The organism is Burkholderia sp. MSMB1072, assembly GCF_001524725.1.
Lineage (GTDB): Bacteria > Pseudomonadota > Gammaproteobacteria > Burkholderiales > Burkholderiaceae > Burkholderia.
The window spans coordinates 1-57,524 of the sequence record NZ_LOYC01000026.1; the positions used below are offsets into that span (position 1 = coordinate 1).

At 66.1% G+C, this 57,524-nt stretch carries 50 protein-coding genes, 1 tRNA gene and 1 pseudogene (1 of these 52 running past the window's edge); 30 read left to right on the plus strand and 22 right to left on the minus strand.

Translation table 11 applies throughout. The annotated features are described in order from the left end of the window. A pseudogene (locus WS89_RS33765) lies at positions 1-110 on the plus strand (3-hydroxybutyrate dehydrogenase); the annotation flags it as partial. A gap of 124 nt (positions 111-234) precedes the next feature. Here the strand turns inward: WS89_RS33765 and WS89_RS12990 are convergent. Next, positions 235-1,434: an amino acid aminotransferase gene (locus WS89_RS12990; protein ID WP_059791345.1), complete on the minus strand. Its 1,200-nt coding sequence runs from the start codon at positions 1,432-1,434 to the stop codon at positions 235-237. Positions 1,435-1,692: 258 nt separating this feature from the next. Here WS89_RS12990 and uvrB point away from each other — a divergent pair, with 258 nt between their 5' ends. The 5 genes from uvrB (at position 1,693) to WS89_RS13015 (ending at position 7,242) form a co-directional block, all read left to right on the plus strand. Further along, entirely contained in the window at positions 1,693-3,783 is a 2,091-nt protein-coding gene (gene uvrB, locus WS89_RS12995; protein ID WP_059504041.1) for an excinuclease ABC subunit UvrB, read from the plus strand. A gap of 225 nt (positions 3,784-4,008) precedes the next feature. Next, the gene (locus WS89_RS13000) at positions 4,009-4,560 is read left to right on the plus strand and encodes an iron transporter (RefSeq protein ID WP_050018184.1); all 552 of its coding nucleotides are present in this window, start codon (positions 4,009-4,011) and stop codon (positions 4,558-4,560) included. A 55-nt stretch (positions 4,561-4,615) separates the two neighbouring features. Continuing rightward, a complete protein-coding gene (locus WS89_RS13005) occupies positions 4,616-4,948 on the plus strand; it encodes a cupredoxin domain-containing protein (protein WP_059791347.1) in 333 nt (110 codons plus the stop codon). Positions 4,949-5,005: 57 nt separating this feature from the next. Then, positions 5,006-5,848 carry an FTR1 family iron permease gene (locus WS89_RS13010; protein ID WP_059791349.1) on the plus strand — a complete coding sequence of 281 codons (843 nt, stop codon included), beginning with the start codon at positions 5,006-5,008 and terminating at the stop codon, positions 5,846-5,848. After that, positions 5,845-7,242, plus strand: a complete 1,398-nt coding sequence (locus WS89_RS13015) for a 4Fe-4S binding protein (protein ID WP_059504037.1) — start codon at positions 5,845-5,847, stop codon at positions 7,240-7,242. The genes WS89_RS13010 and WS89_RS13015 overlap by 4 nt, the downstream gene beginning before the upstream one ends. A 279-nt stretch (positions 7,243-7,521) precedes the next feature. Here the strand turns inward: WS89_RS13015 and hemP are convergent, their stop codons facing one another. The 3 genes from hemP to WS89_RS13030 form a co-directional block, all read right to left on the minus strand. Continuing rightward, positions 7,522-7,767, minus strand: coding sequence for a hemin uptake protein HemP (gene hemP, locus WS89_RS13020; protein WP_034207822.1), 246 nt, complete (start codon positions 7,765-7,767; stop codon positions 7,522-7,524). A gap of 141 nt (positions 7,768-7,908) precedes the next feature. Then, positions 7,909-8,391 (minus strand): SRPBCC family protein, encoded by a 483-nt coding sequence (locus WS89_RS13025; RefSeq protein ID WP_059504035.1) that lies wholly within the window; start codon positions 8,389-8,391, stop codon positions 7,909-7,911. Positions 8,392-8,492: 101 nt separating this feature from the next. Beyond that, positions 8,493-9,365, minus strand: coding sequence for a pirin family protein (locus WS89_RS13030; RefSeq protein ID WP_059504033.1), 873 nt, complete (start codon positions 9,363-9,365; stop codon positions 8,493-8,495). Positions 9,366-9,486: 121 nt separating this feature from the next. Between WS89_RS13030 and WS89_RS13035 the strand changes: the two genes are divergently transcribed. Continuing rightward, positions 9,487-10,461 carry a LysR family transcriptional regulator gene (locus WS89_RS13035; RefSeq protein ID WP_059791404.1) on the plus strand — a complete coding sequence of 325 codons (975 nt, stop codon included), beginning with the start codon at positions 9,487-9,489 and terminating at the stop codon, positions 10,459-10,461. Positions 10,462-10,880: 419 nt separating this feature from the next. Here WS89_RS13035 and WS89_RS13040 read toward each other — a convergent pair whose 3' ends face one another. The 9 genes from WS89_RS13040 to WS89_RS13080 all read right to left on the minus strand — a co-directional run bounded on the left by WS89_RS13040 (position 10,881) and on the right by WS89_RS13080 (position 18,167). Further along, positions 10,881-11,309 carry an ExbD/TolR family protein gene (locus WS89_RS13040; protein ID WP_006478310.1) on the minus strand — a complete coding sequence of 143 codons (429 nt, stop codon included), beginning with the start codon at positions 11,307-11,309 and terminating at the stop codon, positions 10,881-10,883. Positions 11,310-11,322: 13 nt separating this feature from the next. Then, entirely contained in the window at positions 11,323-12,057 is a 735-nt protein-coding gene (locus tag WS89_RS13045; protein ID WP_059791351.1) for a MotA/TolQ/ExbB proton channel family protein, read from the minus strand. 34 nt (positions 12,058-12,091) lie between these two features. After that, entirely contained in the window at positions 12,092-12,835 is a 744-nt protein-coding gene (locus WS89_RS13050; protein WP_059791353.1) for an energy transducer TonB, read from the minus strand. Between the two features lie 217 nt (positions 12,836-13,052). Further along, positions 13,053-13,289 (minus strand): (2Fe-2S)-binding protein, encoded by a 237-nt coding sequence (locus WS89_RS13055; RefSeq protein ID WP_011885486.1) that lies wholly within the window; start codon positions 13,287-13,289, stop codon positions 13,053-13,055. Between the two features lie 146 nt (positions 13,290-13,435). Beyond that, entirely contained in the window at positions 13,436-14,293 is an 858-nt protein-coding gene (gene murI, locus WS89_RS13060; protein ID WP_059791355.1) for a glutamate racemase, read from the minus strand. Between the two features lie 30 nt (positions 14,294-14,323). Then, complete coding sequence (gene bfr / locus WS89_RS13065) at positions 14,324-14,800, minus strand: bacterioferritin (protein ID WP_006478315.1); 477 nt, start codon at positions 14,798-14,800, stop codon at positions 14,324-14,326. Positions 14,801-14,993: 193 nt separating this feature from the next. After that, entirely contained in the window at positions 14,994-16,517 is a 1,524-nt protein-coding gene (locus WS89_RS13070; protein ID WP_006478316.1) for a fumarate hydratase, read from the minus strand. A 44-nt stretch (positions 16,518-16,561) separates the two neighbouring features. Further along, positions 16,562-17,146, minus strand: coding sequence for a TIGR00645 family protein (locus tag WS89_RS13075; RefSeq protein ID WP_059791356.1), 585 nt, complete (start codon positions 17,144-17,146; stop codon positions 16,562-16,564). A 112-nt stretch (positions 17,147-17,258) separates the two neighbouring features. After that, positions 17,259-18,167: a DMT family transporter gene (locus tag WS89_RS13080; protein ID WP_059504023.1), complete on the minus strand. Its 909-nt coding sequence runs from the start codon at positions 18,165-18,167 to the stop codon at positions 17,259-17,261. A gap of 314 nt (positions 18,168-18,481) precedes the next feature. Here WS89_RS13080 and acs point away from each other — a divergent pair, with 314 nt between their 5' ends. The 3 genes from acs to WS89_RS13095 all read left to right on the plus strand — a co-directional run bounded on the left by acs (position 18,482) and on the right by WS89_RS13095 (position 22,910). Then, on the plus strand, positions 18,482-20,464 hold the full coding sequence (acs, locus tag WS89_RS13085) for an acetate--CoA ligase (protein ID WP_059791358.1): 1,983 nt from the start codon (positions 18,482-18,484) through the stop codon (positions 20,462-20,464). A gap of 82 nt (positions 20,465-20,546) precedes the next feature. Further along, positions 20,547-20,891, plus strand: a complete 345-nt coding sequence (locus tag WS89_RS13090) for a DUF4212 domain-containing protein (protein WP_059504019.1) — start codon at positions 20,547-20,549, stop codon at positions 20,889-20,891. A gap of 3 nt (positions 20,892-20,894) precedes the next feature. After that, on the plus strand, positions 20,895-22,910 hold the full coding sequence (locus tag WS89_RS13095) for a sodium:solute symporter family protein (protein ID WP_059791361.1): 2,016 nt from the start codon (positions 20,895-20,897) through the stop codon (positions 22,908-22,910). 229 nt (positions 22,911-23,139) lie between these two features. Here the strand turns inward: WS89_RS13095 and WS89_RS13100 are convergent. Both WS89_RS13100 and WS89_RS13105 read right to left on the minus strand, forming a co-directional pair. Further along, positions 23,140-23,230 (minus strand) — tRNA-Ser (locus tag WS89_RS13100). A 57-nt stretch (positions 23,231-23,287) separates the two neighbouring features. Further along, positions 23,288-25,468 (minus strand): TonB-dependent receptor, encoded by a 2,181-nt coding sequence (locus WS89_RS13105; protein WP_059791363.1) that lies wholly within the window; start codon positions 25,466-25,468, stop codon positions 23,288-23,290. A gap of 339 nt (positions 25,469-25,807) precedes the next feature. Between WS89_RS13105 and WS89_RS13110 the strand changes: the two genes are divergently transcribed. The 12 genes from WS89_RS13110 (at position 25,808) to WS89_RS13165 (ending at position 40,750) form a co-directional block, all read left to right on the plus strand. Further along, the gene (locus WS89_RS13110; protein ID WP_059504014.1) at positions 25,808-26,437 is read left to right on the plus strand and encodes a LysE family translocator; all 630 of its coding nucleotides are present in this window, start codon (positions 25,808-25,810) and stop codon (positions 26,435-26,437) included. A 418-nt stretch (positions 26,438-26,855) separates the two neighbouring features. Next, positions 26,856-29,633 carry a type VI secretion system Vgr family protein gene (locus WS89_RS13115; RefSeq protein WP_059791365.1) on the plus strand — a complete coding sequence of 926 codons (2,778 nt, stop codon included), beginning with the start codon at positions 26,856-26,858 and terminating at the stop codon, positions 29,631-29,633. A 23-nt stretch (positions 29,634-29,656) separates the two neighbouring features. Next, positions 29,657-31,918, plus strand: coding sequence for a T6SS effector phospholipase Tle3 domain-containing protein (locus tag WS89_RS13120; protein WP_059791367.1), 2,262 nt, complete (start codon positions 29,657-29,659; stop codon positions 31,916-31,918). Next, positions 31,915-33,396 carry a virulence factor gene (locus tag WS89_RS13125; protein WP_156440549.1) on the plus strand — a complete coding sequence of 494 codons (1,482 nt, stop codon included), beginning with the start codon at positions 31,915-31,917 and terminating at the stop codon, positions 33,394-33,396. Before WS89_RS13120 ends, WS89_RS13125 begins: the two co-directional genes overlap by 4 nt. A gap of 9 nt (positions 33,397-33,405) precedes the next feature. Then, positions 33,406-33,669, plus strand: coding sequence for a PAAR domain-containing protein (locus tag WS89_RS13130; RefSeq protein WP_059791369.1), 264 nt, complete (start codon positions 33,406-33,408; stop codon positions 33,667-33,669). A gap of 45 nt (positions 33,670-33,714) precedes the next feature. Beyond that, a complete protein-coding gene (locus WS89_RS13135) occupies positions 33,715-35,052 on the plus strand; it encodes a hypothetical protein (protein WP_059791408.1) in 1,338 nt (445 codons plus the stop codon). A gap of 343 nt (positions 35,053-35,395) precedes the next feature. After that, positions 35,396-36,499 (plus strand): toxic anion resistance protein, encoded by a 1,104-nt coding sequence (locus tag WS89_RS13140; protein WP_059791371.1) that lies wholly within the window; start codon positions 35,396-35,398, stop codon positions 36,497-36,499. 20 nt (positions 36,500-36,519) lie between these two features. After that, positions 36,520-37,260 (plus strand): VWA domain-containing protein, encoded by a 741-nt coding sequence (locus tag WS89_RS13145; RefSeq protein WP_059504010.1) that lies wholly within the window; start codon positions 36,520-36,522, stop codon positions 37,258-37,260. 43 nt (positions 37,261-37,303) lie between these two features. Further along, the gene (locus tag WS89_RS13150; protein ID WP_059791372.1) at positions 37,304-38,320 is read left to right on the plus strand and encodes a DUF475 domain-containing protein; all 1,017 of its coding nucleotides are present in this window, start codon (positions 37,304-37,306) and stop codon (positions 38,318-38,320) included. A gap of 99 nt (positions 38,321-38,419) precedes the next feature. Then, the gene (locus WS89_RS13155) at positions 38,420-39,076 is read left to right on the plus strand and encodes a TerD family protein (RefSeq protein ID WP_059504005.1); all 657 of its coding nucleotides are present in this window, start codon (positions 38,420-38,422) and stop codon (positions 39,074-39,076) included. A gap of 51 nt (positions 39,077-39,127) precedes the next feature. Continuing rightward, a complete protein-coding gene (locus tag WS89_RS13160; protein ID WP_059504003.1) occupies positions 39,128-40,000 on the plus strand; it encodes a hypothetical protein in 873 nt (290 codons plus the stop codon). Positions 40,001-40,126: 126 nt separating this feature from the next. Continuing rightward, on the plus strand, positions 40,127-40,750 hold the full coding sequence (locus WS89_RS13165; protein ID WP_034207802.1) for an HAD family hydrolase: 624 nt from the start codon (positions 40,127-40,129) through the stop codon (positions 40,748-40,750). A gap of 31 nt (positions 40,751-40,781) precedes the next feature. Here WS89_RS13165 and WS89_RS13170 read toward each other — a convergent pair whose 3' ends face one another. Continuing rightward, entirely contained in the window at positions 40,782-41,891 is a 1,110-nt protein-coding gene (locus WS89_RS13170) for a fatty acid desaturase (protein WP_059791374.1), read from the minus strand. A 224-nt stretch (positions 41,892-42,115) separates the two neighbouring features. Between WS89_RS13170 and WS89_RS13175 the strand changes: the two genes are divergently transcribed. Next, positions 42,116-43,153, plus strand: coding sequence for an AraC family transcriptional regulator (locus WS89_RS13175; protein WP_059791376.1), 1,038 nt, complete (start codon positions 42,116-42,118; stop codon positions 43,151-43,153). A 67-nt stretch (positions 43,154-43,220) separates the two neighbouring features. On the opposite strand, the gene WS89_RS13180 is transcribed toward WS89_RS13175, so the two are convergent. Then, the gene (locus WS89_RS13180) at positions 43,221-44,267 is read right to left on the minus strand and encodes a lactonase family protein (RefSeq protein WP_059791378.1); all 1,047 of its coding nucleotides are present in this window, start codon (positions 44,265-44,267) and stop codon (positions 43,221-43,223) included. Further along, positions 44,254-45,621, minus strand: a complete 1,368-nt coding sequence (locus tag WS89_RS13185) for an MFS transporter (protein WP_059791381.1) — start codon at positions 45,619-45,621, stop codon at positions 44,254-44,256. The genes WS89_RS13180 and WS89_RS13185 overlap by 14 nt, the downstream gene beginning before the upstream one ends. Before the next feature lie 447 nt (positions 45,622-46,068). Between WS89_RS13185 and WS89_RS13190 the strand changes: the two genes are divergently transcribed. Then, positions 46,069-47,049: a hypothetical protein gene (locus WS89_RS13190; RefSeq protein WP_034207941.1), complete on the plus strand. Its 981-nt coding sequence runs from the start codon at positions 46,069-46,071 to the stop codon at positions 47,047-47,049. A 326-nt stretch (positions 47,050-47,375) separates the two neighbouring features. After that, positions 47,376-48,854, plus strand: coding sequence for a cryptochrome/photolyase family protein (locus WS89_RS13195; protein WP_059791383.1), 1,479 nt, complete (start codon positions 47,376-47,378; stop codon positions 48,852-48,854). 22 nt (positions 48,855-48,876) lie between these two features. On the opposite strand, the gene WS89_RS34635 is transcribed toward WS89_RS13195, so the two are convergent. The 3 genes from WS89_RS34635 to WS89_RS13210 all read right to left on the minus strand — a co-directional run bounded on the left by WS89_RS34635 (position 48,877) and on the right by WS89_RS13210 (position 51,328). Continuing rightward, positions 48,877-48,999: a hypothetical protein gene (locus tag WS89_RS34635; RefSeq protein ID WP_031401989.1), complete on the minus strand. Its 123-nt coding sequence runs from the start codon at positions 48,997-48,999 to the stop codon at positions 48,877-48,879. Beyond that, a complete protein-coding gene (locus tag WS89_RS13205; protein ID WP_059791385.1) occupies positions 48,990-50,222 on the minus strand; it encodes an MFS transporter in 1,233 nt (410 codons plus the stop codon). Before WS89_RS13205 ends, WS89_RS34635 begins: the two co-directional genes overlap by 10 nt. A gap of 164 nt (positions 50,223-50,386) precedes the next feature. Then, positions 50,387-51,328, minus strand: a complete 942-nt coding sequence (locus tag WS89_RS13210) for a LysR substrate-binding domain-containing protein (RefSeq protein WP_059503991.1) — start codon at positions 51,326-51,328, stop codon at positions 50,387-50,389. A 183-nt stretch (positions 51,329-51,511) separates the two neighbouring features. On the opposite strand from WS89_RS13210, the gene WS89_RS13215 reads away from it, so the two are divergent. Beyond that, entirely contained in the window at positions 51,512-52,549 is a 1,038-nt protein-coding gene (locus tag WS89_RS13215) for an alpha/beta hydrolase family protein (protein WP_059791387.1), read from the plus strand. Between the two features lie 127 nt (positions 52,550-52,676). Beyond that, the gene (locus tag WS89_RS13220; RefSeq protein ID WP_059791389.1) at positions 52,677-53,432 is read left to right on the plus strand and encodes a 4'-phosphopantetheinyl transferase family protein; all 756 of its coding nucleotides are present in this window, start codon (positions 52,677-52,679) and stop codon (positions 53,430-53,432) included. Positions 53,433-53,453: 21 nt separating this feature from the next. Here WS89_RS13220 and WS89_RS13225 read toward each other — a convergent pair whose 3' ends face one another. Beyond that, positions 53,454-54,374, minus strand: a complete 921-nt coding sequence (locus tag WS89_RS13225; protein WP_059791391.1) for a glutamate/aspartate ABC transporter substrate-binding protein — start codon at positions 54,372-54,374, stop codon at positions 53,454-53,456. Positions 54,375-54,586: 212 nt separating this feature from the next. Here WS89_RS13225 and hutH point away from each other — a divergent pair, with 212 nt between their 5' ends. The 3 genes in view from hutH to hutU are tightly spaced (at most 39 nt apart) and all read left to right on the plus strand, a layout consistent with a single transcriptional unit that may run on beyond the window. Next, positions 54,587-56,110: a histidine ammonia-lyase gene (gene hutH / locus WS89_RS13230; protein WP_059791393.1), complete on the plus strand. Its 1,524-nt coding sequence runs from the start codon at positions 54,587-54,589 to the stop codon at positions 56,108-56,110. Positions 56,111-56,114: 4 nt separating this feature from the next. Further along, a complete protein-coding gene (gene hutC / locus WS89_RS13235) occupies positions 56,115-56,810 on the plus strand; it encodes a histidine utilization repressor (RefSeq protein WP_059578316.1) in 696 nt (231 codons plus the stop codon). A 39-nt stretch (positions 56,811-56,849) separates the two neighbouring features. Beyond that, on the plus strand, positions 56,850-57,524 hold the 5' end (the start) of the coding sequence (gene hutU / locus WS89_RS13240; RefSeq protein ID WP_059791395.1) for a urocanate hydratase. 1,014 nt of this gene lie beyond the right edge of the window; only the first 675 of its 1,689 coding nucleotides appear in the window; it begins with the start codon at positions 56,850-56,852; its stop codon lies beyond the right edge, outside the window.

Sequence of the window (57,524 nt, forward strand, 5' to 3'; positions counted from 1 at the left end):
TCACGACGGTGCAGGATGTCGCGCAGACGGTGCTGTTCCTGTCGGCATTCCCGAGCGCTGCGCTCACGGGCCAGTCGGTGGTCGTCAGCCACGGCTGGTTCATGCAGTAACGCGGTGGCGGGCGGTGTAGCCGCCCGCCGCGCTGAACGGCACAACAAAAAAACGCGCTCCGTGGAGCGCGTTTTTCATGTCGGCAGGGCGTGTAGCCGGTGACGGCTGCCGCCCGGCGCCGCTTTACTTCAGGACCGCTGCGACCGCATTGGCGACCGCGTCGAGGTTGCGCGTGTTCAGCGCGGCGACGCAGATCCGGCCCGTGCTGACCGCATAGATGCCGAACTCGTCGCGCAGGCGATCGACTTGTGCCGAGGTCAGGCCCGAATACGAGAACATCCCGCGCTGCGCGTTGATGAAGCTGAAATCGCGATCGACGCCGCTCGCCTTCAAGCGCTCGACGAGACCGTTGCGCATCGCGCGGATGCGGTCGCGCATTTCGCCGAGTTCCTGCACCCACGCCGCGTGCAGTTCCGGCGATGCGAGCACCGCTGCGACCACCGCGCCGCCATGGGTCGGCGGGTTCGAGTAGTTCGTGCGGATCACGCGCTTCAGTTGCGACAGCACGCGCGTGGCTTCTTCCTTGCTCGACGTGATGATCGACAGCGCGCCGACGCGCTCGCCGTACAGCGAGAACGACTTCGAGAACGACGACGACACGAACGCGTTGAGGTCGGCCGCGGCAAACAGGCGCACGGCAGCGGCATCGGCTTCGATGTTCTCGCCGAAACCCTGGTAGGCCATGTCGAGGAACGGCACGAGGTTGCGTGCCTTCACGACGTCGACGACCTGTTGCCACTGCGCTTCGGTCAGGTCCACGCCGGTCGGGTTGTGGCAGCACGCATGCAGCACGACGACCGTGCCGGCCGCGTAGCTGTTCAGCGCCGACAGCATGCCTTCGAAGTTCACGCCGTTGGTGGCCGCGTCGTAATACGGGTACGCGACGACTTCGAAGCCGGCCGCTTCGAACAGCGCGCGGTGGTTTTCCCAGCTCGGATCGCTGATCGCGACCTTCACGTTCGGATTCACGGTGCGCAGGAAATCGGCGCCGATCTTCAGCGCGCCCGTGCCGCCCAGTGCCTGCGCCGTGACCACACGGCCCGCCGCGATCAGCGGCGAGTCGTTGCCGAGCAGCAGCTTCTGCACGGCCGCATCGTAGGCGGCGATCCCGTCGATCGGCAGGTAGCCGCGCGGCAGGCCGGCCTCGACACGCGCCTTCTCCGCGTCGCGAACCGCGCGCAGCAGCGGAATCTTGCCGTCTTCGTTCGTGTACACGCCGACGCCGAGGTTGACCTTGGTCGGACGCGTATCGGCGTTGAAGGCTTCGTTCAGGCCCAGGATCGGGTCGCGGGGAGCAAGCTGGACAGCGGAGAAGAGCGACATGATGATTCGGCAGTAGTGAAAAGAGGGTCAGGCTTTCGCCGGCGGGGCGGGCGCGGAGCAGCGTGCCAACGGCGCGACGCCGGAAAGCGCAGCAGCCTGACATTGTAGCGAATTCGCGCTGGCGGGGGCGGCGATTCCATCGCGATCGGGGCGGCGAATCGTGAATTCGGGCGGCCGTCGCGCGTCAGGAGCCGACAGCAGTTCGCGCGGCCGCGAAGCGCTAGAATGCTTTCTTTGCCCTTGCTCCGGCCGCATTCCATGTCCGAACATCATGCCGAAGTCGGCGACGCGCTCGACGAATCCAAATTCGTCACTTTCGAAGGGTCGCCGTTCCAGCTTTACCAGCCATACCCGCCCGCGGGCGACCAGCCGACCGCGATCGACACGCTCGTCGAAGGCGTCGGCGACGGCCTTGCCTTCCAGACGTTGCTCGGCGTGACAGGTTCGGGCAAGACCTTCACGATGGCCAACACGATCGCGCGGCTCGGTCGCCCGGCGATCGTGTTCGCGCCGAACAAGACGCTCGCGGCCCAGCTTTACGCGGAGTTCCGCGAGTTCTTCCCGCGCAACGCAGTCGAGTATTTCGTCTCGTACTACGACTACTACCAGCCTGAGGCCTACGTGCCGCAGCGCGACCTGTTCATCGAGAAGGACTCGTCGATCAACGAGCACATCGAGCAGATGCGGCTGTCGGCGACGAAGAGCCTGATGGAGCGTCGCGACGTGGTGATCGTCGCGACGGTGTCGGCGATCTACGGTATCGGCAATCCGTCCGAATACCACCAGATGATCCTGACGCTGCGCACCGGCGACAAGCTCGGCCAGCGCGACGTGATCGCGCGGCTGATCGCGATGCAATACACGCGCAACGAGCAGGATTTCCAGCGCGGCACGTTCCGCGTGCGCGGCGACACGATCGACATCTTCCCGGCCGAACACGCGGAAATGGCCGTGCGCGTCGAGCTGTTCGACGACGAGGTCGAGACGCTGCACCTGTTCGACCCGCTGACCGGGCGCGTGCGGCAGAAGATTCCGCGTTTCACCGTGTATCCGTCGTCGCATTACGTGACGCCGCGCGACACCGTGATGCGCGCGGTCGAGACGATCAAGGACGAATTGCGCGAACGGCTCGAGTTCTTCCATCGCGAGGGCAAGCTCGTCGAGGCGCAGCGCCTCGAGCAGCGCACGCGCTTCGATCTCGAGATGCTGCAGGAACTCGGCTTCTGCAAGGGCATCGAGAACTATTCGCGGCATTTCTCGGGTGCGGCGCCCGGCGATCCGCCGCCGACGCTCGTCGACTACCTGCCGCCCGATGCGCTGATGCTGCTCGACGAATCGCACGTGCTGATCGGCCAGCTGAACGGCATGTACAACGGCGACCGCGCGCGCAAGGAAAACCTCGTCAATTACGGCTTCCGCCTGCCGTCGGCGCTCGACAACCGGCCGCTGAAGTTCCACGAGTTCGAGCGCAAGATGCGTCAGGTCGTGTTCGTGTCGGCCACGCCGGCCGACTACGAGAAGCGCGTGACGGGGCAGATCGCCGAGCAGGTCGTGCGACCGACGGGCCTCGTCGATCCGGAAATCGAGGTGCGGCCGGCGAGCTCGCAGGTCGACGACGTGCTGACCGAAATCAACGCACGCGTGCAGGCCGGCGAGCGCGTGCTGATCACCGTGCTGACGAAGCGCATGGCCGAACAGCTGACCGAGTTCCTGGCCGACCATGGCGTCAAGGTGCGTTATCTGCACAGCGACATCGATACGGTCGAGCGCGTCGAGATCATCCGCGACCTGCGGCTCGGCACGTTCGACGTGCTGGTCGGGATCAACCTGCTGCGCGAGGGCCTCGACATTCCCGAAGTGTCGCTCGTCGCGATCCTCGACGCGGACAAGGAAGGCTTCCTGCGCGCCGAGCGCTCGCTGATCCAGACGATCGGACGTGCCGCGCGGAACGTGAACGGCAAGGCGATTCTCTACGCGGACAACATGACCGAGTCGATGAAGCGCGCGATCGACGAAACCGAGCGGCGCCGCGCGAAGCAGATCGCCTACAACGAAAAGATGGGCATCACGCCGCGCGGCGTCGTGAAGCGCATCAAGGACATCATCGACGGCGTCTACAACGCCGACGACGCGCGTGCGGAGTTGAAGGAGGCGCAGCAGCGCGCGAAATTCGAGGACATGTCGGAAAAGCAACTCGCGAAGGAAATCAAGCGTCTCGAGAAGCAGATGGCCGACTACGCGAAGAACCTCGAATTCGAGAAGGCCGCCGCGACCCGCGACCAGCTTGCCGTGCTGCGCGAACGCGTGTTCGGCGCGAACGTCGGCGATCACATCAGCGGCGGGCGGTAAATCTTTCCAAGCGTCACCGAATCCTTTTGGTAAAGCGCCTGTAAGCCTTGTCGGATCAGGGGTTTACGGCCCTCTCCGTTTGTTCGGAAACGGGTTCGGTGCTAAACTCCTCATGTATTGAGAATAGTTCGCATTAACGTTCTTCGTCGCGTTAGTGTTTCCAGCGGGCGCCCGGCGGCGGCTCGCATGTCGTCAAGATAGTCAGACAAATAACAAGGAGTGTCCATGTTGGGTTCTTCGTTCATCCGCACGACGGTTGCGGTAGCGGCGGCGCTGGCCGCGATGTCGGCCTCGGCGGCCGAGTATCCGATCGGCAAGCAGCAGATCCAGGGCGGCATGGAAATCGGGGCGGTGTATCTGCAGCCGATCACGATGGACCCGGAAGGCATGATGCGCAAGGCGTCGGATTCCGACATCCACCTCGAGGCCGACATCCATGCGGTCAAGAACAACCCGACCGGTTTCGCGGAAGGCGACTGGATGCCGTACCTGCAGGTCACGTACAAGCTGACGAAGCAGGGCGACACGAAATGGAAGGCCGAGGGCGACCTGATGGGCATGGTCGCGAGCGACGGCCCGCACTATGGCGACAACGTGAAGCTCGCCGGCCCGGGCAAGTATCACCTGACGTTGGTCGTCAAGCCGCCGATGCAGTCGGGTCACATGGCGTTCGGCCGCCACGTCGACAAGGAAACGGGCGTGGGCCCGTGGTTCAAGCCCATCACGCTCGAGTACGACTTCCCGTTCGCCGGTATCGGCAAGAAGGGCGGTTACTGATCGGTGGCATGACGAACGGCGCGCTTCGGCGCGCCGTCGGCGTAGAGAACCCAGAATGAAAATTCCCCAGAAAATCGTTGCCGCAGTCGCTGCGCTGTGGCTTGCCGGCGCGGCGCATGCGGCCGATCTGCCGACGTTCAAGCTCGAGATGACGGACGGCAAGCTGAATCCCGCACGCATCGAAGTGCCGGCCGGCCAGCGCTTCAAGATCGAGATCAGGAACACCGGCAAGGGCGCCGCCGAATTCGAGAGCGTGCAGTTGCGCAAGGAGAAAGTGCTCGCGCCGGGCGCCGATTCGTTCGTGGTCGTCGCCCCGCTGTCGCCGGGCGAATACAAGTTTTTCGACGATTTTCACCAGCAGGCACAGGGCGTGATCGTCGCGAAGTAACGCGTTTTATCTGCGCGCGGGCGTCCAGTCCCTTGCCCCGCGCGTCAGGAGGTATCGATGGGTCAGATCTTGTTCATCGTCTGGCGGGAGAGCGTCGAAGCGCTGCTCGTCGTCGGCATTCTCTATGCATGGCTGAAAAACGGCGACGACGACGCGCGCCGCGGCCTGCCTTTCCTCTGGGCCGGCGTCGGCGCCGGCCTGCTGATGGCCGTCGGCCTCGGCGCCGCGTTGGTCGGGTTCACCGAGGTGTTGTCCGGCGACGCGCAGGACTATTTCCAGACGGCGATGGTGCTGATCGCGTGCGTGCTGATCGTGCAGATGGTGCTGTGGATGCGCCGGCACGGCCGCACGCTGAAGCGCGACATGGAGCAGTCGCTGCAGCAAAGCACGCGCGATTCGAACTGGTGGGGCGTCGCCGTGCTGGTCGCGCTCGCGATCGCGCGCGAAGGCAGCGAGACGGTGATCTTCCTGTACGGCCTCGGTTTCGGCCAGTCGGGCCACGTCGACGGCAGCCAGATGCTCGCGGTCGTGATCGGTCTCGGCCTCGCGTTCCTCACGTTCTATTTGCTGCAGCTCGGCGGCAAGTATTTCTCGTGGCGGCATTTCTTCCGCGTCACCGAGGTGATGCTGCTGTTTCTCGGCGCGGGCCTGTTCCAGACCGGCGTCGACAAGCTGATCGACAAGGAAATCCTGCCGCTCGGCATCTCGCAGGTGTGGGATACGTCCGCGATCCTCGATGATTCGGGCACGTTCGGTTCGCTCGTCGCGACGCTGACCGGCTATCGCGCGCACCCGGCGCTGACCAACCTGGTGGCGTATGCGGTGTACTGGGCGGTCGTCTGGCTGCTGATGAAGCGCGCGAGCCGCCGTCCGGCCGTTGCAGCGGGTCGCGTGGCATGAGCGTTGTCGCCGCCGTCAAGCCGGGCTGGCTCGCGCAGGCCGGCCAGTGGATGCAGCGCCACGGTGCGCTGATCCGCGGTATCCAGTGGATCGTCGTCGCCGTCTACGCGTTCCTGATCATCGTGCCGGCGGTGTTGCCGCTGCCGGACGATTCCGCGCACCTGTGGAACAACCTCACGCTCATCGCGCAGTTCGCGTTCTGGGGCATCTGGTGGCCGTTCGTGCTGCTGTCGATGGTGATGCTCGGCCGCGTCTGGTGCGGTGTGCTGTGCCCTGAGGGCGCGCTTACCGAATACGCGAGCAAGTTCGGCCGCGGCGGCCCGATTCCGCGCTGGATCCGGTGGGGCGGCTGGCCGTTCGTCGCGTTCGGCATCACGACGATCTACGGGCAGATGGTGAGCGTGTACCAGTACCCGCTCGCGGTGCTGTTCGTGCTCGGCGGCTCGACCGTCGGCGCGATCGTGATCGGCGTGCTGTACGGCCGCGAGAAACGCGTGTGGTGCAAGTACCTGTGTCCGGTCAACGGCGTGTTCGGGCTGCTCGCACGGCTCGCGCCGATGCGCTACAAGGTCGACGAGGATGCATGGCGCCGTTCGTACAAGAACGGCGAGCATGGCCATCGCGTGATTCCGATCAACTGCGCGCCGCTCGTGCCGTTGCGCAACATGAAGGGTGCGGCGGCCTGCCATATGTGCGGCCGCTGCAGCGGGCACCGCGACGCGATTTCGCTGTCGCTGCGTTCGCCGTCCGACGAAGTCGTGAACCTCGGTGCGGAACAGGCCAACCCGTGGGACACCGCGCTGATCCTGTACGGCCTGCTCGGCGTGGCGATCGGCGCGTTCCACTGGACCGTCAGCCCCTGGTTCGTGCAGATCAAGCAATGGCTCGCGGGCTGGCTGATCGACCGCGACATCACGTGGCCGCTCGAGACCAATGCGCCGTGGTTCCTGCTCACGCACTACCCGGACCGCAACGACGTGTTCTCCTGGCTCGATGGCGGGCTGGTCGTCAGCTACATCGTCGGCACGGGCCTCGTGTACGGCACGGCGCTGCTGGTGTTGCTGGCCGGCGCCACGCTGATGCTCGGCCGCTTCGATCGCGTGCGCCTGCATCACCTCGCACAGGCGCTGATCCCGATCGCGGGTGCGGGCGTGTTCCTCGGGCTGTCGGCCACGACGCTGTCGTTGCTGCGCGCCGAGCATGTGCCGCTCGGCTGGGCATCCGATGTGCGTATCGCGATTCTGGTCGGCGCCAATGTGTGGAGTGCGTGGCTCGCGTGGAAGGTAGCGGGGCGCTATGCGGCGTGGCCGCGCCGGCTCGCGGCATTCGCGTGGTTCGCCGTCGGGCTGGCCGTCGTCGACAGCGCATGGTGGTTGATGTTCTGGGGGTTCTGAAGCGGCGAGCATGCCGCTCCTCGCTGTCGCCGCACCGGCGGCAGCAACGCGACACCCGGGCAACGTGCTTCGCGCATTGGCAGCTCAAACTAAAAAGCGACACGTCCTTCGACGTGTCGCTTTTTTCTTCCTTGTGCGAGAACCAAAAAAAGTGGCTTGGCTTGCTGCAACGGCTGCTTGAGTGTGTTTGCACGAAGGGGTCTAGATCTCGCGTGCAAGCCGTTACGCTGGCTACTGCCCAACACCTCTCAGGGAGGTGGTCCCCACAATACTCGGTCGTTACTTCGTCAGGATCAGTTTGCCGAGCCGCGTGGCGCGCAACTGATAAGTCTCTCCGTTATGCGCGATGCTGACATGGCTTTGGCCTTGCAGCAGCGCATCGCTGTTGACGACCCGCGTGCCTGCATCGCGGTTGCCGGCGGGTTTCGCCGGCGTGGTGACCGCTGCCGTCTTCTGACGGCTGCTGGCTGCGGTGCCGGTGGTGCGGCGCAGGGTCAGCGTGGTCGGGCGCATGGTGTCGGTCATTCGGTTTGAGCGGTGACTGTCGATACGATGGAATGAATTCTAAATGATAACCATTCCCATTTACAAAAACTCTTTGTCAATCGAAATGTCAGCGCTGATAGCTTGAATCAAAAAAGGCGGCCCGCAGGCCGCCACGGGGATTCAGTGCAGCGGATCGGGATCCTTGCGACCCTGCGCGTATTCGCGGATCAGGCGAACGGTATCGATATCCGACGTGCGGTACGCCTCCTTGACGATCCCGTGCGTCTGTCGCGCTTCTTCGCTGTCGTCCGTGACCGTCAGCGTCGTGCGGTACTCGAAACGCAGGAACAGCTCGTTGTCGTCGCGCTCCTCGATCGTCATCGTCAATGAGCCGCCGATCTCGCCGTCGGCCGCGCGGATGTCGTAGCGGACCTGCTGGTTCGGCGTGAACGTCACGTGGTCGCGCACGGTCGCGTGGCCGTAATGCAGTTCGCGTTCGAGCGTCGTGTCCGTCCGTTCGTGGATGACGCAGCTGTCGAGACCGATCACGAACAGCTGCGGCTGTTCCGCACGCAGCACGAGGCCTTCCCAGAGCTGGTCGCGGGTGAGGGCCGGCACGGCCGGATCGTCGGAGTTGATCTGGATCAGATGTTCGAAGTTCAAGGGCAGGGGTTCCTTCTGGTGACGGGGTCGCCACATGCATGATTCAAGCACTTATTGTGACGCAAAACCACGGGCTTCGCGGCACCTGCGCCCCAACTGGTTCACGCGTCGATGCGGCCCATGCGGCCGGTCTGGTAGTCGACGACGGCCTGCCGGATTTCTTCCTCGGTATTCATCACGAACGGGCCGTAACGGACGATCGGCTCGTTGAGCGGCACGCCGCCGATCAGCAGCAGATCGAGCGACGTGTCGCCGGCAGCGAACGTAACGGTGTCGCCGTCGTCGCCGTAGACGATCATGTGCCGTGCGTCGACAGCCTGCCTGTCGGGCCCGTAGAGGCCCGTTCCGTCGATCGGATAGGCAAACACGCGGTAACCGGCCGGCACGGGCTGCGTGACCGTTGCGCCGGGTTCCAGCGTGAAGTGCTGATAGAGGATCGGCGTGCGCGTCTCGATCGCGGCCTGTACGCCGAATGCTTCGCCGGCGATGACGCGCACGCGCGCGCGGCCGTCCGGCGACGTCGCGGTCGGAATGCGGGCAGCCGGGATCTCCTGGTAACGCGGCGCGATCATTTTGTCGCGGCGCGGCAGGTTGACCCACAGCTGGAAGCCGTGGGAGCGCCCGCCTGCCTGAGCGAACGCCGGGTCCGGCATCTCGCTGTGCACGACGCCGGCGCCGGCCGTCATCCACTGCACGTCGCCGGGGCCGAGTGTGCCGGCATGGCCGGACGAGTCGCGATGACGGAAGCGCCCGTCGAGCGCGTAGGTCACGGTTTCGAAGCCGCGATGCGGATGGTCGGGCGCGCCCACGGCTTCGCCGGGGGCGTAGTCGACGGGGCCCATTTCATCGAGCAGCAGGAACGGATCGAAATCCATCAGCAGCCGCGTGGGGAACGGGCGGTGAACCACGAAACCGCCGCCTTCAGTGGTGCGAAGCGCGGGGTAGGTGCGATCAAGCGAGCGAGCGGTGGTCATGGGAAGCCCTCGACATCATCGGAATAGCGTTATTTTTGAAACATGGCGCTATTATATTGGGCGTTTTACCGCGCGATTCGCGACGGTTCGCAATGGATTGTTCTGGAATTGGAACGATGAGATGAATATCGATGCACATAACCTGAACGACCTGATGTACTTCTCGCAGGTCGTCGAACATGGCGGCTTCTCGGCCGCCGAGCGCGTGCTGGGCATCTCGAAATCGCGTCTGTCGCGGCGCCTGACCGAGCTCGAAGCGGCGCTCGGCGTGCGCCTGCTGCAGCGTTCGACGCGCAAGCTCGCACTGACCGAGGCGGGGGAACTGTTCTACCAGCATTGCCAGGCGATGCTCGCCGAAGCGAAGGCCGCGATGAACGCGGTGCAGCAGTTGCGCGCGTCGCCGCGCGGCTCGGTGCGTGTCAGCGTGCCGGTGACGCTGTCGCAGACGATGCTGTCGCGCATCCTGCCCGAATTCCTGCGCCGCTATCCTGAGGTGAAGGTGCATGTGCGCGTGACGAATCGCGTGATCGACCTGTTCGAGGATTCGATCGACGTCGCGTTGCGCGTGCGCTCGGAGCCGCCGCAGAACGCCAACATCGTCGTGCGGCCACTGTGGCGCACCGAGCAGATGCTGGTCGGCGCGCCGAGCCTGCTGAGCCAGAATGCGCCGCCGCTGGCGCCGGACGACCTGGCCGGCTTCGAGACGCTCGATACGCCGAGCGTCGACGGCCGGCACGTATTCAACCTGATCGCGCCGGACGGAACGCGCCACGTGCACGAGCATGATCCTCGGCTCGTGACGGCCGACCTGATGACGATCCGCGAGGCCGTGCTCGATGGCCTCGGCATCGCGGCGCTGCCGGAGATGATGTACGGCAACGCGCTGCGCGCGGGGCAACTGTCGCCCGTGATGCCCGGCTGGACGCTGCCGGTGCCGCAACTGTATGCGGTGTTCGTATCGCGGCAGGGGATGCCGCCCGCGGTACGAGCGTTCGTCGATTACCTGGTCGAGAAGCTCGACCATGGCGCGTACAAGGAGCCGGGTTGCCCCGAGCGCGCGAAGAAGGAAGCGGCGGCCGATGTTTCGGCGACCTGAACACGGCGCCCACGGCGACGCAAATTTGTTTTGTCATTGAAGCGTCGCCTGCAATCGCAAGTTTCAATCGCCGGAACCTTGAATGCGCGGGCGGGCGGGCCTATATTGAAATCCCATTTCGTGAAGGAAGTTCTGAGCGAAATCAGGTGGCCGCATATATTGTGAGCCAGATAGGGCAGAACGCGCAGTCCGTGCAGACCACGGCAGAGTCGCATTTGCGTTGCTCGAGGCGCAACCGATACCGCCAAAGAGCCCGCCGCCCGAAGGCGCCCGCGTGCGCATGAAAAAAGGCCTTCATCTGGCGATGAAGGCCTTTTACTTTGGGGACGCCCGGTCAGGGACGCCCGGTCAGGGACGCCCGGTCAGGGGTGGCCGGCTAGGTGCGCCGATACTACCCGCGACGGCGGGGCGCGCGCACGTTACTTCGCTTTCGCGCCGGGCTCCGTCACGAAGCCGAGCTTCGTCAAGCCGCCTGCCTGCGCATCCGACATCACTTCCGCGACGTGCTCGTACGCCACCTTGCGGTCCGCGCGCAGATGCAATTCCGGCTGCGGCGTGCGTTTCGCGGCTTCCGCGATGCGTGCCTGCAGTTGTTCGCGCGTGACCGTGTGGTCGTCCCACAGGATCGTGCCGTCGCCCTGGATCGCGACGTCGACGGTCTGCGGCTTTTCGTCGACGGGCTGGCTGCTGGCGTGCGGCAGGTCGATCTTCACCGCATGCTGCATCGCCGGGATCGTCACGAGAAAAATGATCAGGAGTACGAGCATGACGTCGACGAGCGGCGTCATGTTGATCTCGCTCATCACGGCATCGTCGTCATCGTCGCTGAAACCGGTGTTCATGGCCATGGATCACCTCGTCTCAGCTGGCGGCGCGCGATGCGAGACGCAGGCCGTCGCGCGTCGACGACGACGCGAGGCTCGCGCCCGTCACGAAGTACGCGTGCAGGCCGTGCGCGAAGCGGCGCAGCTTGCTGACGACACCCTTGTTCGCGCGGGTCAGTGCGTTGTAGCCGAGCACGGCGGGAATCGCGACGAACAGGCCGAAGGCCGTCATGATCAGCGATTCGCCGACCGGGCCCGCGACCTGGTCGATCGACGTCTGGCCGGTGGCGCCGATCGCGAGCAGCGCGTGGTAGATCCCCCAGACCGTGCCGAACAGGCCGACGAACGGCGCCGTGCTGCCGACCGATGCGAGGATCGCGAGGCCGCTCTGCATGCGCGAAATACCTTCGTCCATCGTGTCCTTCAGGCAGCGCGTGACCCAGTCCGATACGTCCATGCGATCGTGCAGGTGCGGTTGGGTCTGATGGTGGTGGTCGGCGGCTTCCTTGCCCGACAGCGCGAGCGCGAGGAACGGGTTGTCGTTCGGCGTCGAGGCGGCGAGGCCGAGCTTCTTGATGCCATCGTCGAAATTGTCGGAATGCCAGAATGCCTGTTCGGCGTTCTTCGTGAGGCGGTTCAGGCGGATCACGTTCCAGCCTTTGACGACGATCACGATCCACGACAGGATCGACATCACGAGCAGCGTGATCGCAATCGCGCGTGTGACGAAATCACCTTGCGCCCAGACGTGCGCGATACCGTAGCTTTGCATTTTTGTTTCCTTTGAATCTTCCGGATGAGGCAGGTTAGTCGGTGAGCCCGAAGCTGTAGGGCTGTGTGCGGGCGGCGCGGATCGCCTGGCCGTTCTCGATATATGGACGGCAGGTGGTCGAGCGCATCGCGTCGAGTGCGGCATCGTCGAGGCGCGGATAGCCGCTGCTCTTCTGTAACACGATGCTGTCGCTTTCGATCTTGCCGGTCACGCCAACGACGAAGTGAACATAGGCGGTGCCCGATTCGCCGCGGCGGCGCGACATCGACGGATAGTCGGGCTTCACGAAGTTGCATTGGAGCGTCGGCACGTTCTTCGGCGCGCTGACCTGCATCGTTTCGCGCGCCGGGCCCGGCGTGGCGGCCGGTGCCGCGGGAGCGGGAGCGGGGGCGGCGGGAGCAGGTGTCGGATCGGCGGCGGGAGCGGGCGTGGGCGACGGGGCCGGCGACGGCGCAACCGGTTGCGGGGTCGGCTTCGCCGCTTTCTGCATCGGTTTCGGCTCGACCTTCGGCTTCACGCGCGGCACTGGCTTCGGCGGCACGGGCTGCGGGATCGACTCGGCCGCGACCTGCTGCGCGATCGGCGCAGGCGCGATGAGCTGCGCGGTGATCGACTGCACCTCGACCGATTTCGGCGGCGGCGGGTTGCGATGGAGCCACGCGGCCGTGAGCATGATCGCGTGTGCGGCAAGCACACCGACCGCGACGACGATCACTCGGGGATTCATACGTGGTGCAGCCGGCATGGCGCCGGCAGGAGCGAGATGCGAAGCCTGCATGTTAGCTTGAAAGAACGACGTCGCACCCGGGGCGCGGCAGGTGAATCGGCATCACTTGCGGAAGATCAGCAGCGAGATGCAAACGGTGGTTACGAATCCGATCAGCAATTCCATCACAGGCTCCTTGACAGGTAAGCCGTTGGCTCGCACAGACGGTGGCTTGCTGACGGTCAAAACAAAAAATGCGGCCTGGCCGCATGCGCACGCTCAGCGTCGCTCAGGCCGCCTTGCGGTCGTAGAACGTGACCGGGATCGGATGCGCATGATGCTCGACACCGCACCGGCTCGCGCAGACGCCTTGCTCGGCCATGAGGTCGCGTACGGACTCCTCGCACTTGCCGCAGCACGTGGCCACGCCGAGTTCGAACTGGAGTTCGTCGAAAGAGCTCACGCCCTCGGCGAGGGATGCGCGAATCTTGCGATCGGAAACAGACTTGCACACGCAGACGATCATGATGAGTTGCGATAGCTAACGTTAATGCGAATTATTATCATTAATTTTGCGGGCGTTGACAAGCCTGGGTCGGCTTTTTTTAAAGCCATCGGACCCTTGAAGCGGCGGGCGTGGCGAAGCAGGGAGAGCGGACGCGCCGGCCCGCGTCAGGCGGTCGCGCAGGCGCGCGCGTTCGGCGAGGAAATGGTGACGGATTCGACCGGCGCATCGAGGCCGAGCAGCGTCGACGCGAGCGCGCGCAGTTGCAGGCCGTCACTCGTCGAACAGAAGCGCGGGGGCGCGGCGTGCGTGCCGGCCGGCGCGCGCAGCCCGCGTTCGTCGAGCACCCGCGCGAGCTGGCGGGCGATGGCATCGCTCGTGTCGACGATCGTCAGGCGCTCGCCCACAAGGTTACGAATCGTTTCCGTGAAGAACGGATAGTGCGTGCAGCCGAGTACCAGCGTATCGGCGCCGTCGTCGAGCATCGGCTGTAGGTAACGCTCGAGCAGCGCGCGCAACGCGGGGGAGTTCGTATCGCCGCGTTCGATCGCTTCGACGAGCCCGTGGCCGGGTTGGCAGATGAAGCGACGGCCCGCGCCGTAGCGGTCGAGCAGCGCCTGGAAGCGCGGGCTGTTCAACGTGGATTGCGTGGCGAGCACGCCCGCGACGCCGGTCGCGGACAGCGCGGCGGCCGGCTTGATGCCCGGCTCGACGCCGACGAGCGGGATCGACAGGCGTTCGCGGATGGTCGCGATCGCCCGTGCCGTTGCCGTGTTGCACGCGATGACGAGCGCTTTCGCGCCTTCGCGGGCGAGCCACTCGCCGATCGCCAGCGTGCGTTCCGTGATGAATGCCTCGTCGCGCGGGCCATACGGCGCGTGGTGCGAGTCGGCGACGTAGACGAACGATTCGTCGGGCAAATGCGCGCGCGCGGCGCGCAGCACCGACAGGCCGCCGAGCCCCGAGTCGAAGATGCCGACAGGGGCGGCGGCGCGCGGCGCGGTAGCGGCGGACGGGTTCGTCATCGTCGGGCGGCGGGCTGGCGGGTGGCGCGATTACTCGGCCGAACCCATCATCGTTTGCTGATAGTTCTGCAGGCCGACCTTGCCGATCAGGTCGATCTGCGTTTCGAGCCAGTCGATGTGCTCTTCGGTGTCGTCGAGAATCTTCTCGAAGATCTCGCGCGACACGTAGTCGCGCACCGATTCGCAGTAGGCGATCGCTTCCTTGCAGGTGGACTGCGAGATCTGCTCGAGCTTCAGGTCGCACTTCAGGATCTCTTCGGTTTCCTCGCCGACGAGCAGCTTGTGCAGGTCCTGCAGGTTCGGCAGGCCGTCGAGCATGAACACGCGCTCGATCAGCCAGTCGGCGTGTTTCATTTCGCCGATCGACTCGTCGTATTCGTGCTTGCCGAGTTTGTCGAGCCCCCAGTGCTTGTACATGCGCGCATGCAGGAAGTACTGGTTGATCGCCGTGAGTTCATTCTTCAGTTGGGCGTTCAGATATTCGATGACTTTCTTGTCGCCTTGCATGGCTGTTCCTTGTTCAGTGGGGCTTCAGAAACCGAACGATAATCGCTCGAACGAGAAAAGCCAAGCCTCGAAGCCTTGTCGGGCCTGCCTTTTGCGTGTAATGAGAATCAGCCTCGAACAACCGGCCGCACACAATAATGAGAATGAGAAGTAAAAAGGCCGGACTTCCGTCCGGCCTTTCGTTCGATCGCGCTTAAGCGGTGGCGACCGGGATCTTGCCGATCTTCGCCTGCCATTCCTTCGGACCCGTCTGGTGCACCGACGTGCCCGACGAATCGACGGCGACCGTCACCGGCATGTCCTGCACGTCGAACTCGTAGATCGCTTCCATGCCGAGGTCTTCGAACGCGAGCACCTTCGCGCCGCGGATCGCCTTCGACACGAGGTAGGCCGCGCCGCCGACCGCCATCAGGTAGGCTGCCTTGTGCTTCTTGATCGCGTCGATCGCGACCGGGCCGCGCTCGGCCTTGCCGACCATCGAGATCAGACCCGTCTGAGCGAGCATCGTCTCGGTGAACTTGTCCATGCGCGTGGCCGTCGTCGGGCCGGCCGGGCCGACCACTTCGTCGCGCACCGGATCGACCGGGCCGACGTAGTAGATCACGCGGTTCGTGAAGTCGACCGGCAGCTTCTCGCCCTTCGCGAGCATGTCGGCGATGCGCTTGTGCGCGGCGTCGCGGCCGGTGAGCATCTTGCCCGACAGCAGCAGCGTCTGGCCCGGCGTCCAGCTCGCGACTTCTTCCGGCGTCAGCGTGTTCAGGTCGACGCGCTTGCTGGTTTCGGTGTTCGGTTCCCACTGCACCTTCGGCCAGGCGTCGAGCGACGGCGCTTCGAGCTTGGCCGGGCCCGACCCGTCGAGCACGAAGTGCGCGTGGCGCGTGGCCGCGCAATTCGGAATCAGCGCGACCGGCTTCGAGGCCGCGTGCGTCGGCGCCGCCATGATCTTCACGTCGAGCACGGTCGCGAGGCCGCCGAGGCCCTGCGCGCCGATGCCGAGCGCGTTGACCTTCTCGTGCAGCTCGACGCGCAGCTCCTCCACCCAGTCTTTCGGGCCGCGCGCGATGATTTCCTGGATGTCGATCGGCTCCATCAGCGATTCCTTCGCCATCAGCATCGCCTTCTCGGCGGTGCCGCCGATGCCGATCCCGAGCATGCCGGGCGGGCACCAGCCGGCGCCCATCGTCGGAACCGTCTTCAGCACCCAGTCGACGATCGAGTCGGACGGGTTCAGCATCACGAACTTCGACTTGTTCTCGGAGCCGCCGCCCTTCGCCGCGACCTGCACGTCGACCTTGTCGCCCGGCACGATCTCGTAGTGGATCACGGCCGGCGTGTTGTCCTTCGTGTTCTTGCGGGCGCCTTCCGGCGGATTGACGATCGACGCGCGCAGCACGTTGTCCGGGTGCGTGTAACCGCGGCGCACGCCTTCGTTGATCATGTCGGTGAGGCCCATCGTCGCGCCGTCCCAGCGCACGTCCATGCCGACCTTCACGAAGATCGTCACGATGCCGGTGTCCTGGCAGATCGGACGCTTGCCTTCCGCGCACATGCGGCTGTTCGTGAGGATCTGCGCGATCGCGTCCTTCGCCGCCGGGCTCTCTTCCAGCTCGTACGCGCGGCCGAGGGCCTGGATGTAGTCGAGCGGATGGTAGTAGCTGATGTACTGCAGCGAATCCGCGATGCTCTGGATCAGGTCTTCCTGTTTGATGACGGTCATGGCTGAGACTCTGTGGGGACAGTGGGGAAGGGTTTGCCGACGGTTCAGGCCGCCGGTCGGGACGCCGCTGGCGCATGCGTCTCGTGGAAATGGGCCGGATGCGTGTGCGTCGTCAGGCGATCGACCCACGCCATCACGAGCGCCGACACGAGGAACGACACGTGGATGATCACCTGCCACATGATCGCGTGCGTCGTGTGCTGATCGGGGTTGATGAAGGTCTTCAGCAGGTGGATCGACGAAATGCTGATCAGCGCCATCGACAGCTTGACCTTCAGCACGCCCGCGTTCACGTGGTCGAGCCATTCGGGCTCGTCGGGATGGCCCTCGATGCCGAGCCGCGACACGAACGTTTCATACCCGCCGACGATCACCATGATCAGCAGGTTCGAGATCATCACGACGTCGATCAGGCCGAGCACCGCGAGCATCACGCTGATTTCGTCGAGGCCCGTCGCATGCGACAGCAGGTGCCAGACTTCCTTCAGGAACAGGAACACATAGATGGCCTGTGCGACGATCAGGCCGAGGTAAAGCGGAACCTGGAGCCAGCGGCTCATGAAAATCAGCGCGGGAAGCGGACGAAGCGGGCGACGGCCAGGATGACCGGGCGAATGCGGGGCGGACATGTCGGGGTACGGGCGCGGGGCGCAGGTATCGGGGGTAATCTTGAAAAGGCGCGCTATTGTAACGCGTCGGCCGGCGCGGCTGCAGCGACGCGCCGGCACTGCGAGGGACGGATCACGAAGCGGCGGCCGGCACGCTTTTCACACGCAGGCTCGCGAGCACGATGCCGGCGACGACGCACGCGAGCGCGATGCCGTGCGCGAGCGTCGGGCGCTCGCCGAGGAACGCGATGCCGTACGCGGCCGCGGCGATCGGCAGCACCGCGCTGAACACGCCGGCGAGGCTGCCCGGCACGTGCCGGATGCCCTTCATCCACAGCCAGAACGAGAAGATGCTCGCCGACAGCCCGTACCAGACGACGAGCGCCCAGGTGCCGGCCGGCACGCTCGCGTAATCGAAGCGCCACAGCGCTGTCGCGCCGAGCGGCAGCATCAGGAACAGGCCGAACAGGTGGGTGTAGGCGCAGATGTCGATCGGGGCGAGCGTTTGCGTGAGCCGGCGCGACAGGATCACGTAGATCGATTCGCAGCACACCGCGCCGAGGATCAGCAGGTTGCCGGCCAGCGAGCCGGACGCGTCGCCGTGCGCGCCATGCCCGGCCGCGCCGCCGTTGGCGAGGTTGATCGTCACGACGCCGACGATCGCGAGCGCGATCGACACGAGCGCACGGCCGTTCGGCTTTTCACGCAGGATCAGCCACGCGAACAGCGCGACGATCGCCGGGATCGTGCTCGTGATGACGCCCGCGGCCACCGCGCTCGTGCGCTGCACGCCGTTGAGCATCAGCAGCGTGAACATGAAGGTGCCGAAGAAGGCTTGCAGGAACAGGTTCAGCCATTCGCCGCGCTTGACCGCGCGCATTTTCACGGGCCTGAACAGCGGCCACAGCACGGCGATCGCGATCACGAAGCGCAGCGTGGCGAGGATGGCGACGGGGACGAATGCAACGATGGATTTACCGATACCGACGTTGCTGCCGACGAACAGCATCGACAGGATGAGGAAGAGGGCGTAGCGATTCAAGCTGGAATCCGGAAGGCGAGTTCAGTTAGGATTGTAGGGTCGCGGTTGTAACGGCGTAAAGCTGACTCGATGCGCCGCCCCGCGCACGAAACGGCCAGGCCGCGTAAGTGACGGGTAAGTTGGAGCGCTTATCGTGGACACTGCCGGGCCGCAGGTCGCGTTCGCGTGATGTGGTGCGGTGCAGCATCGTGCGCAGGCCGTCGCGGCCGCGTGCGGGTGGGTGGGAGACAGCGGCGCGCGAGCGCCGGCCAAGACGCGCGGCGTGCACGATCGCGCCGCCATGCAGAGGATTCATGTTCACCAAGGGGTAGTCGATGTCTGCGATTGAATCGGTTCTTCACGAAACCCGTCAGTTCGCGCCGCCCGCGGCGCTCGAGAAGACGGCGACCATTTCCGGCATGTCGGCCTATCGCGCGCTCGTCGCCGAGGCCGAGCAGGATTACGAAGGCTTCTGGGCGCGCCTCGCGCGCGAGGGCCTCGCGTGGCACAAGCCGTTCACCAAGGTGCTCGACGAGAGCAACGCGCCGTTCTACACGTGGTTCGAGGACGGCGAGCTGAACGCGTCGTACAACTGTCTCGACCGCCACGTCGAAGCCGGCAACGGCGAGCGCGTCGCGGTGATCTTCGAGGCCGACGACGGCACCGTCACCCGCGTCACCTATGCCGACTTGCTCGCACGCGTGTCGCGCTTCGCGAATGCGCTGAAGAAACGCGGCATTGCCAAGGGCGATCGCGTCGTCATCTACATGCCGATGTCGATCGAAGGCATCGTCGCGATGCAGGCCTGCGCGCGCATCGGCGCGACGCACTCGGTCGTGTTCGGCGGCTTCTCCGCGAAATCGCTGAACGAGCGGCTCGTCGACGTCGGCGCGGTCGCGCTCGTCACCGCCGACGAGCAGGCGCGCGGCGGCAAGACGCTGCCGCTCAAGAGCATCGCCGACGAGGCGATCGCGATGGGCGGCTGCGAGGCGGTCAAGAGCGTGATCGTCTATCGCCGCACCGGCGGCAAGATCGACTGGCATGCCGAGCGCGACCTGTGGATGCACGAACTCGTCGACGGCGAATCCGAGCGCTGCGAGCCGACCTGGGTCGGCGCCGAGCATCCGCTGTTCATCCTGTATACGTCGGGCTCGACCGGCAAGCCGAAGGGCGTGCAGCACAGCACGGGCGGCTACTTGCTGTGGGCCGCGCAGACGATGAAGTGGACCTTCGACTGGAAGCCCACGGACGTGTTCTGGTGCACGGCCGACATCGGCTGGGTCACGGGCCATACGTACATCACCTACGGGCCGCTCGCGTGCGGCGGCACGCAGGTCGTGTTCGAAGGCGTGCCGACTTATCCGGACGCCGGCCGTTTCTGGAAGATGATCGGCGATCACAAGGTCACGGTGTTCTACACCGCGCCGACCGCGATCCGCTCGCTGATCAAGGCGGCCGAAGCCGACGACAAGGTTCACCCGAAGAGCTATGACCTGTCGAGCCTGCGCATCATCGGCACGGTGGGCGAGCCGATCAATCCGGAAGCGTGGATGTGGTACCACAAGCACGTCGGCCACGAGCGCTGCCCGATCGTCGATACGTGGTGGCAGACCGAAACCGGCGGCCACATGATTACGCCGCTGCCGGGCGCGACGCCGACCGTGCCGGGCTCATGCACGCTGCCGCTGCCGGGCATCACGGCCGCGGTGGTCGACGAGACGGGCCAGGACGTGCCGAACGGGCAAGGCGGGATTCTCGTCGTCAAGCGCCCGTGGCCGGCGATGATCCGCACGATCTGGGGCGACCCGGAGCGTTTCAGGAAGAGCTATTACCCGGAAGAACTCGGCGGCACGCTCTATCTCGCCGGCGACGGCACCGTGCGCGACAAGGAGACCGGCTACTTCACGATCATGGGCCGGATCGACGACGTGCTGAACGTGTCGGGCCACCGGCTGGGCACGATGGAGATCGAATCGGCGCTGGTGTCGCACGAGCTGGTGGCCGAGGCGGCGGTGGTCGGCCGTCCGGACGACACGACGGGCGAGGCGGTCGTGGCGTTCGTCGTGCTGAAGCGTTCGCGCCCGGAAGGCGACGAAGCCGCGGCGCTCGCGAAGGCGCTGCGCGACTGGGTCGGCAAACAGATCGGGCCGATCGCGAAGCCGAAGGACATCCGCTTCGGCGACAACCTGCCGAAGACGCGCTCGGGCAAGATCATGCGGCGCCTGTTGCGTTCGCTCGCGAAGGGCGAGGCGATCACGCAGGACACGTCCACGCTCGAGAATCCGGCCATCCTCGAGCAGCTCACCGAAGTGCGTTGAGCACACGGTTGCGCGTCATGCGCGCGAGCCCCTGCGCGGCAATCCCGATTGCCCGCGCAGGGGCTTTTTGCTACATAACGGCATGACCGTTCCGACCCGTTCGGCGCCTGCTGCGCCACCCCCCGTTCCCGCGCCGCTCGCGCGTGCGCACGCACGCTACTGGCGCTTCAACGTCGCGCTGATCGCGGTGCTGATGGTGATCGGCTTCGCGGTGTCGTTCATCGTGCCGTTTTTCGGGCCTGCGCTCGCCGGCGTTCGCTTCGCCGGTTTCAGCCTGCCGTTCTATGTCGGCGCACAGGGCGCGATTCTCGTCTACCTCGTGCTGATCGTCGTCTACATCGGGCTGATGCAACGCGCGGACCGTACGCTGCGCCGCGCGTACGACGAGCATGCGGCACGCGCCGGCCCTGCGAGCGGCGGGCGCTGATTCATGCTGACGCATCGACTGATACGCGCGTACGCGCTCTACACGCTCGGGTTTCTCGGGTTCGTGCTGCTGATGTGGCGGATCGAGCGCGCGACGGGCTCGGGCGTCTGGATCGGCTACGTGTTTCTGTTCGTGCCGATCGCCGTGTATGCGGTGATCGGGTTGTTGTCGCGCACGTCCGATCTCGTCGAGTACTACGTGGCCGGGCGGCGCGTGCCGTCCGCGTTCAACGGGATGGCGACGGCGGCCGACTGGCTCTCGGCCGCGTCTTTCATCGGCCTGGCCGGCTCGCTCTACGCGACCGGTTACGACGCGCTCGCGTACGTGATGGGCTGGACGGGCGGGTTCTGCCTCGTCGCGTTCCTGCTCGCGCCGTATGTGCGCAAGCTCGCGCGCTACACGATTCCCGATTTTCTCGGCACGCGCTTTTCGAGTACGGCCGTGCGCGCGCTCGCCGCCGGCGCGGCGATCCTGTGTTCGTTCGTGTACCTGGTCGCGCAGATCCAGGGGATCGGCCTGATCGCGACGCGCTTCATCGGCGTCGATTTCGCGATCGGCATCTTCTGCGGGCTCGCGGGCATTCTCGTGTGCTCGTTTCTCGGCGGGATGCGGGCGGTCACGTGGACGCAGGTCGCGCAGTACATCATCCTGATCAGCGCGATCCTGATTCCGGTGTCGCTGATCGCGCTGAAGAATGGCCTCGGGCCCGTGCCGCAGTTCAATTACGGCAAGCTGATGGAGCGTGTCGCGGCGCGCGAGGCGCAGGTGCGCGACGCGCGCGACGAGCAGCAGGTGCGGGATGCGTACCGCCGGCAAGCCGCGGATATCCAGACGCGGCTCGACCGGTTGCCGGCGTCCCATGCGGACGCGCGCCGGCATCTCGTCGACCGGCTTGCCGACCTGCGGCGCCACAACGGGCCGCTGCGCGAGATCAGCCAGCTCGAGCGCGAGCTGGCCGATTTCCCGCGCGATCCGGCGGCGGCGCGCGTGGCGTGGACACAGGCGCGTGACGACCTGCTCGCGCGTGCCGAGCCGCCCGTGCCGATGCACGAGCCGTTTCCGGCCGCGAGCGAAGACGAACGCAAGCCGCGCGAGCGGAATTTCCTCGCGCTGCTGCTGTGCCTGTCGCTCGGCACCGCGAGCCTGCCGCACATCCTGACGCGCTACAACACGACCACGTCGGTCGCGTCCGCACGGCGTTCCGTCGGCTGGACGCTGTTCTTCATCGCGCTGTTCTACCTGAGCGTGCCGGTGCTCGCGGTGCTGATCAAGTACGAGATCCTCGCGAATCTCGTCGGGCGGCCGTTCGCCGAATTGCCGGCGTGGGTCACGCAATGGCATCACTTCGAACCCGACCTGATCAGCGTCGTCGAGATGATTCGCGACGGCATCGTGCACTGGTCGGAAATCCAGATGCAGCCGGACATGGTCGTCCTGGCCGCGCCGGAGATCGCGGGGCTGCCGTACGTGGTGTCGGGGTTGATCGCGGCCGGTGCGCTGGCCGCGGCGTTGTCGACCGCGGACGGGCTGCTGCTGACGATCGCGAACGCGCTGTCGCACGACGTCTATTACTGCATGGTCGCGCCCGATGCGACGAGCCAGCGGCGCGTGACGATCTCGAAGGTGCTGCTGCTGGGGGTGGCGCTGTTCGCGTCGTATGTCGCGTCGCTCAATACCGGGAAGATCCTGTTTCTCGTCGGCGCCGCGTTTTCGCTGGCGGCGTCGAGCTTCTTTCCGGTGCTGGTGCTGGGCGTGTTCTGGAAGCGCACGACGACGCGCGGCGCGATTGCCGGGATGGTGACGGGGTTGGCGGTCTGCGTGTACTACATCGTGTCGACTTATCCGTTCTTCACGCAACTGACCGGATTCGCCGGGCGCGCGTGGTTCGGGATCGAGCCGATCAGCTCGGGCGTGTTCGGCGTGCCGGCGGGGTTCGCGGTGGCGATCGCGGTGAGTCTGTGCGACAAGCGGCCGGATGAATATACGCGGGCGCTGGTGGATTACATTCGGCATCCGTGAGGATGCAAGGCGGCCGTAGCGCGTATCGACGTGCAAAATGAAACGCCCCCTCGGACTTCTCGGGAAATCGGGGGCCTCATGCTTTCTGGCGAGGAGAGGGGATTCGCCCAAACAAGCGCGGGCTGCGGATTCGCTCGCGAGCGAATCCCATCGAATCCCCGCGCAAGCCGAACCATCGGCCTGCTTTTCTCCGGAAACGAAAATGCCCGCTGGCGCGGGCATTGAATACTGGCGGAGAGAGGGGGATTCGAACCCCCGATAGGCGATTAACCTATACACGCTTTCCAGGCGTGCGACTTAAACCACTCATCCATCTCTCCGGAAGACCGAGAGTATAGCAAACTCTGGCGGCTGCCCGCCACTCCCTTCGGCGCCCGTCAGAAATCCGTCGTCACCGACAGCCACACCGAGCGCGGGTCGCCCTGCGTCAGATATCCGCCGATCGTCGACGACCAGTACGACTTGTTCGCGACGTTGCGCACGGTCGCGCGGAACGTCGTCTTCTTGCCGAACACGTCCGTCGCGTAACGCGCGCCGAGATCGACGCGGTCCCACGCCTGAATCGACATCGTGTTCGCGACGTCCAGGTACTGCGGCCCCGTGTGGATCCAGCGCGCGGTCAGCGTGAGCCCGTTCAGCATCGGCACGTCGTATTCGGCGCCCGCGTTGAGCAGGAACGACGGCACGCCGATCGGCCGGTGGCCGTCGTTCGCGCCGCCCGCCGTGTTCCGCAGCGTCGCGTCGAGATACGTCGCGCCCGCGATCAGCCGCACGCCTTTCCACGGCTCGCCGTACACGGCCGTCTCGATGCCGCGGTGCCGCTGGGTGCCGTCGGCGCCGAACAGGTTCGTCGCCGGATCGGTATATGCCATCGGCTTCTCGATCTGGAACAGCGCAAGCGACGCGCCGTACTTGTCGGTGTCGTAGCGGACGCCGGCTTCATATTGCTTGGATCGGTACGGCGACAGCGCCTGGCCCGCGTTGCGTGCGGTGTTCGGCGCGATCTCGCCCTGTGCGAGCGCTTCGCTGCGGTTCGCGAAGATCGACACGTTGCGCCACGGCTTCACCACGAGACCGAACACCGGCGTCGTGATCGCGTCGCTGTAGGCGGTGGCGATCGCGCCCGTGTAGTCGAAGTTGTCGACCGAGATCGACTGGCGCCGCGCGCCGATCGTGAACAGCACGCGGTCGTCGAGGAAGCCGAGCGTATCGGATACCGCGAGGCTGCGCAGCCAAGTCTTCGTGATGGTACCCGGATCGTTCATGTCGCCGCCTGCATAGGCGGTTGGCGGGGACGCGAGCGGCGCCGGATCGTAGAGCGTCGTCGGGAACGCGTTCGACATCGTGTACGCGGACTGGCTGTCGATGCGGATGAACGACGCGCCGGCCGTCACGAAGTGCGACACGGGGCCGGTCGTGAAGCGGCCGCGCACGCCGGCTTCGGCCGACTGCGCATCTTCCTTGTGCGGCACGCTCAGGCGCGAGCCGGTCGTGCCGGACGACGAGTAAGTCGGCGTGTAGTAGTCGCCGTGCTCGTTCGTATGGCGTGCGCCGGCGGATACGTAGGCCGTCCACGCGGGCAGGAAGTCATACTCGGCGCGCACGATGCCGACCGTGTCCTCGAGTTCGCTGAAGCTCCACGGCTGCGCATAGTTGTGCGTCGCGGACGGCACGGCGGGCAACTGATTGCCGCTGACGAGCACGACCGGGCGACCGTTGTCGATCCGCTGCCGCTGATACAGGAAGTCGCCGGACAGGCGCAGCTTGTCGCCGCGCCAGTCGAGCGACACCGCCGTCACGTTGCTGCGGCGGCGCTCGTCGTCGACGGCGGTGTCGCCGCCGCTGATCGACTGGTTCACGCGCACGCCGAACTGGCCTTCGCTGCCGAAGCGGCGGCCGATGTCGACATGCGTGCCGAGCGAGCCGGACGTGGCGCCGTCGACGGTGACGCGCGTGAGCGGCTTGTCGTCCGCGCGCTTCAGTTGCAGGTTCACACCGCCGCCGACCGCCGAGCCGTTCGGCGATGCACCGTTCAGGAACGCATTCGCGCCCTTGAACACGTCGACACGCTCGACCGCATCGGTCTGGACGAGCTGCCGCGGCGTGACGCCGTACAGGCCGTTCAGCGACACGTCGTCGCCGGCGAGCTCGAAACCGCGGATGACGAAGACCTGCGAGAAGTTGCCGTAGCCGGAGGCGCTGCGCACGGCCGGATCGTTGTCGAGCACGTCGGCAAGCGTGCGCGCCTGCTGGTCCTCGATCAGTTTCGACGTGTAGGTGGTCATGCTGAACGGCACGTCGCTCACCTTTTGCCGGCCGAGCACGCCGAAATCCGCGCCGCGCGCGACCTGGCCGCCGGCGTAGGTCGGCGCGAGGTCGCCGGGCAGCGGCTCGGCCGCGCCGGTTACGTTGATCGACGGCAGCATGGCGGAGTCGGGTGCTGCGTTGGCGGCGGAAGTGGCCTGTTGGGCCCGGGCCGCGGCCGGGAAAGTGCAGGCGAGCGCAATGCCGAAGGCAATCGGCGTGAGACGCCGGACGGGTAACGAACGTGTCGACATGGGACGCAAATCGGGTGTGGTCGGTGATCCATCCCGGGGCGGCGAGTCGGAATCCGGGCGGCGTGACGCGTCCGTACTGTCGCGGACGTGTTTTTCTATCGAGCGGCGGAGTCTAGCGTAAACGAGAATCATTGTCGTTTACGGAAAGATCAGTCCACTATTTGAGATAACCGGGTGCCGTTCACCGGCGACGGTGCTCAACCGCCCGGCGGATGTCGGGATGGACATGCGATCATGCAAAGCCCGTATTCGTCGTAACAAACCGTCCGTATCGGTGGTCCGTCGGGCCGATCGTGTCGATGCCGTCCGCACCGCTCTCTTCAAAAGGAACGCCACGCCATGTCGCTCTCCGCCTTGCTCGCCTTTGCGCTGATTCTGTCCGTCGGTGTCGCGACGCCCGGCCCGACGGTGTTGCTCGCGATGAGCAACGGTTCGCGCTACGGATTGCGTCACGCGATGGTCGGCATGCTCGGCGCCGTCACCGCCGACGTCGTACTCGTCGCGCTGGTCGGGTTCGGCCTCGGCGTGTTGCTCGACGCGTCGGAAACGGCGTTCGTGACGCTGAAGCTGCTCGGTGCGGCGTGGCTCGCGTATGTCGGCATCCGGATGCTGATGTCGAGCCGCGGGGCCGCGGCTGCACAGCCTTGCGTGCCCGCGACGCCCGATCGCCGGGGCGCTTTTTTGAAGAGCTTCTTCGTCGCGATGAGCAATCCGAAGTACTACCTGTTCATGTCCGCGCTGCTGCCGCAGTTCGTCGACCGGTCGCATGCGATCGCGCCGCAGTACGCGATTCTCGCGGCGACGATCGTCGCCATCGACGCAATCGGGATGACCGGTTACGCGCTGCTGGGCGTGCATTCGGTTCGCGTATGGAAGGCGGCCGGGGAGAAGTGGCTGAACCGGATCAGCGGATCGCTGCTGCTGATGCTCGCGGGGTACGTTGCGCTGTATCGCAAGGCCGTGCATTGACGCGGTGATGGAGCGGGGAAGCGGCGTAGCGTCGTGCCATCAGGACGAGTGACGTGGGCCGGCGATCGGTATTTCGGCGCGACGTTGGTCGGTATCGACAGGCGAGGCGGGTACACGATTCGTCACTTGGCGATGCCGTTCGTTCGGCGCGTAATGGGGATGCGGGCACGGACGGGAATGAGACCGGAGCGACGATCGAGGGGCACGGGACGGGACCGGCCCGTTTCGAAAGAATGTGAAGGGTTGAGCCCGTTGTGGGCTTCGCAAAAAAGATTCTAAATCCTGTCAAAAAGCCGTCACCAATCTGACAAATTTGCTATGCTCGCCGAAAATCAGACGGGCGGCACTCCCAGGGCGGACCAGCGGGCGTGATTGCTCGCCGAACAACGAAGTCAAACAAAATCCTGAGAGTCACGCTGTGAATACAGCCGAATTGCTACGCACGTTTGCGTCGGGGGTGGTCGATCAGAACAATCGGCCGGTTCGCATGAACTGGGGGCCCGCCCAGAAAACGCTCGAGCAAGTGCTTGCGCTCCAGTATGCCGATATCCGCGAAGGGTTGATGACCGGTATCGAGGGGCATTTGACCTGCGTGTCGGCACGGGCCGATCTGCCGATCCGCAGCTTCATCGGGCTGCCAGTCTCCGTCGAGATGACGACCGATCGTGGGCGTCTCCATACCATCAACGGTATTGTCACCGACGTTCGCACCGGACAATCGGACGGTTCACTGACCTGCTACCAACTGACGATTCGCGACGTGCTGTCCGTGATGGAGCGGCGGACCAATTCACGGTTGTTCCGGTCCAAGAGCCTGCCCGACATCCTGGGTGTGCTGCTTCAGGAATGGCGCCAGCGCAGCTCGGCGCTCGCGGGCGCATTCGAGTTCGACCTGTCCGGTCTGCAAGCCGAGCGTTATCCCGCGCGTGAACTCACGAGGCAGGTCAACGAGTCGGATGCGCATTTCATCCGGCGGCTGTTGCGACGGGAGGGGGCGACCGTCTTCGTCAAGGCGGGCAAGGCCGGCGAACGGGCGAGCGGCAATGCGCACGACACGCCGGTTCATACGCTCGTCTTTGCCGACGACTCGATGAAGTTGCCGCAGACGGCCGCCGGCACCGTCCGCTACCATCGCGACGCCGCCACCGAAGAGCGCGACTCGATCACGCTGTGGGCGACGAGCCGCCGATTGATCCCGGGCAAGATCGTTCGGCCGACGTGGGACTACAAGAGCGGCCGGATGTCGCAAACCGAGCAGGCGACGATCATCGATCAGGGCGACGGCGGCAACGACCTCGGGCATTTGCTGGCCGACGTCGTCATCGATATCCCGCATGCCGGGGATTCGTCGTCCGATCTCGACCGGATCGGCAAGGACCGGATGCTGGCGCATGAACTGCGCGCCGAATCCGTCGACGGCGTGAGCAATGTGCGCGATCTGGCCGTCGGTCACTGGTTTGCGCTCGCGGAGCATCCGCAACTCGACATGTTGCAGGCCGAACAGCGACAGTTCGTCGTCACGTCGCTTCATCATTGCGTGCGGAACAACCTGCCGAAGGAACTGAACGAGCGCGCGCAATCGCTGTTCGCGGCAAGCCGCGTGCTGTTCAACGCAGTGCCGACCGACGTGAGCGGCAAGCCGGGCGACGAAAACGACAGGCGCTACGAGAACACGTTCTCGTGCGTGCGCCGCGGCGTGCCGCTGACGCCGGCCTACGATCCCCACGTCGATCTGCCGCCCGTGCATCCGATGACGGCGGTCGTCGTCGGGCCGCAGGGCGAGGAGGTGTTCTGCGATGAAATGGGCCGCATCCGTGTGCAGATCCAGGGACTGAGCCCGGACGATCATACGCACGCACAGGGTGCCGGCACGAGCGGTACGCCGTCCGACAGTGCGCCGGTACGCGTCGCGTGCGCGCTCGCCGGGCCGAGTTTCGGTGCGAATACATTGCCGCGCGTCGGGATGGAAGTGCTGATCGGTCACATCGGCGGCGATCCGGACCGGCTCGTCGTGATGGGTGTACTGGCCAACGGGCCGAACATGCCGGCGACCTTCAGCCATACCGGCGCGCTGCCGGGCAACCGCTATCTTTCCGGCACGAAGACGAAGGAGATCAAGGGGCAGCGGTACAACCAGATCCGCTTCGACGATACGCCCGGGCAGATCAGCAGCCAGCTGGCAAGCGAGCATGCGTACAGTCAGCTGAACCTCGGCTATCTGACGCAGCCGCGCGACAACGGGCAGGGGGCGGCGCGCGGCGAGGGCGCCGAATTGCGCAGCGATGCGCACGTGGCGATTCGCAGCGGCAAGGCGATGCTGATTTCGGCCTGGGAGCGGCTTCGCGCGAGCGACGGCCACCTCGCTCGGGACGAGTATCTGCAACTGATGCAGGAGTGCGTCGAGCTGTTCAAGAGTCTCGGCGACTACGCGGGCCAGCATCAGGGCGTGGCGCCCGATACGCAACCGCACGATGCGCTCATGACCACGGTGAAAGGCTGGCCGAATGGCGAGGCGTCCGGCGGCGGTGAGTCGTCAGGCGCGTCGATGGCGGCCATCGGCATCACCGCGCCGGCCGGCATCAGCATGGCGACGCCGAAGACCGTGACGACCCACGCGGGCGGTAACGTCGATGTCGTTGCGCAGAACCATCTTCAGTACACGAGCGGGCAGCGGATCAACCTGCAGGCCGGGCATGGCGTCGCGATGTTCGCGCACAGCGACGGCGTGTCGGCGATCGCCAACCAGGGAAAGGTGGCGCTGCAGAGCCAGAACGACGACACGCAGATCGATTCGGCGAAGAACATCCAGATGACGGCGGGCGGCGGCAAGCTCGCGGGTATGGCCAGCGAGCAGGTCGTGTTCGTGACGTCGGGCGGCGCGTATCTGAAGCTGCAGGGCGGGGATATCGAGCTCGGGTGTCCGGGGAGTTTCACCGTCAAGTCGGCGTCGCATACGTGGGCCGGGCCGGCGAGCATGAGCGCCGATTTTCCGAAGTTCGACCAGGGCTCGCTGGGGCGGGTGCCGAAGCTGGTCCGGGCCACCGATGGGCAGCCGGTCGAGGGCATGGAAGCCGAGGTGCGAAAGGCGTCGGGCGAATTGATCAAGGGGAAGACCGACGCGCAGGGCAAGCTGGCGCCAGTCAGCAGCGATCAGTTCGAACAATTGGCGGTTCGCTTCTTCAAGTCTAGAACCTGAGTTGAGTCTTCAAGAAAAACAACATGTCGAACTACAACTTTGCGCAGAACCCGGGCGGGCAACCGTCGACGGACGACCCGTCGCAGACTCCGGTGGGCGGTGGACTGGGGACGACGCTGTTCAACCGCAACGACCTCGAGTGCGTGATGCAGATGCCGTTGCCGGGCGTCGTCATTTTCGTGCACGGGGTGAATTCGGAAGGGGAATGGTTCAAGGAGGCCGAGAAGGGGTTGTGTGCCGGATTGAACCGGCGCATGGGGCGTTATGACGATCAGCTGTTCCATTGGGGGCCGGTGGCCGGGCAGATGACGCCGGTCAGCTATATCGAAAGCCTGACGCCAGACGGTTTCCTGAATCCGGACATGTCGTCGCGGACGTACATTAAGCCCGATCCGTCTTTTTCGCCCGTCATTCATTTCCGGTGGGGCTATTCGGCCAACACCGAGGAGCTGAAGAAGTATGGCGACAAGATCATGCTCAACGAGAAGAATTACTGGGGCGGTGGTCCGTTCGCGGGCGGGTGTACGAGTTTGCCGGATCTGTGGAACGACGGGTTGAACGATCGGCTTTTTCTGTGGCTGACCGTCCAGCACATGAACGGCATCGGCAATCGAAAAATCTACTCCACGCCACCGCGCACTTACGGTGTGCTTGGCGCACTGCGGCTGGCACGCCTGGTCGAATCGATCCGCAAGCGACAGGCCGACGCGCCGATCACGATCGTGTGCCACAGCCAGGGAAACATGATCGGTCTCGCCGCAGCGTTCCTCGGTGACCGGTTGCCCGAGGTGACGGATCAGTGGGGCAAGAAAGGGCGCTGCGTGGCCGACACCTATGTGCTCGCCAATCCCCCGTACAGTCTCGTCGAAGCCAACATGACCGACTCGTGGGCCCAGCGCGGGGTGCGCGACAAGAACGGGCGCGTGGGGCGCGAGACCTATGTCGCGCGCAAGGAAACGCTGAGAGAGTACTTCGATATCCTGCGTGCGCGGGCCGAGCTCGAGATGCCTGCGGAGGATCTCGATCGGGCGATGGAAAACGCGAGACCGTCGAAGAACGGGGGCAAACCGTATAGCGCAGCCGAGGACCGAGAGGCGCATGGGCTGTACCAGAAGAACACCTACGGGAGAGTGACGCTGTACTGTTGCCCGCACGATCAGGTCATTTCCGCCTTGACCGTTCAGGGAATCGGCTGGCGCGGGATGAGTATCGATGAAATCAATTCGACGAACGGGTGGGGTGTTTTTTCGCAACGCGTATTCGCGTCGAATTTCGAGGTGGGCGGAGAGAACAAGCTCTATCGGTATTGGCAGGACGACTGGCGCAAGGACAAGAACCAGAAGGAAGGTTTCTGGTATCCGCCATCACCGCCTGCGCGATATGGTCTTGGACGAGGTATGCATTCCAATGAAGGGTTGTTCCCGAAGTTCATGACGCTGATAACGAGTCCCGCCCTCTATCTGTTTAATTTGACCGATATGAAGGTCAATGCCGATCCGCCAAAAGACTGGGAAATCCCGATCACGGCACCGATGCTCGATAAGGAGACTCGCTTCCTCCCGCAGGCGTTCCGTTATGGCAAACCATCGGGCGCTTGCGATGCGCAAGGGAAACCGATCAAGGAAGGGAGCTTCAACGAGAGTTACGACCCGCCGTCGGCTGCGCGTGACGCCAACAAGGAGAACAAGCGGGATGACGATCCGTACGACAACTTCGACGCGAAGTCGGAAAAATTCAAGACAGAGGGTGATGCGCTGAAGGCGCAGGGGGATACTGCATCCGAAGCTGCGCAGCGGTATGAAGATCATTCGATTCTTCGCATGGAAGCGCGCAGATCCGGAAATCGTCGCTGGGTCGACAAGGACGGAAATGTGGTCGGGGAGGACAATCCGGGGGCAGCGAGCGCTGACTATACCGAATGGCGGAACAACGAGATATTTCAGATTCTGAACGGCGGGGACAAGAATAACCCCACCAATCATTCGACCATCATGACCAACAAGGACCATGCTGAAAAGGCGTTGGCCTATGATGTGGCAATTGGGCTGTGTTATTTGACGGAGCTTGATTTCTGCAAACTGAGGATTGAGGCTGATTGGCGGTTTGTCGATGGATTGAATAAAGACAATCCGAGTCGGAAATTTTCAGAGTATTTTTCGTTTGGAAAGATGGATGGGAAATTTCTACAGGACTGGGTGAAGGACGATAAGGCCGCTGTAATGCCATCAAAAATACATGACGAGCGAGATGGGGGATTCTTCCTGAAGATGGGGGGTATTCTATGAGTACCATCATTGCCACATGGCCTCGTCGTGCGGGGTTGGCGTGCGTTGTGATGATTGCGAGCTCGTCAGTCTCGCTGGCCCTGTTGATCGCTGTGGGTGACGCGACTAACGGATTATCAAATTTGGGGGAGTTGATGAAGCGAATAGTGTTGCTGCCGGGCCTGCTGGCAATCGTGGCGTTTGCGTTGACGACAGTTCTGGCGACGCCGAAAGCTGTAGCCGCTTCGTCGGTTGACAAGGTGAACGCGGGCGCGACCGCGGAATCGCCAAGACCTTTTGTGGCGCAAGTAGTGGGTCTTGGGTGGATGAATCCACTGCAGCGACGAGACTATCCGACGGAGTGGCAACTGCTTTGGACGCTCGGCTTGGTCAAGCCAAATAGAAACGACGATATGGTTCGCACGAACCCGAAAAAGTACACGACGCTCCAGCCGATTTCCATTGTGGCAGATGGTCAGTGGGGGAGTGAATCGTTCGAGGGATTTTATGAAAAATATGTCGATAAATTGCTCGTTTTGTTTCGTACTCGATATGTAACAAATTCCGATTATTTTTATACCGTTAAATCAGACGATAAAAGAAATTGGCGTGAGTTGGCGGGTATTCGTGTTGAGCTCGCGATTCCGTCCGGGCGTCTGGACTCAGAGCACGCAAAGACGTATATGCGCGATAGAATGGTTAATGCGTATGAGATCGGCAACCCGTCTGCGAAAGATCTGTGGAGCCGCGATACGCCGCCCGATGTTCACGTGACATCGGGGCAGGGCAATGCCGGCTTCACGTCGCTGAACGCGGCACTGGATTATCTGGCCGCCCACCCGGACAAAAGCGCGTGGGTGATGAACTGGGACGCACCGAGTTTCCCGCCGAAGGACGAACAGATCAACGAGAACATGGTGGTGCTGTTCCTTGCCGGTCCGGACCTGAAGACCGAGCGTGAGCCGCTGGCATGGATCGGCAAGGCTGCTCGAGGCAACGTCAAGGATTTCGAGGCCAAGCAAGGCGCGAGCCGCGCGGTGCAGGCATGGAAGTCGACGATCGATGCGGCGGCAAGTAATGCAGGCGTGCCGGTGTCGTCGGTGAATTACATCGTGCACGATGCGGGCAAGGGCAGCGATGCTGCATCGACACGCATTGCGTCACTGTCGCAGACGCTGACGGAAGTACTGCCCGAATACGATTTCCGTACGCAGACCTTCAATACATCGGCGCTACTCGGTGACATGGGCGCCGGTGCGGCGCTGACCGATGTGGCGCTGGCGATCGGTCGCGCGAATCACCTCGGTGGAAATGTGCTCGTAGCCGGAACGACCGACGCGGAGCATCCGACGGCAGTCGTCGTCGTCGCACCTTCGAAGCTGACGCCGATCGACGCCGGCAAGGACTGGTTCCGCGCGCGCGGCGAGAACAACGCGTATTTGCCGTGGTGGGGGCGCCGTCACGACGCACGTCCGGCATCGCAAGGCTATTCGGAATAAGGAGCGCGCATGCGCGGCATCATTCGGGTCGGCGACGCAACGAGCCACGGCGGTCAGGTCGTGACCGGCAGTACGGTCAGCGAAGTGATGGGGCGGCCGGTCGCCCGGCTCGGTGACACGTGTGTCTGCCCGATCGCGGGCCATCAGGCCTGCTTTATCGCCGAAGGCGATCCGCAGGTCATCGTCGACGGGAAACCGGCGGCATTCGATGGTCACAAGACATCGTGCGGTGCAACGCTGATTTCGAGTCTAGCGTCGTCCGGACGGGAATGAATTTGCGGACCGGCGCGCGGGTTGGCCGGTTCGATCGGGGTATTCATGCACTGCTTCACTCTTGCCAGACGTATCGGGTGCGTCTCGATCGTGATGGCGACGCTCTTGTCGTGCTCGCCATTGCGGGTTGAGACGCGCGCTGCATCGACGCAATCCGTCGAAGGTGCGTCTGCCGCGCCGTTTGTTGCTCAAGTTGTCGGGCTTGAATGGCTCAATCCGCTGCAGCGTCGTGACTATCCGACCGAGTGGCAATTGCTGTGGACGCTCGGGTTGGTGAAGCCGAATGCCAACGACGATATGGTGCGCACAAACCCCAAAAAATACTCGACCTTGCAGGCGGTTTCCATCGTCGCGGACGGGCAATGGGGGCGCGAGTCGTTCGTGGGTTTCTACAAGAAATATGTTCGCGAACTTCTCGTGTTGTTTCGGACGCGCTACGTGATGAACCCCGATTATTTTTACACCATCGGCGCGAAGTACAAACGTGAGTGGCGTGAACTGGCTGGGGTGCATGTCGAACTTGCACTTCCTGCCGGTCGGCTCGACCCGGTCGACGCCGGAGCATTCTTGCGCGACGAAATGGTAAACATGTATGAAATCGGCAACCCCTCCGCAAAAAATCTATGGAGCCGCGATACGCCGCCCGACGTGCACGTGACGTCGGGCCACGGAAATGCCGGCTTCACGTCGCTGAACGCCGCGCTGGGCTACCTGGCCGCGCATCCCGACAAAAGCGTGTGGGTGATGAACTGGGACTCGCCAAGTTTTCCCCCGTACGACGAACAGATCAATGAGAACATGGTGGTGCTGTTCCTCGCGGGCCCGGATCTAAAGACCGAGCGCGAACCGCTGGCATGGATCGGCAAGGCGGCGCAAGGCAGCGTTAAGGATCTCGACGCGAAGCAGAACGGGAGCCGCGCGGTGCCGGCATGGAAGTCGACGATCGATGCGGCGGCAGCCAATGCGGGCGTTACGGTCTCGTCGCTGAACTACGTTATCCACGATGCAGGCAAGGGCAGCGCTGCCGCTTCGGCAAGGGCCGCGTCCCTTTTGCAAGGGCTCGCGGAAGCCGTGCCGGAAAGCGACCTCCGCGGCGCGACCTTCAACACGTCGGCACTGCTCGGTGACATGGGGGCCGGCGCGGCGTTGACCGATGTGGCGCTCGCGATCGGCCGCGCAAATCATCTCGGCGGAAACGTGCTCGTGGCGGGCACGACCGACGCTGAGCGTCCGACGGCCGTGGTCGTCGTCGCGCCGTCGAAGCTGACGCCGATCGATCCCGACAAGGACTGGTTCCGCGCACGCGGAGAGAACAACGCGTACTTGCCGTGGTGGGGCCGCCGTCACGACGCGCGCCCGACGTCGCAAGGCTACTCGTACTAGGACGCGACACCCGCGTTAAGCAATCTGTAACAATCAGCGGAATAGCGAGAGGCCTATTCTTTCAAAAAGCTTCCCACTTCTCTTTGCCGATGTGCACGGGGAAATCCGGATTCGCGCTCCATCAAGGCACGGGTCCTGACATATCGGAGGCCGTATCGGAATTCCTATCGCATGTCTTACGAATCGTATGGCAATTGAAAGAATTGCCCGGCTTGACGCACCGCACCGTCCCCCTTTATTGTCCGTCTGCCGCCCGTGAGAGAGCACGACGGCAATCGCGCAAGCGCGCCTTGCGCGCACGACAACACGTAGCAAAAAGCAGAAAAGGAAACGTGGTAGCCACATGAAGCCGCTATTCGACGACAACAAATCCGATGCGGTCAGCGATCGTCCGTCCACCTCGTCTTCGTCACCCGTCGCCGTGCCGGCCGCCGTCGCCAACGTCGTCGTGCCGGCATCGGCAGCGTCACCGACGGAACATGCGCGCCTGATCACCGTCGACGAGATCGACCAGCTCGGCGCGACGCAGGGCACGCGCATCGCCGCCTTCTCCCAGCAAATTCTCGCGAGCGTCCGCGCGTCGGATGCCGACCAGTTCGGCGACAAGCTCAACGAGCTGATCGCGACCGCGAAGGGGCTCGACCCGCGCGGCGCCGACAAGGGCGGGCTGCTCACGCAGGTCACGCGGCTGTTCCGCTCGACCAAGGAGAAGCTGCTGTCGCAATACGAGTCGGTGAGCAAGCGGATGGACACGCTCGTCGTCGAGCTCGAAAACCATGCGCAGCGCCAGAAGGCCGGCATCGACGAGCTCGAGCGGATGTACAACGACAATTACGCGCTGCACCAGGCGCTCGCGCAGTCGAAGGCGCAAGGCGAAACGGCGCTCGCGGCGCTGCGCGCGCATCTCGCGGCCGGCCAGCAGCCGGCGGACGACGCATTCGCCGCGCAGCGCCTGCTCGACGTGAAGCGCAAGGTCGACGCACTCGAAAGCAAGCTCGACGACCTCGATCGCGCGATGCTGATGTCGAAGCAGCTCGCGCCGCAGATCCGGATGGAGCAGGACCAGAAACGCACGCTGACGTCGAAGTTCATGACGATCAAGACCGTGCTGATCCCCGCGTGGACCAACGCGTTCGCGCTCTATCTCGAGCAGCTCGGCACGAAGCGCGCGGCGGCGCTCGCGAACGCGACGTACGACGCGGCCGACGAGGCGATCCGCGCGCAGGCCGACCTGAATCGCCGGAACGCGCAGGAAGTCGCGAAGCTCGGCCAGCGTCCGGTGATCTCGACCGACACGTTCGAATACGCGCAGCAGCAGCTGTTCGGCGCGTTCGACGACATCACGCAGATCATCGCCGACGGCCGACGCCAGCGCGAGCAGGACGCGCCGCGCCTGCGCCAGCTCGAACAGGACCTGATCACCCGATTCGCTCCGAAGCACAACTAAGAGAACCGAGAGAACACTGCATGATTACGCTTGAGAAACGCGCGGCGAAGGTCGCGATCGTCCTCGAAAAACGTCAGATCCTGAAGCCGCCCGTCGTGCGTGTCGGCGCGGCGCTCGACATCTCGGGCTCCGCGAAGCCGCTGTACCAGTCGGGCGTGATCCAGGAGACGCACGACCGGATTCTCGGCATCGCCCTGAAGTTCGACGACAACGGCGAAGTCGACACGTGGACCTTCACCGAAGGCTACGACCGCCTGCCGACCGCGACGCCCGACAACTACGGCTCGTACATTTCCGACCATGTGCTCAACGCGCGGATCGACAAGTGGGGCGGCACGCAGTACGCGCCGGTGATGAACGACATCGTCGACTTCTTCTTCCGCGCGCCGGAGCCGAAGCGCGAGGAAAAGCGCGGCTTCCTGAGCCGGCTGTTCGGCGGTGCGGACGACACGTCCGCGCCGGCCGCTTCGGCGCCCGTGAACGGCCATCTGCCCGCGTGGGTGCTGTTCGTCACCGACGGCCAGAACCCGAAGAACGACCGCAAGCGCGTGCGCCAGTTGCTGGCCGAATCGCAGCATTTCCCGCTGTACTGGTCGCTCGTCGGCGTCGGCGATCCGAGCGAATTCGACTTCCTTGCGGAAGTCGCGGACGAAATGCCGAACGTCGGCTTCCTGCATCTCGAATCGCTCGACCTCAGCGATGAACAGATCTACGAACAACTGATCACGCAGGAATTCTGCGACTGGGTACGCGCGAAGTAAGCGCGTGCCGCCTGCCCATTTTTCTGAACTCGATTACCCCATCATGTTGAAAGACTTCAAGATCCCGTTGTCGCTCACGGCGCTCGCGCTGATCGCGGCCTATCTCCTCGGCGGCGTGAAGGACATGCTGATCGTCGCGGTCCTGTGCGTGCTCGAAATTTCGCTGTCGCTCGACAACGCGGTCGTCAACGCATCGGTGCTGAAGAATTGGTCGGAGAAGTGGCGCAACCGCTTCATGGTGTTCGGCCTCCCCGTCGCGGTGTTCGGCATGCGGCTCGTGTTCCCGCTGCTGATCGTCGCGGTGATCGGCCACATCGGCCTGTGGGATGCGCTGACGCTCGCGATCGAATCGCCGGACAAGTACGCGGCGGTGCTGACGTCCGCGCATCACGAGGTGTCGGCGTTCGGCGGCGCGTTCCTGCTGATGGTGTTCTTCAAGTTCATGCTCGATACCGAGAAGGACGAGCACTGGATCGGCTTCCTCGAAGGCCCGATGCGCCATCTCGGCCGCATCACCGCGCTGGAGGTGGCGCTGACGCTCGCGATTGTGATCGTCGCGTCGTTCTACGTGCCGGCGGCCGAGCAGGTGAGCTTCCTGCTCGCGGGCGCGTTCGGCGTGATCGGCTTCGTGATCGCGCACGGCGTGGGCGACCTGGTTGGCGGCGAGGACACGGGCACGCGCGTGGTGCGCGAAGGCGTCGCGGGTTTCATGTATCTGGAAGTGCTCGATTCGTCGTTCAGCTTCGACGGCGTGATCGGCGCGTTCGCGCTGTCGAACAACATCTTCCTGATCGCGCTCGGCCTCGGCGTCGGCGCGGCCTACATCCGGGAGATGACGCTCGTGCTGCTGAAGAAGGGCACGCTCGCGCAGTACCGCTTTCTCGAGCACGGCGCGTTCTGGGCGATCGGCGCGCTCGCGACGATCATGTTCCTGGGCGTGAAATTCGAGGTGCCGGAGGTCGTCACGGGCCTGATCGGCGCGGCGATGATCGCCGCGGCCGTGTGGTCGTCGATCGTCGTGCAGCGCAAGGAAGACCGCGCGGTGGTGGCGGGCAAGTAAGCGCGCGTCACGCGGCGCAAACAGCATCAACGAAGGGGCCGCCGCGGGCGGCCCGGCATCGCCGCCGGCGCAACGGCGGTTCCAGCACAAGAGGTTCAGATGATCAATTTGTCGAAAGGCGGTCGCGTCAACCTGTCGAAGGAAGCGCCCGGCACGCAGAAATTCCGCATCGGTCTCGGTTGGGACGCGAACGCGACGGACACGGGCACGGATTTCGATCTCGACGTGTCGGTGTTCCTGTGCAAGTACGACGCGCAGAACAATCCGAAACTGATCTCGGATCAGCATTTCGTGTTCTACAACAGCGAAGTGCGCACGATGGAGCGCAAGGAAACCTTCATCCAGCCGGGCGACGATTTCCCGAAGCGCGGAATGCCTTCGTCGAAGTGCCTGGGCGTCGTGCATAGCGGCGACAATCGCACGGGCAGCGGCGACGGCGACGACGAAGTGATCTTCATCGACATGACGAAGCTCGCGGCCGACGTCGAGGAAATCTCGGTGGTCGTGACGATCGACCAGGCCGAAGCGCGTCGCCAGAATTTCGGGCAGGTTCGCAACAGCTACATCCAGATCGCCGACGAGGTGTCGGGCGCGGTGATCGCGAAGTACGCGCTCGAGGAAGACTTCTCGATGGAGACGTCGGTGCAGGTCGGCAGCTTCTATCGTCGCGACGGCCACTTCATGTTCAAGGCGGTCGGCGCGGGCTATAACCGCGGCCTCGGCGATTTCGTCCGCGCGTACGGCGGCGCGGTCTGACTGGCGGCAGCCCGGCGCGCGGCGCCCCGCCGCGCCGGGCAGGAAGCGGCGATGACGAATCCGTCCGACGAGCCGAAGCGGCTCGAGTTCGATACGACGCCCGAGCGCACGCCCGGGCGTCTTGCGTTCGACGCGCCGGCCGCGCCCGGTGCGCCGGTCGCGCGTGCGTCGGCGCGGCCTGCACCCCAGGCGCTCGACTTCGGGCCGGCGCCGGCGTCCGATCGAGCCGTGCGCACGGCGCCCGCCGATGCGGTCGGCCGCGCGCTGTTCGGCGAATCGAATCATCCGCAGCTCGAAGCGTGCTTCCGCGCCGCGCAGGCCAGCTTTCCCAATCTCTATCCCGATTACGCGTCGCGCATCGAGCGGCATATCCGGCAACTGGTGCCGTTGAAGCTCGCGACGGTCGCGACGATCGGCGACGGCGCGCTGGAGACGGCCGGCAACCTCGTCGAGGCCGTCGCGGCGACGACGCGCGAATTCAACGAACTCGGCGCGGCCGACATGATGGCGGGGCTGCTCGCGCAGGCGACACGCAAGGCCGGCATGTTCGAACGCTGGTTCGGTGCGGCGTCCGGCCATGTCGACTACCGCGCGGCGCTCGGCGCGCTCAAGCAGTCGCTCGGCTTTTTCCCGCGCCGTACCGAGGCGCTCGCCGCGGAGGTTCGCCGTGCGGAGGAGAACCTCGTGGTCGTGCTCGCGGCGCTGAGCGCGGTGTCGGACGTCGTGCGGGCGCCGGACGATGCGGGCGTCGAGCGCACGCTGTTCGACCGCCGCAACATCGTCGGGCAGGCCGTGCAGCAGATCCGGATGCAGCCGGCGCAACTGCGCGGGCTCGACGAGCGCGTGACCGACCTGCTGTCGCGCGCCGATCACCTGATGAACGTCGTGCTGCCGGCGGCGCTGGCCGCGCGGCCGTCGCGCTGAGCGAACGATACGAGCGCATGCGCTTCGGCGCGCGCGGTCTCGTGTCGGGGGGCGCCACGGTTTCACGCGCGTGGCCGCGAGTCTGCTATCTTCCCGGGCATCTCATCGCTTTCCCGCCGATTCTCCATGACCGACCGCATCGTCGCCGCCTTCGATTTCGACGGCACCATCACGACTACCGACAGCTTTCGCCATTTCGTCCGCCATGCGGTCGGCACGCCGCGTTTCGCGTGGGCCGGGCTGCGGGCGCTGCCGTGGATCGTCGCGATGAAGGCCGGGCTGCTGTCGCGCGGCGACGCGAAGGCGAAGTTCGCATCGTTCGCGTTCGGGCCGATCCGCGAAGACGCGCTCGATGCGCAGGCGCGCAGGTTCGTCGACAGCTATCTGCCGAACCTCGTGCGTCCGGAGATGCTCGAGCGCATTCGCGAGCATCGCGCGCGCGGGCATGAAGTCGTGCTGGTCAGCGCGTCGCCTTCGCTGTATCTGGAGAAGTGGGCGAAGACGGCCGGCTTCGACGCCGTGTTGGCGACGCGGCTCGCGTTCGAGCGCGGCGTCTTCGCCGGGCGGCTCGACGGCGAGAACTGCTGGGGGCCGCAGAAGGTCGTGCGGCTGCGCGGATGGTGGGGCGACCGGCCGCCGCAGCAGTTGTTCGCATACGGCGACAGCCGCGGCGACAAGGAAATGGCCGAACTCGCGAACTGGTCGTGGATCCGCGGGCAGGGGCCGATGCCGCCGATCGGCGATCGATGAAGCGCCGATGCGCTGACGCGCGCCGTCGGCGTTACGCGTCGGCTTGCGCGGGGTGCGTGCCGCGAGACGGGCGATAGCCGCCCCAGCGATTCGCGCGCGCGAACGTGCCGACGTCGTTGAAGCGCACGCCGACTTCGCGCATCGCCGCGTGCGCGGTGCGCGCGGTCAGTTGCCGGATGTAGAACGGATCGCGCACCACGAAGTGATGGATCGCGTGCGTGCTGCCGAAATTGAAGCAGAACAGCTGGAACGGCAGCATCCACCACGGGTTCAGTACCTGCGTCTGCTGGATCACGTTGCGCGAATCGATGTCGCCGAAATAGTGCATGTTCGAGCTGACGAAGTTGATGCAGAAGCTGCGCACGAAGTTCGGCCCGAGCCACACCACCGCCAGGAAATCGACGACGCGCATCACGTGCTCGACGACGGCCGGCACCGTCACCGCGTAGCCGAATGCATGCAGCGCGAACAGGCCGACGTGATAGACGACGAACGCATGCCATAGCGTGTAGTACAGGTGGCCGATCGGCATGTAGGACGACACCTGCTCGACGCGCAACTGCAGGCGCTCGGACGGATCCTGCACCGGCTGCGCGGCCACGTACTGTTTCACCTTGCGGCGCATCGCGGCGGGCCGCAGCACGACGACGAGCATGCCGTCCGCGATCATCAGCAGGCGCTTCACCCCCCAGCGTTCGCCGTTGGTGATGCCGAATTCCTCGAGATCCGATTCGCCGCCCGACACCTTGTGGTGATGCAGGTGCATGCGCCGGCGCGTCCACGGGTTGATCGTACCGGGCCGCGTGAGCCAGCACAGCGCCATCATCAGGTGATACGCCCACGGCGTCTTTTTGAAGTACATCAGATGGATCAGGTCGTGCTCGAGCTCGTGGATCAGCGACGTGACGAACGCGGCGAGCGGCAGCGCGACGTACCACGCGATCGCGCCGCGCGCATACAGCCATGCGATCGCGAGCATCGCGCTCACCGACACGGCCATCACGGTCGCGCCGACGAGGTTCTGGTTGTCGAGCAGCGGAAAGCGCGCGCGGATCACGTCGCTCGCGGCGTTGACTTCGCGGCGGACGTACGCGACCTTGTCGGCGTCGTTTCGAAAGACGGTTCGTGCGGGTAGGCTCATCGACCGGAATCCGTGCGGAAAGAGTAGGGCGCAATGCCGATATGACAAGCATAGGCGCGTGCCGGAGCGCATGCGAGGGCCGGCGGTGCCAATGGTGGTGTCATTTCGGGCCACGTTGGCCGGCAATCCGCGGTCGATGCGCCGATACGTGGCTAGAGTGCCGCCGCGGTGTCATTGCGGGCCAGCGACGCTACAATCCGCCGAAACCGCCCGGAGTGAGCCGCATGGTCCCGTCCGTTCCGGATGCCGCGCGCCAGTTGAACAAGGCGACGGTGTCGTCCGCGTATGCGTTGTTCATGCTGATGCTGGCCGAGGAGCGCGGCATCGACGGCGGCCGCATTCTCGCCGGCTCGGGAGTCGAGCGCGACCGGCTCGCGCAGCCCGATGCGCGCATCACGCCGCTGCAGCAGGCGACGATCGTGTTCAACCTGCTCGATGCGACCGGCGATCCGTCGATCGCGATCGAGATCGGCTTGCGCAGCAGCCTGACGAAGGCGGGGCTGATCGGCTTCGGGCTGATGAGTTGCGCGACGCTCGGCGAGGCGATCGCGCTCGGCATCCGTTACCTGCCGACGCGCGTGCCGTTTTTCTCGGTGCGGCTCGCGCAGCTCGACGGCATCGTCGACATCGACGTGTTCGAAGCGTTTCCGCTCGGCCGGCTGCGCCAGTTCGCGGTGGAAAACTTCCTGGTCGAGACCGCGATCCTGTTCAATTCGCTGCTGTATCCGACCCCGGGGCGCACGCTGCAGTCGCGTGCCGAACTCCACTTCGAATGGCCCGAGCCGCCGTGGTTCGAGCGTTATCGCGCGCGGCTGCCGCGCTGCCATTTCGATGCGAGCGCGAACCGCATCCGGTGCGACGCCGCGCTGCTCGACGAGCCGATCGGCACCGCGAACGCGCAGACCGCGCAGATGATCGTCCAGCAGTGCGAGGCGGAGCTCGCGCGGCTCGGTTATGCGGAGAGCATCGTCGAGCGCGTGCGCAATCTGCTGATCTGCGACGAAGGCGGCTATCCGTCGGTCGACGCCGTCGCGCGCGAGTTGCACGTGTCGGCGCGCACGCTCAAGCGCAAGCTCGCCGAATACGGCGCGACCTATTCGGCGCTGCTCGACGAGATCCGGCTGCGCGACGCGCTGCGGCTGCTGGAAGGCACACGGCTGCCGGTCGACGAGATCGCGGCGCGCGTCGGCTATACCGACCGCGCCAATTTCACGCGCGCGTTCAAGCGCTGGACGGGCGTTGCGCCGAGCGAGCGGCGCTGAACGCCGGGCCCGCATCGGCGTGCCGGCTCCCGCTCGCGCGCCGACGCTTCTTCAAGCCTTCCTGCCTTCAGACGATCGCGATCCAGTTCGCGCCGCGGCCTCCCGGCACGCGCGCGTGCAGCGACAGCGTGCCGTCGTCCGGCGCGATCGCATACACCGCCACGTGTTCCGACTGTTCGCCGCAGGCGACGAGCCAGCGTCCCGACGGATCGATCGCGAACCCGCGCGGCTGGGTTTCGGTGGCCGTCGCGTGTGCGGGCTCGAACGAGCCGTCTTCGTGGCGGCGATAGCAGAGCAACCGGCTCGACGTGCGTTCGCTGACGTACGCGAAACGCATGTCGGGCGTCAGGTGCAGATCGGCGGCCCACACGGACGGCTCGGCGGGGGCGGGCGGACGCGCATGGCCTTGCGCGAGGTCGGCCACGGCCGGGTGGCGCGCACTCACGCGTGCGTCGCCGAGCCGGCCGGTGTCGGTGTCGCGGGCGAAGGTTGCGAGCGTGCCCTGGAATTCGCTGACGACGACCAGCGTGCGGCCGTCATCCGCGAACCGCAGGTGACGCGGACCGAAGCCGGCCGGCACGCGCGTCTCGCCGTGTTCGACCGCGCGCAAGCCGGCGGCGTCCTCGACGAGCGCGAAGCCGAACACGCGGTCCGAGCCGAGCGAGCTGACGTACGCGAAACGGTCGTCCGGCGACACGATCACCGCGTGCGCGTTCGCGATGCCGCCCGCGACTTGCAGCGGCGCGCCGTCGCCGTCGCGCACGCGTGCCGCATCGTAGAGGCTCAGCGAATTCCCGCCGTACGATGCGCCGAGCAGCCAGCGGCCGCTGCGGTCGAGCGACAGGTACGCATGGCTCGCGTCGATCGCGGTCGTGCCGATGCGCGCGAGCGCGCCCGTGGCGGAGATGCGGAATGCGACGATCGTCGGCTGTTCGCCGCGCGTCGCGACGTAGAGCCGCGTGCGGTCGGCCTGCACGGCGATCGGCATCGCGACGTCGGCGGCGGGATAGCGGGCGAGCGGCGCGAGCGTGCCGTCGCCGGCGAGGGAGAACGTGGCGAGGTCGCCGTCGGCGGCATTCGAGACGACGACGGTCAGGCGGTCAGTGTTCGGCATGGCGGAGCATCGAGGCGTGCGTGAGGGATTCGTCGGCCGGCCGGCCGCGCGGCGGATCGCTGCGCCGCTGCGTGCGCGCGAACAGCGCGGCGACCGCGGCGACGAGCGAAGCGATCGCGAGCGCATACAGCCCGCCCGTGATCGAACCCGTATGTTGCTTCAGATAGCCGAAGGCCGTCGGCGCGACGAAGCCGCCGAGGTTGCCGACCGAATTGATCAGCGCGATCACGGCCGCGGCCACGCGCGTGTCGAGATAGCCCTGCGGGATGGGCCAGAACAGCGACGCCGCCGCCTTGAAGCCGAGCGCGGCAAAGCAGATCGACGCGAACGACCACACCGGATCGGGCGACGTCGACGCGAACAGCCCGCACGCGGCGAGCACGAGCGCGAACGCGAGCCAGCGCTGCGGATGCTTCCATTTCGACGACAGCACCGCGAAGCCGTACATCGCGCCGATCGCGATCATCCACGGAATGGTGTTGTACAGGCCGACCTGGAAATCGGTGAGGCCGCCCATCTTGCGGATGATGGTCGGCAGCCAGAACGTGGCCGCGTAGATCGTCAGCTGGATCGAGAAGTACAGGAAGCAGAACAGCATGATCTGCGGATCGCGCAGCAGCGTGGTGGCGCGCACCGGCACGTTCGAGCGGACGTCGCGCGTGGCGCGCTCGTCGTCGAGCGCGTTCTGGAGCGCCGTGCGTTCAGCCGGCGTGAGCCACGTCGCGTCGCGGATATGCGATTTCAGCAGCAGCCAGCTCGCGCCGCACAGTGCAACCGAGAACAGCCCCTCGATCAGGAACATCCATTGCCAGCCTTCGAGGCCGAAGCCGTGGATCGACAGCAGCGCGCCGGTGACGGGCCCGGACAGCACCGACGCGAACGCGGAGCCGCCGAGGAAGATCGCCATCGCCTTGCCGCGCTCCTGCGGCGGCAGCCATTGCGACAGGTACAGCACGACGCCGGGGAAGAAGCCGGCCTCGGCCGCGCCGAGCAAAAAGCGCAGCACGTAGAACGACGTGTCGTTCCACACGAACGCCATCGCGGCCGCGACGATGCCCCACGTCGCCATGATCCGCGCCAGCCATACGCGCGCGCCGTAGCGCTGCATCAGCAGGTTCGACGGCACTTCGAACAGCGCATAGCCGACGAAGAACAGCCCGGCGCCGAGCCCGTACGCGGCCGCGCCGATGCCGATCGACGCTTCGAGATGGCGATCGACGAAGCCGACGTTCACGCGGTCGATGTAGTTCGCGATGAACATGATCAGCACGAGCGGCAGCACGTGCCACTTCACTTTCGAGACGGCGGATGCGAGCGGGTCGCGGCCGGGCAGGGCGGACGAGGGCGGGTTCAACGGTGTCTCCGGTCGGGCGGCGGACGGGGCGGTGGCCCCGCGTCGGCGTCTGGGTGGCGGTTTGTGTAGTACGTCGTCGTATGACATGGTACGCCGGAGTATCGGGGATGGCGTCGCGGGTTTACCCGGAAATCTCCCAATGATGGTGAAGTTTTCGACAAGAGATGTTCTGCTCGAAACATCTGATGACGTATGACATCAAGCCAGTTGCCGTCGCGACGAGCGGTGCCCTCGCGGGAGGTCGTACTGCATATGAAGAAGCTCGGCGCGATCGCGTTCAACGACGCGCAGGCGACTCGCCAGCCGTTTGCGGCGGAGGGCGGCTACGTTCCATCGACGGATGCGCTCGCGGTTGCGGCAAAATACCTCGCGTGCGAACCCGGCGACGGGCGCGACGCTCGCCGCGAACCGCGGCGATTTCATGCCTTGACGACGGAGCAACGGATCATGCAGGACAACCAGTACGCGCGGCATGTGTTCGCGTTCAACGGCGACGCGGACGGCCTGTGCGCGCTTCAGCAGTTGCGGCTCGCGCAACGCGTGCAGGGCACGCTCGTGACCGGCGTGAAGCGCGACATCAGGCTGCTCGAGCGTATCGACGCGGGCGCAGGCGACCTCGTCACCGTGCTCGACGTGTCGCACGACCAGAACCGCGACGCGTGCGCGCGGCTGCTGCGCGACGGCGCGACGGTCCGTTACTTCGATCATCACTTTGCAGGCGAACTGCCGGACCATCCGCGCTTCGACGCGCATATCGACACGGCGGCCGACGTCTGCACCAGCGCGATCGTGAACCGCCATCTCGGCGGCCGGTACGCGCGCTGGGCGATCGTCGCGGCATTCGGCGACGAGCTGCCGGCGCTCGGCGATGCGCTGGCGCGCGAGCACGGCGTCGACGAAGCCGAGCGTTGCGTGCTCGCGGAACTCGGGCGCTATCTGAACTACAACGCATACGGCGAGTGCGTCGGCGATCTGCATTTCGATCCGGCGGCGCTCGCCGACGCGATGCTGCCGTGCATCGATCCGCTCGATTTCGTGCGCGAGACGGCCGTGTTCGCCGCGCTGCGCGACGGTTACCGCGACGACATGGCGCGCGCATGCGCGCTCGCGCCGGTGCGCGAGGTGCCGGGCGCGACGCTCGTGCGGATGCCCGATCTCCCGTGGGCGCGGCGCGCGACCGGCATGCTCGCGAACGAGCGGATGCGCAACGCGCCGCATGCGGCGCTCGCGGTGCTGTCGCCGCGCGCGGACGGCGGGCTCGTCGTCAGCGTACGCGTGCCCGACGGCCGGCCGATCGGCGCGGACGAGTTCTGCCGCGGCTTCTCGACCGGCGGCGGGCGCAAGCGCGCGGGCGGCATCAACCATCTGCCGGAAGCCGAGTTCGATGCGTTTGCCGAGCGCTTCGAGGCCGCGTTCCGGCTCGATTGACGCGACGCATCGTAATGACCCGATCGGTCGGTCGCATCGGCGGCACGGTCGGCCCGTGGGGCCGCCGCAGCGCGATGCGATGCGTTCGGCGTTGCACCGGCCGTGCGGGTGCGCGGTGCGCACGAACCGCTCGACGCACCGCAGCCGGAGAAATATGCCGCGCGTGCCGCCTTCCGGCAGTGCGATTTCCATCGAATTGAAGCGGATCGTGCGGCTGCACGCGGTGGCGCGGTGGCGTGCTGGCCGAGACGGCCGGCGTCGACGCTGTGCAGCGCAGCCGCGACAATACGCGTCTCTTTTTGCTTTCGCCATCGAGGTGCCTGCCCATGTCCACCCGGCAGTCCGTTGCCCCCGCGATCGTCTGGTTCCGCGACGATCTGCGCGTGACCGATCAGCCCGCGCTGACGCGCGCGGTCGCATCCGGCCGGCCGCTCGTCTGCGTCTTCGTCGACGACACGGGCGCCGGCGCCGGGCCCGCGCTCGGCGGTGCGGCGCGCTGGTGGCTGCACGGGTCGCTGGCAGGGCTCGACACCGCGCTCGCGCGGCAGGGCGGGCGCTTGTTGCTGTTGCGCGGCGACGCGCAGCGCGAGATCGAGCGCCTCGTCGGCGATACGGGCGCGGCGGCCGTGTACTGGAACCGTCGCTATGCGCAGCCGCAGCGTGATGCGGATGCGGCGCTGAAAGCGTCGCTCAAGGCGCGCGGCGTGACGGTGGAGAGCAGCAACGGCAGCCTGCTGAACGAGCCGTGGGAGGTGCTGACGGGCAGCGGCGGCCCGTATCAGGTGTTCACCGCGTACTGGCGCGCGGTGCGGCGAGATCGCACGGTTGCCGTGCCGCTGCCGGCACCCGGGCGGATCGCGTTTCATCCATGGCCGAAGGCCGTGCGCGACCGCGCGCTGGCGCTCGACGCGCTCGCGTTGCGTGCGCATGCGCCGGACTGGGCCGGCGGCTTGCGCGATGCGTGGCCGGCGCCCGACGAGGCCGGCGCGCAAGCGCGACTCGACATGTTTCTGACGACGTCGCTCGCCGGCTATGCGCAGGCGCGCGATCGGCCCGACCTTCCGACGACGAGCCGGCTGTCGCCGTTCCTGCGATTCGGCAACGTGTCGCCGCGACAGGTGTGGCATGCGGTGCAGGGCGCCGCGAGTGCAGGCGGCGCGGCGTATGCGGCGCACGCCGACAAATTCCTCAGCGAGCTCGGCTGGCGCGAATTCAGCTACATGCTGCTGTATCACTTCCCGGCGCTCGCGACCGACAACTTCCGCGCGCAATTCGATGCGATGCCGTGGCGCGACGATCCTGCGGCGTTACGTGCATGGCAGCGCGGGCGGACCGGCTACCCGCTCGTCGATGCGGGCCTGCGCGAGCTGTGGACGACCGGCTGGATGCACAACCGCGTGCGGATGGTCGTCGCGTCGTTCCTCGTCAAGCATCTGCTGATCGACTGGCGCGCGGGCGAAGCATGGTTCCGCGACACGCTGGTCGACGCCGATCCCGCGAACAATGCGGCGAGCTGGCAATGGGTAGCCGGCTGCGGCGCCGATGCCGGACCGTATTTCCGCATCTTCAATCCGGTCGCGCAGGGGCGGAAGTTCGACCCGGACGGCGCGTACGTGCGGCGCTGGGTGCCCGAGCTTGCCGGCCTCGACGATGCGTCGATCCATGCGCCCTGGGAAGTGTCGCCGCTGGCGCTCGACGCGGCCGGTGTACGGCTCGGCGTCGACTACCCGGCGCCGCTCGTCGAGCACGCGGCCGCGCGCGCCCGGGCGCTCGATGCGCTGGCGGCGTTGCCGAAGCGCCGTTGACCGTCCGCTCCGGTTTGCCGCATCAATTGCAGAGCGCGACGTGCTCGAGCAGCGCGTACGCGACGCCCGAATCGAAATAGGCCGCGCCGCACCACGCGACGAACGCGAGCGTGCCGGCCGCCAGTGCCGCGCGGATCATGCCCATGCCGCGTTGCCCGGTGCCGGGCGCGCGACACGCGCGTCGTCGATTGGCAGGTGCAGCAGCGCCGCGAGCACGCCGAGCGCGATCGAACCGATCCACAGCGGCAGGTACGAATGCGTCGCGTCGTACACGATCGCACCGAGCCACACGCCGAAGAAGCTGCCGAGCTGGTGCCCGAAGAACACGAAGCCGAACAGCGTCGCGATGTAGCGCACGCCGAACACCTGCGAGATCACGCCGTTCGTCAGCGGCACCGTGCCGAGCCACGTGAATCCCATCACGGCCGCGAACCCGTAGACGCTCGCGGGCGACAGCGGCACGGCGACGAACGCGGCCATCGCGCATGCGCGCACGAGGTACAGCACCGACAGCACGTACTTGCGCCGCAGCAGCCCGCCCAGATGCCCGCACGCGTAGGTGCCGGCCACGTTGGTCAGCGCGATCAGCGCGAGCGCGACGCTTGCGTGGCGCGCCGGCAGCCCGTGGTCGAGCAGATATGCGGGCAGGTGCGTCGCGATGAACGCGAGCTGGAAGCCGCACGCGAAGAAGCCCGCGTTCAGCAGCCAGAAGCCGCGATGCGCGAACGCCTCGCGCACGGCTTCGCCGATCGACTGGCCGGGGCCGGCTGAAGCGCCGGCTGCCTGCGCGGGCCGGTCGCGCAGCAGCACGGCGAGCGGTGCGAGCAGCGCGGCGACGAGCGCCAGCGCGACGAACGCGTGCCGCCAGCCGATGTCGCCGATCAGTTCCTGCGCGACGGGCACCATGCAGAACTGGCCGAGTCCGCCGATCGCGCCGGCGATACCGAGCGCCCAGCCGCGCCGGTCGGGCGGGAACAGGCGGCTCAGCGCGCCGTAGATCGACGCGAACGCCGAGCCCGACAGCGCGACGCCGATCACGAGCCCGGCGCCGACCGTGAACAGGCCGGTCGACGCAGCATGCGCCATCGTGATGAGCCCGGCCGCGTACAGCAGCATGCCGGCGACGATCACGCGCACCGAGCCGAAGCGGTCGGCCACCATCCCGGTGAATGGCTGTGCGACGCCCCAAATCAGGTTCTGCAGCGCCAGCGCGAGCCCGAACGCTTCGCGCGACCAGCCGTGGTCGAGCGAGACGGGTGCGAGGAACAGGCCCTGCACGTGGCGGATGCCGAGCGCGGCGCCCATGATCAGACCGCCTGCCAGCACGGGCAGCCAGCGGCGCCGGACTTCCTGCTCGATCGGGGTCATGCGTGTCTCCGGATGAAGGCGCGCGGCGAAACGGCCGCGCTCGATCCCGATTAGACGAGCGGGGCGGCCGACGCTCAAGCGATCATTCGGTCAGGTTGGCATGCGCAACGGGAATGCGAAGAGGGCGGCCGTTGCTTGCGCTCACGCGCATCCGCGCCGCGGGCTCAGGCCGACGTCGTATCGTGCGCGTGCATCGCCGCGTCGCATTCGGCCGCTTCGGCGAGTATCCAGTCGCGCACGTCGGCGACTTCGCGGCGCGGGGCCGGATCGTGCTGGAACAGCCAGTAGCCGTACGTTTCCGAGCGCGTTTGCGTGTGCGGCCCGAGCACCGCGAGCCGGCCGTCGGCGAGCATCGGCGCGACGAGCGCGAGCCGGCCGAGCGCGATGCCCTGGCCCGCGATCGCGGCCTGGATCACCTGGTCGTACTGGTTGAAGCGCAGCACGCCTTTCGGGCGCGCATCGCCGAGCCCCGCCGCGTGCAGGTGTGCGTGCCACTGCAGATGCGGTTGCGGCGGCCCGTCGAATTCGAGCAGCACGTGATCGGCGATCGCCGCCGCGCTCGCGACCGGCCGCGCGGCGAGCGCGGGATGCGCGACCGGCACGACGATCTCGTCGAACAGGCGCAGCGCACCGGCCGGCGCACGGTCGCGCGGGCAGTAGCGGATGCCGAGGTCGATGCCTTCGGCGCGCAAATCGAGTACCTTGTCGTTCGCGGCGACGCGCAGGTCGATCGCGGGCAGCCGCGCCTGCAACCGTCCGAGCCGAGGCAGCAGCCAGAGCGCGGTCACGCCGATGCTGGCGGTGATCGTCACGGGCTGGCGCTCGCGCACGGCGGCGAGCGACGCGACGGTGTCCTGCAGGCTGTGCAGCGCCGCATCGGCGACGCGGAACAGCCGCTCGCCTTCCGGCGTGAACGCGATCTTCCGGTAGCCACGCTGCAGCAAGGTGACGCCGAGATGCGCTTCGAGCGCATGGACCTGGCGGCTGACCGCCGACTGCGTGACGCACAGGTCCTGCGCGGCGAGCGTGATGCTCATGCGGCGGCCGACGGCGACGAAACCGCGGACGAGATCGAGCGACGGGAGACGGACGAGTGGCGTTGACATGCGCGTGGCTCATGCGAACGGAGCAGCAAGATTGGTTGAGAACGCGGCACGCGTCAAGTTCAATGGAGGCGGGTCGATCGCGGAAGAGGGGCTGAGTAAGCCCGAGGCGCCCGCCCGGACCGGCCGCGAAGCATGGGATTCCAGTAAGCGCTGAAGCGCCGACTGGGGTCGACAGGAGACACGATGACGATTTCGAACGAGGAAAGCGGCGCGGCGCCAGGCAGCCGCGCGGCGGGCGCATTGCCGCCCGAGCCCGTGACGCTGCGCGCGGCCGACGGCTACCTGTTGCGCGGCCATGTCTGGCGCCATCGCGGCGGCGGCGTGCGGCCCGTGACGGTCGTCAATTGCGCGACGTCGGTGCGCTGCGACTACTACTTTCGTTTCGCGGCGTGGCTGTTCGCGCAGGGGCGCGACGTGCTCGTCTACGACTATCGCGGCATCGGCGGGTCGCGCCCGGCGCAGCTTGCGAAGCTGCGCGCGACCTGGCTCGACTGGGGCCGGCTCGATTGCGAGGCCGCGCTGCATTACGCGCGCGACGCGTTTCCGGGTCAGCCGCTCGATGTGGTCGCGCACAGCATCGGCGGCTGCGTGCTCGGCCTCGCGGCATCGAACGTGCACGTGCGGCATGTGGTGACCGTCGGCGCGCAGTATGCGTACTGGCGCGATTACCTGCCCGCCGAGCGGCGCCGCATGTGGTGGAAGTGGCATGTCGCGATGCCCGCGCTCGCGGCCGTGTTCGGCTACGTGCCCGCGAAGCGGCTCGGCTGGATGGAGGACACGCCGCGCGGTATCGCGCTGTCGTGGGCGCGTTCGCGGCCGCGTTTCGAGGATGGCTACATCGGCAGCGTGCTCGACGACGGCGCGGCGAGCCGCGCCGCGTTGCCGGCGCGCTTCGCGGGGCTGTCGGCGCCGATGCTCGCGATCGGCCTCGACGACGACGCGTTCGGCACGGTCGACGCGATCGAGCGGCTGGTCGGCTATTACACGGGCAGCAACGTCACGCATCTGCGGATCGCGCCGGCCGACATCGGCGTCGATGCGATCGGCCATTTCGCGTTTTTCCATAGCCGCTTCACCGACACGCTGTGGCCCGTCGCGTCGTACTGGCTGCAACACGGCGTGCTGCCGGCCGATGCGCCGGGCGCCGTGCATGCGCTCCACCCGGCGTCGCGCGGACGGCTGTCGGGGAGCGGCGCGCCGGGCAGGGCCGCGAACGGATGACCCGGCGCATCCGAACGTCACCCGCTCTCGTGGCTTGCTTTCCGATCCGGCGGCAGCCGCCGCAGGCAGGCGCGATCGATTAACATCGGACGTTTCGTCTTAAAGCCCAGCGAGCTGCCGCGCGCCGATGTCCATTCCGTCCGATTCCGCTTCTCCCGTTGCAACGCCGCACGCGTGGCGCGTGCATGCGCTCGACGTGCCGCCCGCCGCGACGCGCGCCGGCGTGCGGGTCGCGCGCGTCGATTTCGACTGGCGCGTGCCGCTCGTGTCGCCCGCGTATGCGGTGCTGAGCGACGACGAACGCGCACGCGCCGCGCGCTTCCTGCGGCATGAGGATGCGGTACGCAGCGCCGCGACGCGCGCCGCGCTGCGCGACGTGCTCGGCGCGGCGCTCGGCATCGCCGCGCACGCGGTCGCGATCGTCGTCGACGCATCGGGGCGGCCGTCGCTGGACCGCATGCATCGCGCGGCGCTCGATTTCAACGTGTCGCACGCAGGCGATCATGCGCTGATCGCGTGGGCGCCGGCGGGCCGCGTCGGCGTCGATATCGAGGGCTGCAACCGCGCGGCCGACTGGCGCGCGCTGACGCGCGAAGTGTGCGCGCCTGCGGAGGTCGCGTATCTCGACGGCCTGCCGCCCGGCGCGCGCGAGCGCGAATTCATGCGGGTGTGGTCCGCGAAGGAGGCGCTGCTCAAGGCGCTCGGCACCGGCATCGTCGGCGGGCTGCGCGCGTTCGCGGTCGTGCCGCCGCGCGATGCCACGACGCCTGCGACGACGGTCGTCGAGCCGGCCGCGCCCGCCGCCGGCGTCGCGGCGTTCGACGCCGCGTGGCTCGACGCGGCGCCCGGCTACGCGGCGTGCGTCGCGTGGACGCGCGCGTAGGCCGGGGCCGGCGCGCTGCGCTTACTCGAGCGGCGCGTCGTTCGGCGCCGCATAGCGCGCCTTGATCGCGTCGCTCATCGGAAAGTCGAACGCCAGCCCCTTCGGCGGCACCGGCTTCATGAACCATTTGTCGTACAGCGCGTTGATCTCGCCGCTTTTCATCAGTTGCACGAGCACGCCGTCGACGAGTGCCTTGAACTGCGGATCGTCCTTGCGCAGCATGAATCCGTAGGCTTCCGACGATTGCGGCGTGCCGACGATCTGCCAGTCGGCCGGTTTCGCGGCGAGCTGGCGCACGCCCGCGAGCAGCACGTCGTCCATCATGTACGCGGCCGCGCGGCCCGATTCGAGCGTGAGGCGTCCTTCGCCGTAGTCCTTTGCGCTGATGATCTGCATGTTCATCTTCTTTTCCTCGTTCATCTTGCGCAGCAGGCGTTCGGATGTCGTGCCCTGGTTCGTCACGACCGTCTTGCCGGCGAGATCGGGGAAGTCGCGGATGCCCGAGTTCGTGCGCGTGAGCAGGCGCGTCGTCGCGACGAAGAAGGTGGTCGAGAACGCGACCTGCGCATGGCGCGCGGCGAGATTGGTCGTCACGCCGCATTCGAGATCGACGGTGCCGTTCTGCACCAGCGGAATGCGGTTCTGCGAGGTGACCGGAATGAAGCGCACCTGCAGGTCGGGCTTGCCGGTGCGCGCCTTCACCGCGGCGATCACGCGGTCGCACAGGTCCTGCGAGAAGCCGATGACCTTGCCGCCCGCATCGACATACGAGAACGGCACCGACGTTTCGCGATGGCCGATCGAAATCAGGTTGGCCTGCCGGACTTTCTCCAGCGTGCCGGACGACGGCTCGGCCGCGAAGGGCGCGCTGCACGCGAGCGCGCACGCGGCGACGAGCAGGGGGCCGCCGACGCGGGCGGCGAATCGTGACGGGAAGGGCATGGCGGTCTCCGGAGCGAATGGTGATTCGTATGTTGCCAAAGACAAAATGATTGCAACATATGTTAATGCCCGGTCCTGGCAGGCCAGTCCGGCGGGGCTGCGGGGCATCAGGGAAACTCCCGAGTCGAAATCGGCGAAAAACGGGTTGTCTAGACAAGTTGACGTGGCTACACTTCAATCCATTCCGAACTTGTCTAGACAGGATTGCTCACATGATTACGTTGACCCCCGGCCACCTGACCCTCCCGCAACTGCGCCGGATCGCTCGCGAATCCGTGCAACTGAAGCTCGACCCGGCGAGCTTCGCGAAGATCGACGCGGGCGCGAAGGCCGTCGCCGACATCGCCGCGAAGGGCGAGCCGGCCTACGGCATCAACACGGGCTTCGGCCGCCTGGCGAGCACCCACATCCCGCACGACCAGCTCGAACTGCTGCAGAAGAACCTGGTGCTGTCGCACGCGGTCGGCGTCGGCGAGCCGATGGCGCGCTCGTCGGTGCGCCTGCTGATGGCGCTGAAGCTGTCGAGTCTCGGCCGCGGTCACTCGGGCATCCGCCGTGAAGTGATGGACGCGCTGATCACGCTGTTCAACGCCGACGTGCTGCCGCTGATTCCGGTGAAGGGCTCGGTCGGCGCATCGGGCGACCTCGCGCCGCTCGCGCACATGTCGGCCGTGCTGCTCGGCGTCGGCGAAGTGTTCATCCGCGGCGAGCGGGCGAGCGCGCTCGACGGCTTGCGCGTCGCGGGCCTCGCGCCGCTGACGCTGCAGGCGAAGGAAGGCCTGGCGCTCCTGAACGGCACGCAGGCGTCGACGGCGCTCGCGCTCGACAACATGTTCGCGATCGAAGACCTGTACCGCACCGCGCTCGTCGCGGGCGCGCTGTCGGTCGACGCGGCAGCCGGCTCGGTGAAGCCGTTCGACGCGCGCATCCACGAACTGCGCGGCCATCGAGGCCAGATCGACGCGGCCGCGTCGTACCGCGAACTGCTCGAAGGCTCGCCGATCAACCAGTCGCACCGCGACTGCGACAAGGTGCAGGATCCGTACAGCCTGCGCTGCCAGCCGCAGGTGATGGGCGCGTGCCTGGACCAGATGCGCCATGCGGCCGACGTGCTGCTGGTCGAAGCGAACGCCGTGTCGGACAACCCGCTGATCTTCCCGGATACCGGCGAAGTGCTGTCGGGCGGCAACTTCCACGCCGAGCCCGTCGCGTTCGCGGCCGACAACCTCGCGCTCGCCGCGGCGGAAATCGGTGCGCTGGCCGAACGCCGCATCGCGCTGCTGATCGATGCGACGCTGTCGGGCCTGCCCCCGTTCCTCGTGAAGGACGGCGGCGTGAACTCCGGCTTCATGATCGCGCACGTGACGGCGGCCGCCCTCGCGTCGGAAAACAAGACGCTCGCGCACCCGGCGTCGGTCGATTCGCTGCCGACTTCCGCGAACCAGGAAGACCACGTGTCGATGGCGACGTTCGCCGCGCGCAAGCTCGCCGACATCGCGGACAACACGAAGCACATCCTCGCGATCGAACTGCTGGCCGCCGCGCAGGGCGTCGACCTGCGCGCGCCGTACTACACGAGCCCGAAGCTCGCGCCGGTGATGGAAATCATCCGCAGCCAGGTCGCGCACTACGAACTCGACCACTATTTCGCGCCGGACATCGCGGTGATCGCGAAGCTCGTCGGCGAGCGCGCGTTCGCGAAGGTCGCACCGTTCTCGTTCGCATCGGAACAGTAAGCCGATGAGCGCGCCGGTCTACCAGGAGATCAAGGACTTCATCCTGGCCCGCATCCACGCCGGCGAGTGGGAGGAGGGCGACCAGGTGCCGTCCGAGAACGAGCTGGCGCGCGAGTTCAAGGTGGCACGCATGACCGTCAACCGCGCGCTGCGCGAGTTGACGGCCGAGCAGGTGCTCACGCGCATGAAGGGCGCGGGCACCTACGTCGCGCGGCCGAAGTACGAGTCGACGCTGGTGGCGATCCGCAGCATCTCCGAGGAAGTCGGTGCGCGCGGGCATGCGTATCGCGCCAGCGTGCTCGGGCTCGACACGATCCGCGCCGACGAGGCGCTCGCCGACGAGATGCAGGTGGCCGTGCGCACGAAGCTGTTTCATTCGCAGGTGCTGCACTTCGAGAACGACGAGCCGGTGCAGCTCGAAGAACGATGGGTGAATCCGGCGGTCGCGCCGGATTACGCCGAGCAGGATTTCACGAACACGACGCCGAACCTGTACCTGATGCGCGCGGCGCCGCTGCAGCGCGTCGAGTACCGGATCGAAGCGGCGGCGCCGGCACCGGAGCGGCGCGAGCAGCTGCGGATGGACGACGTCGAACCGTGTCTGGTTTTACATCGGCGCACCTGGTCGCAGGGCGTCGTCGCCTCGGTGGCGAATCTGTGGCATCCCGGCAGCCGTTATCGCTTCACCGGGCATTTCTGATTCCTTATTGATATTCATTTTCCTTCGGGAGCAGTCGTCATGAACCATCCGAAACACATCGATCCCCGCCTCGATCCGACGCGCACGATCCGCGCGCCGCGCGGCAGCGAGAAAACCTGCAAGACCTGGCTGGCCGAAGCGGCCTACCGGATGATCCAGAACAACCTCGATCCGGAAGTCGCCGAGCATCCGCATGCGCTCGTCGTGTACGGCGGCATCGGCCGCGCGGCGCGTAACTGGGAATGCTACGACCAGATCCTCGCGTCGCTGAAGGATCTCGAAGAGAACGAAACGCTGCTGATCCAGTCGGGCAAGCCGGTCGGCGTGTTCCGCACGCACAAGGATGCGCCGCGCGTGCTGCTCGCGAACTCGAACCTGGTGCCGCACTGGGCCAACTGGGATCACTTCCACGAGCTCGATCGCAAGGGCCTGATGATGTACGGCCAGATGACGGCCGGCAGCTGGATCTACATCGGCAGCCAGGGCATCGTGCAGGGCACCTACGAAACCTTCTTCTCGGTCGCGAACCAGCACTTCAACGGCGATCCGTCGGGCCGCTGGATCCTGACGGGCGGTCTGGGCGGGATGGGCGGCGCGCAGCCGCTCGCCGCGACGATGGCCGGCTTCTCGATGATCGCGGTCGAATGCGACGAGACGCGTATCGACTTCCGCCTGAAGACGCGCTACGTCGACAAGAAGGCGACGACGCTCGAC

Excerpts from the sequence above, each read along its gene's own strand:
- WS89_RS13210 (WP_059503991.1), bottom strand. The coding sequence starts at position 51,328 with ATGTCAACGCCACTCGTCCGTCTCCCGTCGCTCGATCTCGTCCGCGGT.
- WS89_RS13195 (WP_059791383.1), top strand. The coding sequence starts at position 47,376 with ATGTCCACCCGGCAGTCCGTTGCCCCCGCGATCGTCTGGTTCCGCGAC.
- WS89_RS13140 (WP_059791371.1), top strand. The coding sequence starts at position 35,396 with ATGAAGCCGCTATTCGACGACAACAAATCCGATGCGGTCAGCGATCGT.
- WS89_RS13040 (WP_006478310.1), bottom strand. The coding sequence starts at position 11,309 with ATGGCCATGAACACCGGTTTCAGCGACGATGACGACGATGCCGTGATG.
- hemP (WP_034207822.1), bottom strand. The coding sequence starts at position 7,767 with ATGACCGACACCATGCGCCCGACCACGCTGACCCTGCGCCGCACCACC.
- WS89_RS13035 (WP_059791404.1), top strand. The coding sequence starts at position 9,487 with ATGAATATCGATGCACATAACCTGAACGACCTGATGTACTTCTCGCAG.
- WS89_RS13015 (WP_059504037.1), top strand. The coding sequence starts at position 5,845 with ATGAGCGTTGTCGCCGCCGTCAAGCCGGGCTGGCTCGCGCAGGCCGGC.
- WS89_RS13190 (WP_034207941.1), top strand. The coding sequence starts at position 46,069 with ATGCAGGACAACCAGTACGCGCGGCATGTGTTCGCGTTCAACGGCGAC.
- WS89_RS13010 (WP_059791349.1), top strand. The coding sequence starts at position 5,006 with ATGGGTCAGATCTTGTTCATCGTCTGGCGGGAGAGCGTCGAAGCGCTG.
- WS89_RS13160 (WP_059504003.1), top strand. The coding sequence starts at position 39,128 with ATGACGAATCCGTCCGACGAGCCGAAGCGGCTCGAGTTCGATACGACG.
- WS89_RS13155 (WP_059504005.1), top strand. The coding sequence starts at position 38,420 with ATGATCAATTTGTCGAAAGGCGGTCGCGTCAACCTGTCGAAGGAAGCG.
- hutC (WP_059578316.1), top strand. The coding sequence starts at position 56,115 with ATGAGCGCGCCGGTCTACCAGGAGATCAAGGACTTCATCCTGGCCCGC.
- WS89_RS13000 (WP_050018184.1), top strand. The coding sequence starts at position 4,009 with ATGTTGGGTTCTTCGTTCATCCGCACGACGGTTGCGGTAGCGGCGGCG.
- WS89_RS13110 (WP_059504014.1), top strand. The coding sequence starts at position 25,808 with ATGTCGCTCTCCGCCTTGCTCGCCTTTGCGCTGATTCTGTCCGTCGGT.
- hutH (WP_059791393.1), top strand. The coding sequence starts at position 54,587 with ATGATTACGTTGACCCCCGGCCACCTGACCCTCCCGCAACTGCGCCGG.
- acs (WP_059791358.1), top strand. The coding sequence starts at position 18,482 with ATGTCTGCGATTGAATCGGTTCTTCACGAAACCCGTCAGTTCGCGCCG.
- WS89_RS34635 (WP_031401989.1), bottom strand. The coding sequence starts at position 48,999 with ATGGGCATGATCCGCGCGGCACTGGCGGCCGGCACGCTCGCGTTCGTC.
- WS89_RS13030 (WP_059504033.1), bottom strand. The coding sequence starts at position 9,365 with ATGACCACCGCTCGCTCGCTTGATCGCACCTACCCCGCGCTTCGCACC.
- WS89_RS13170 (WP_059791374.1), bottom strand. The coding sequence starts at position 41,891 with ATGAGCCTACCCGCACGAACCGTCTTTCGAAACGACGCCGACAAGGTC.
- WS89_RS13180 (WP_059791378.1), bottom strand. The coding sequence starts at position 44,267 with ATGCCGAACACTGACCGCCTGACCGTCGTCGTCTCGAATGCCGCCGAC.
- WS89_RS13165 (WP_034207802.1), top strand. The coding sequence starts at position 40,127 with ATGACCGACCGCATCGTCGCCGCCTTCGATTTCGACGGCACCATCACG.
- WS89_RS13005 (WP_059791347.1), top strand. The coding sequence starts at position 4,616 with ATGAAAATTCCCCAGAAAATCGTTGCCGCAGTCGCTGCGCTGTGGCTT.
- WS89_RS13125 (WP_156440549.1), top strand. The coding sequence starts at position 31,915 with ATGAGTACCATCATTGCCACATGGCCTCGTCGTGCGGGGTTGGCGTGC.
- WS89_RS13215 (WP_059791387.1), top strand. The coding sequence starts at position 51,512 with ATGACGATTTCGAACGAGGAAAGCGGCGCGGCGCCAGGCAGCCGCGCG.
- WS89_RS13045 (WP_059791351.1), bottom strand. The coding sequence starts at position 12,057 with ATGCAAAGCTACGGTATCGCGCACGTCTGGGCGCAAGGTGATTTCGTC.
- WS89_RS13145 (WP_059504010.1), top strand. The coding sequence starts at position 36,520 with ATGATTACGCTTGAGAAACGCGCGGCGAAGGTCGCGATCGTCCTCGAA.
- WS89_RS13120 (WP_059791367.1), top strand. The coding sequence starts at position 29,657 with ATGTCGAACTACAACTTTGCGCAGAACCCGGGCGGGCAACCGTCGACG.
- WS89_RS13220 (WP_059791389.1), top strand. The coding sequence starts at position 52,677 with ATGTCCATTCCGTCCGATTCCGCTTCTCCCGTTGCAACGCCGCACGCG.
- uvrB (WP_059504041.1), top strand. The coding sequence starts at position 1,693 with ATGTCCGAACATCATGCCGAAGTCGGCGACGCGCTCGACGAATCCAAA.
- bfr (WP_006478315.1), bottom strand. The coding sequence starts at position 14,800 with ATGCAAGGCGACAAGAAAGTCATCGAATATCTGAACGCCCAACTGAAG.
- WS89_RS13050 (WP_059791353.1), bottom strand. The coding sequence starts at position 12,835 with ATGCAGGCTTCGCATCTCGCTCCTGCCGGCGCCATGCCGGCTGCACCA.
- WS89_RS12990 (WP_059791345.1), bottom strand. The coding sequence starts at position 1,434 with ATGTCGCTCTTCTCCGCTGTCCAGCTTGCTCCCCGCGACCCGATCCTG.
- WS89_RS13070 (WP_006478316.1), bottom strand. The coding sequence starts at position 16,517 with ATGACCGTCATCAAACAGGAAGACCTGATCCAGAGCATCGCGGATTCG.
- WS89_RS13090 (WP_059504019.1), top strand. The coding sequence starts at position 20,547 with ATGACCGTTCCGACCCGTTCGGCGCCTGCTGCGCCACCCCCCGTTCCC.
- WS89_RS13135 (WP_059791408.1), top strand. The coding sequence starts at position 33,715 with ATGCACTGCTTCACTCTTGCCAGACGTATCGGGTGCGTCTCGATCGTG.
- WS89_RS13105 (WP_059791363.1), bottom strand. The coding sequence starts at position 25,468 with ATGTCGACACGTTCGTTACCCGTCCGGCGTCTCACGCCGATTGCCTTC.
- WS89_RS13150 (WP_059791372.1), top strand. The coding sequence starts at position 37,304 with ATGTTGAAAGACTTCAAGATCCCGTTGTCGCTCACGGCGCTCGCGCTG.
- WS89_RS13130 (WP_059791369.1), top strand. The coding sequence starts at position 33,406 with ATGCGCGGCATCATTCGGGTCGGCGACGCAACGAGCCACGGCGGTCAG.
- murI (WP_059791355.1), bottom strand. The coding sequence starts at position 14,293 with ATGACGAACCCGTCCGCCGCTACCGCGCCGCGCGCCGCCGCCCCTGTC.
- WS89_RS13075 (WP_059791356.1), bottom strand. The coding sequence starts at position 17,146 with ATGTCCGCCCCGCATTCGCCCGGTCATCCTGGCCGTCGCCCGCTTCGT.
- WS89_RS13055 (WP_011885486.1), bottom strand. The coding sequence starts at position 13,289 with ATGATCGTCTGCGTGTGCAAGTCTGTTTCCGATCGCAAGATTCGCGCA.
- WS89_RS13175 (WP_059791376.1), top strand. The coding sequence starts at position 42,116 with ATGGTCCCGTCCGTTCCGGATGCCGCGCGCCAGTTGAACAAGGCGACG.
- WS89_RS13225 (WP_059791391.1), bottom strand. The coding sequence starts at position 54,374 with ATGCCCTTCCCGTCACGATTCGCCGCCCGCGTCGGCGGCCCCCTGCTC.
- WS89_RS13205 (WP_059791385.1), bottom strand. The coding sequence starts at position 50,222 with ATGACCCCGATCGAGCAGGAAGTCCGGCGCCGCTGGCTGCCCGTGCTG.
- WS89_RS13095 (WP_059791361.1), top strand. The coding sequence starts at position 20,895 with ATGCTGACGCATCGACTGATACGCGCGTACGCGCTCTACACGCTCGGG.